The following is a 53,741-nucleotide window of genomic DNA, read 5'->3' on the forward strand; positions in this document are numbered from 1 at the left end:
GAACCGTCAGATTTGTCGCACGCGCATGAAAAAATCAGACCAAATTACGAGTCAGACTCTAAGTCAGCCATCACACGCTCTCCGATACCGGACCCGTCGTTCCGCCTTGTGGATCAGCATGAACATGTCCGTCATACGCCTCACGAAGCCGATCTAATGAACCATGCTGGCCTGCCAAATCTGAAATTTCTCCGCTTACCAGCAGATTGCCTTCTATCGAAACGGTCGTTGCCTTCAGGACGATTGTTCCATCATTTTGCAATTTTATGAATGAGCCACTGGCGTGAACCAGCCAACATTCACCGACTGGCGCTCCGGGCGTCTGCGTTGTTGCCGACCAGACCGCGCCGATAATCACGCCTTGCTGCGAATCACCCTCTTGGCAGAGCATCAACACTTGATCGCCAGGCGATAATGGCGCAGCCAAACCCCAGCCAGCGCCCACCCAAGGTGCTAACACCGGGAGCCAGCCGGTGAGAATATTTTCAGGTTGAACCAGCACGCGAGCGGCAAATGCCTGCGGGTCAAAACTTGAAACAAGCCCAAATCGGGCCTGCCCACCCAACCCATCGAGTGCAGAAGCGCGGGCTTTCACGGCGTTCCAGAAAACATCCATCAGATAACCTGTGTTGCTTCAATGCGCTGAATAAATCCATCTACCGCATGAATGCGCCGTTCAACGCTTCGAAGCCGATAGAAACCATCAATCGAGCTTCCCGTGCCTTGCACTTGAACTAACGACGATGGCCCAAGCGTAAATTCGCCCGGCATAACGGCCCGCAGCAACACACTCTGTGCGGCCAAGCGTGACTGTTCAAATTGAGCACGCGCCAGCACTTGCTCATGGGTCAAATTGGGTTTGACCACCGTTACACCGGCGCCACCGGAACCACCCGACGTCGCAGTAAATGCCCCCTGCAGACGCGGATTCCAGCTTCGAACCGTCACCGAGGGCGACAACAACCCCAGTGCCCGATCCACCGTCAGCGCGACTAAATCCTGCCCATAGGAAAGAACCATCGGTGCAACCACAGGAGCCGGCCCAAATATCAGTGTGGAGCCTTGAACACCGACCAAGAAACCCTCAATCTCGGCAAGATCAACCAGCAAATCCCATCGGGTTGGATGGCGTGAATGCAAACCCAATGCCGAACCATTGTGTGCCAGCTCGTAATACTGTCCGATCGGTTGCGTGGTCGGTGTGATCTGGGCAGACAGCCCCGCAGCCAGCGCAAATTGGCCCGCAATAGCGCTTGATGTCTGATTTGAAAAACTTTCATTGATCTCTGCATCAATCAAGCGAGCCGTAAAATCACGGCCAGTCAGCAAAGCAAGTCCAGAACCAATATCGAGCGTCACTGCATCAATCTGACCCTGAAACACCGAATTGCTCCCAACCAATTCGGCCGTTATGCTCATGGTAACAGTGATCGTCGCCACCGCTAATCCGGCATAAAACTCAATTCCTACGCCGGGCGCATTCAACGCCATGACCAGTCGGAATCGGGCGGCGCTGAACGGCGATTCCTGCAAAAGCTCGAACGAAGTTGCCCCAGCAACGGGGATCTCATTGATCGCGACCGTTAGTCCAATACCCCGCGCCGAAATAGTTTCAGACATTGGGCACGCCACCACCAGCGTTCGGATCGACGGGTGGCAAGACCAAATTGACCTGACCGACTAAAAATGGATCCGCAAGGCCGTTGATTTGTGCAAGACGAATCCACTGGGTTGCATCACCCAAATATTGCGCGGCCAAGGTGAATAAGTTGCCGCCAATGGCTGTTATCGTCGATCCGCTCATGCTCCGGCTCCCGCAATATTCGCCGCCGCCCGGCGCAAATAGGCCTGCGCCGCCAACGCATTGGCCTGGACAGCGCAAGCGCCTGCCGCTTCAGACAATGCGGTGATCCCGGCCGGAACAACCATCGTCTCTGCCAAGGTCGCGGTCGCACTGCCCACCTGATTGCCTGCAAGCCCAATGGCACTCGACAACCCCGCAAGCGGTGCCGCGAAACTTACAGGCGAGCTGACACTCGTGCTTGCCAAAGGCACTCCTGCGGTTTGCGCAAAGCCACCAGCACTCGCAAGATCAAGCCCGGCCTGAACGGCTATTGAGGCAATGACTGAAACAGGATCCTCAACGACGGCAAGACGTAAACTATAGGGAACCCACCATGATTTCTGATAGGAGGCCGATAATTCAGTAATAATAACCGAATAGGCAAAATCACCCCAACTGAGCGGCAGTGCGATCCCAGCCGCCCGCGCCGCATCCAAGCTCTGCATCCGCAACGCCGCATCAGGCCCGGAAAAAATACCCCCAAACATGATCGCTTCTGCAGCCGCACCGAGACTATCGATAACCCGCCCACCGCCGATCAGCTCATGGACCGCAACCCGCTGTCCACCACCAAACACAATTTGTTCAGGAACCTCAAAGCCCCGCAATGTGACAGGGCCGAGCAGCACGCTTTGCTGTGCCGTCATTTTCGATCCTCACTTTGGCGTCCGTTAGAAACCGGGTTTGCGCCCGGGAAAAATCGGCGACAGCATTGTGTCAGCGCGCGTTGGGCCGGATGGCGGTCGCCGCGCCTCATCCCCGAATAACTGCCCAAACCAGCGCATCATCTCCTGTCCCGATCGTGACGAGCCAACATGGCCACCGTCTGTGAAGCCATGATCAACCGGCATCACGGACGGATCATGCTGCTGGCCCCCCGCCCGCAAGCCCCGCAAGTCATCCAACCCCAAACGCTGCGACACCAGGCGATCTCGCTCGGCAGAGAGATTTACTAACTGACGGGGGGTCGCTGATCCCAGTGAAAAAATCGGCTCTCCTGATATCGCTGTATCGCGACGACGCACCGGCGCCACTGGACGACGCTTCCGCTCAGCGGAAATCCGCACCGCAGTGCCCGCACGGGCCGCATAAGCCGAAATCCGCCCGCCCTGACGCCATGCGTGCCGTTGAGCCAATCCGCGCCGCAATATTTTCGCACCATGCAACCGGGGCGCTGCCGCCCGAGACTGCCATGACCCGCGCGAATCGGTTGATTGATATCCACCGGCCCATCGACGGGGGCGCGGCGCGGCGGCTAATCCGATGGTGCCGTCCCAGCGACCCCCAGATCGCCCCCCAAATCGCGCATAATGCGTCGCGTAACCTGCGCGACCCAACCGAACGACGGGCTGCGCCGGCCAGCGATGTGCTACGCGCAACGACCGAGGAGGCAGCGGCGCGAAATGATCGACCCGCTGAACGCTTCGCATCCGCCGTGCCCAGCTCCGCACCGGCGCAACGCCGGATAAGCGAGGCCGTGTAACCCGATGATAGCGTGGCCCTTGTTGCCCCCATTTGGCAGCCCATGATCCGCGCCGATCACGATAGTTCAAGGTTCGGGCTCCCACATCATCCGTTGCCAATCGAAATGCAACCCATCGAGTGTACCAAAACACACCACGAACGCCGTGCGAACGGCCTCATCCAACTCGAACGCTACCTCAAATGGCACCCCGCGCCCGACCAGATATAAACAGTCGATCAACGCTGGGTGCCGGCTTAGTTTCCCGCGGCGGCCCGTGTGGACGCTTCGTCCTCGCTACCGAGCAGCGCGGCCACGGCATCCAACCCCGCCTCGCCGATCCGCTCAACAGCATGCTCAACAGCCGCTTCGCTCGTTGGAAACAGCAAAGGCACATCATCAATCGCCGTCACCGCTGCGGCCAAACTCGCGACCCCTAAATATGCATCATTCATCGATAATTCGGGGCCAAGCGCTTTGAATAATCGCAACCGATCCAGCATGGTAATTGGGCGGATTTTCAACGTTCGGCCGACCGCATCAACGACAACCCGCTCGCTCATAGCCGCTTCCTGGTCGATGCGAAAAACTCTAATTTCTGGGCAACCGGCATGTCCCCCCGATAAACCCCTGCCGAACTCAGTTTGAACACCACACCATCAAACTGATAGGTCGATACGGAGCCATCCGTCTCCGTCACATATTGATAAAGGGTGCCTGGCGCGATGGCTTGCCCAGCAAAATAGGCCTGCTCAATTTGGGCAATAAAATCATCGGCGGCCGAACTCCCTCGGTCGAGGCTGAATCCACCTTGCCAGCCGCGTGGCAACTCCGCGCCAAGCTGAATGCCATCCAACCGATCAACCCGCACACTCTGCGTGACCTGATTGACTTCAAATCCCGTGACATATGCCAAATCGACCCGCCCAAACGGACCCATCACCACGAGTTGACAGTCGTTACCAACCGAAAAACTATTATACGGCATGCCAAACTCTCCTTATACCGTGCCTTGCGGCAGCGTTTGTTGACTGACCTGCACCGTCTGGCCACCCTGCACATTCACAATGAATTTTTCATTAATCGCCTGGTATAAAACCTGCACGTCAGCCTGCAGATAACCAAGACCTGTGCGTGATGCCGGGTTATTCGACAGGTCGCAAACAACTGCGAATGGCAAGGAACCATTGGTGCTCCCCAAAAGCCCCTGCGAGAGCATCGCATTCAAAAACGCAAGCAAGGTGGCCCGCACTTGTTGAAATAATGTCGCGTTGATGACTTGGCCAACATAAGCACCCATACCAGCCGATAGCGTGGCTGCAATATAATTAGTCAGCCGTGTATAATTGTCACCGTTAATCGCCACATTAGACGAACTATTATGCCCTCCTCGCACGCCCCAGAAATTACCACCGGGTTGCGGATTGGCGATCACGTCAATGCCTGCGGATAGCAAAGCCGCCAAATCTGCCGTCGCATAACTATTGCTGATGCCAGAAGGGCTTTGACCCGATTTTTGGCTTCCCACCACCCCATAAAGCGGCTTATTCAGCGACGATTGCTCGGGCGACAAATTAGCCAACCGCCCCAGCACAAAGGCCTGTGGCGAGACTAATCGTATCAGCTGATTCGCCTGATCATACCACCAAATCCAATCGCCAAACATCATCTTTGCAGCATAGGTGTCGATGCCGGCTGCCTGCTTGGTCGCCACCGCATTCGTAATCGTGTCGCCGGCCGGACCGGCCAGGATCATGTAGCAGCCTTCCTCAAGGCCAAAGGCAACGAGCACGCTCCACTGCGTTGAATCCGTCATATCAGCGAGCATCGCTAAGGTACAACCCTGGCTGCGCAGCGCATACATGCCCATGCGGGGCACAGTATCCTGCCCAACCAGATAACTGGCACCTAACGTCGCAACCCCATCACTCCCGGCAATACCCGCTGAAAACGGGTAAACCCCCGGGCTCGGCGCAATGCTTGAGGTTCCGGCAGTGGCCACCACCAATTGCGATGCGCCACGCAGCGGCCCGGTGCCCTGATTGACCGCATTGGCCATGGTTTGCCATAGCGCGTTGCCGGTTCCCAAGAGATTATCAAATACTTCGGGGGGTCGCCCCGGCATCGAAATCGTCAAACGCCAACTATTGACCGCAGATCCGGGCGACAATGTCACCGACAGCATATTGCCAAGGCTGCCAGTATAAATCGCCGTAAACTCAATGGCGCCGAACAACGTGACAGCCGCCGCCGTGTCCGTGCCATCGGTTACGCGAACACACCGAAAATTCCCAGCCCCCTGCTGCACGGCAATCGCAACCGCCGTGCCCATATCAAAGGGTCGCGCCATCACCGGACCAAATCCGAGTGCATAATCAGCCATCGAGCCGATCACCATCGGCTCATTCACCGGCCCCCAGCTCGCACTGCCCACAATGCCCGCAACATCGGTGGGCACGCCATTGAGCAGCAATGTCTGCGGCGGCACAATCTGAACATACAAATCCGGCACAATCAGCGCCGTCGTGTTTAACGCCCCAAGCGTGGTAATCGGCATGGATCAAACCTCCGCCAAAACGCGTACAACTGAAGCCGCATGCCCGGCAGCCAACAGCCGGGAAATCTCGCCAGGGTCAGTAATCGCGTCCCCCCGCTTGAAGCCGAGGAATGGCTTCACCACAACCAGCTTAATCGTCATCATATCCCCTTCAGCCGGCCAAGCCGGCAACAAATGCACCATTGGCGGTAATGCCGCCCACGCCGAACAACATCGCAGGTTCGATCTCAGCGAGCGTCGTCGGATATTCAGCAGCATAGATAAAATCACGCCTATATAACGATTGGTTAGCGCCCTGATCACGGGTAGCCCCCCCGGAAAAAACCAAATGCGCAACCGATCCATCAGCGAGTGCGACAAATTGCGGGGTGGCTAACGCACAATCAACCAACCCTGCCGCCACATCCCGTGTGAGCGGGTCTGGACACCAAAGCGATATTTGAAATTGCTGTTTTTGACGCTTGATTTCTTGTAAGGCACCCGCACCATTGACAACCCGCGCCGTAAACAGCCGCGCGGCAGGAACACTCAAACTTGATCCCTGATAATTGACAATCCAACCCGCTGCCCGCAACAAAGCAGCCAGGTTGCTGGCAACTGTTGCCGGCGTATCGGTTGGTTGCACCGCATAGGGAAAAATCGCGCCATCAACCGCAATGCCTGCCAATTGCCCCGCCGCGCAATATCCCGAAAATATCGCCGTCTCTGCCGCAACCGAGACCAGTAAGGATGCCGCAACTGGCGCCACAACCTGCCAAATGCGTGGAAACCGCGTAGTATTATGGATCGGAGCCGCATCAGGCACCACCGTCGCATGAGCAACGCCGCGTGCGAGGTCAGCATCCAGAACCGCACTGGGCGGCCAACCGCGATAAACCCGCCAAACAACCGGCCCGGTCGGGCCATGCACGGATGAGAGCGAATCGCTCCCCGCCGGATAAAGCGCGTTCGCCACGAGGGACAATAAGGCGTTCTCAACGTCTGATTGGTCCGCCATCACGCAACGCTTTCGGTCAAAGCCAGCCGCCAAACGCCTCCAAACCGCGCTGCCGCATCCACCACAAATTGGCGGCCTCGGCCATCGCGCACAATGTCCGCTACAAGCGGCCCGGCGCCGTCAATCGCTGCAACAACACCAACATAGCCAGGCAGTTTGGTATCATCGGGCAACCCCAACCGAGTGCGATCACTGACCCCACCCGGCATCAATGCAGCAGGAAACCCAGCCAAAACCACACGGGCGTCGCTGAGCAACACCGCGCCGTAAGGATTAAGGCCTGGCACGGCGGGCTGCGCCGTCCGCCACAACGTAATCACCTCGTTGCACTGCACCCCCAACACCGGCGCCGGCGCTTCATTGGTCGCGACCAACGATGTTCCATTCGGGCCGACCAAATAATCCCCAGCCTGCACATAGGCTTGGTCGAGCACAAGCTGACGGAACGGCACGCCAAATCCTGCGGGTCCGCGAACGCCACCCCCAACCGGCACCGATAACACCCCAAGCCGGATCATTCGCCGAGCCGGCACTAACGGGCAAGAGCCATCGATAGCCCGATAGGTATCACAAATGACGCCGGCCTTGCGGGCCGCCATACCACCGCCATAAGCGATGCGATCAGCCAGCCGCAAACCGTCCATCGTCCCCTCACACAATCAAAGAAATGCCCGAAGACTCCAGCGCAGGCCCCGGCGGCAACCCCAAGAACCCACAAAGTCGGCGGCGCCATTGATCAAACAGCGACGCCCGATCGTGGATTTCTCGTTTATTATGCTGCCAACTTGCCGCCGCGTCGGTATCGAGGTTACCAGACGCCTCGGGAATGACCGCCTCTAGCGCATTGAGCGTCGTCAAATATTGCACCACCACGACAATCTCTGTCGGGGCAAGATTATTCATCCGATATTCAAGCGTCCCGTAGGCTTGAAAAAATCGCCAAGACTCAAATCCCGCAGCCCCCGCACCATAAGCGGGATAGCCGCAAAAGCGCCGCACATCGACCTTTTGAGCATCGCTAAGAACCCCCGGTGCCGTCGTGACCGTGCTCGACATATCAATAGACCGATCCGTCGCCGCGGGTGAAAAACACACTTCCCGCTCCCGATGCCAACACAACACTCGCCGCCGTCACCAAGCGGCCAGCATCCATCAGCATCCGAGCTCCCGGCGGAACCGGCGTGTCACTCAACTGCGCGGTTGTCTCCCCGGCCATCCCAAACCGAACGAACGCGACCGAGGCCGCGCTGTTGAACACCAAGATGCTCGATCCGCCGGGCGGCAAGGTCACACTCGTTGCTGTCGCACCTGCCGCAATCACCGCCGTGCCCGCTGGCCTAAATGGCAAACTTGCCCCTGTCGACATACAAGCCTCCCTTAACCAATATGCTCGATCATGACGGCTCGTTTGAAATTGGCATTGGTTGCGGTCGGAACTTGCGCAGGCGTGGTGGTGGTGTCAGACGGCGCACAAAATCCGCCAATCCAATACCATGATTGTGCAATAATCTGCTGGAGGCGATCAATTGGTTCACGCGTCACCATCGCAACATTGTCAACAACATGAACCAGCGCCCCCTTGGGTGCGACATCATCAGTTCCGATCCCCGCGAAATCCGCCTCAATCAGAGCGCCTTTGCCACACACAATCGGGCGGCGCACCAGCAAACCGCCTAATGTCGGATGTGGCTGCACATAGGCCTCCGTGGTCGTGATGAATCGCAAACCTAGGAAATCATTAATCATACCCTGGCGAAATACCGAATTGGCCGAGGTGGCGCCCTGAAACAACTGCCGGAAATCAGGGTCAGCGAACAGTTGACGGGCGGATACCGGATCAAGATAACAATTATACACGCCATCAATATCTGGCACTGCGTTCAGGCGCAGCGCCGCGACGGCATCGAGCAACGCCGACATTGTCAGCATATCGGTCGCCTGCAATTGCCCGGTTGTCAGCCGCCCTGAAGGACGCTTGATGGAACTTGCTGTCGCGGCAATCACAGGGTTGCCGGCTGTTCCATCCGCAACCGTAATCGCCGTAGCAAACGTCAATTGCCCCGAAATACCACCCGGCGCAAACGAGGCATTGCTCATATCGGGCGTCACCCCAATCAGACTATACTCGTCACTGCCCACGGTGACAGATAGCGGCGCTGAGGGTGACACCGCGGTCTGCACGCCATTAACAAAAATCGTGGTAAAACCACGAATATCATCAACAGAAATCACAGGTCCATCGGCGGTCAGCGTGCTGGTGACCCGTGTATTGCCGCCAAAATACGGCGCGAAGAGTGCATTTCGGGCAAGCTCATCAAGGCTGCGCGCCGCCTGTTCACCGTTCGTGGCGGCATTCTGCAAAAACTGACTGGCGATACCAACGCGACTGGTGACCATGTTCAAATCTTGCGTTGCCGCATAAAAATTCAGCGTAACGGTATATTGTTCAACGCCCCAACCCTGCGGGATCAAACCATTATCCAAATTGGTATTCGTCGCACCTGCAATCGGCGTGGTAACCGAAGGTTTCAGGCCAGCCCGGGTTTTGGTGAGTGTCTCACCGATACCAACGGCAAAAGTCTCTCGGTCGGCAACCATCCGATAGCCGAGTTTGGAGTGCAGCGCCTGTTCGAATTCGCGCTCGAGAAACCCTTGCTGAATAATCGGCTGGAGCGAGGCGGGAAAGTTATCAATGCCCATGATCAAGTCCTTCTGCTAACATTGGAACGTGCAACATCGCCAACGCAGTCCCCTGCGCGGTCGAAACTGGTAATTTTTGTGAGATCGCGCATCAAAGATGCGCAAAGTCGGCGTTACCGGATCAGCGAAGCCCGCGCGGCCCGCCACTCAGCCTCACTCATCTCACGCGCATGGCGAGCACGCGGCGATTGCGCACGTGGCGCTGCAGCGACCGACGAGGAGGATGAGGACCCGAATAACCATGCTTTGGATTTGCGTAAATCCGCAATCATTGCAGTGGCATTTGGAACCGTGCCATCTTCCGCAAGCTCAACCTTATCGAAATCAAGAAGCTTCAACCCATCCAGATCAATCATTCCTGCGCGAATAGCTGCAATCTTCAACGCAGCGTGCTTCGCCAATTCAGACGCTCTATGCTGCTCCCGCGCCAACGCGGCTTCCGCAGCCTCAGCACGAGCACGCCAATCAGCGCTGGGGTCAGTTTCCGGAACGGCATCATCCATGGGCGTGTCAGTCATCTTGTATCTGCTCCTGTCTAATCCGGGCTAGCTCCGCTTCCACATCGGTGATCGCCATCTGCTGTCCGAGTGTCTTTGCAGCCGTCTCCTGGGAAATCTGACCTGCGTTCGAGAGTGTCGCAATTGCCTGCGCCTCTTTCAACCGATCATCGGCAGAGGCCGGATACCAACGCGGCCAGCGCAGCGTGATTGGCACATTGACGTCAAAAGGCGGTATCACGCCGCCACCAGCGATGATCTCGAATTTCTGGCGAGCGGCTAACACCATGCGCAGCAACTTGAGCAAGCCGCCCTCACCATAGGAAATTCGCAAATTATCGGCGAGCCAAATCAATCCTTGGTTCATCAGCTCCAACGCTCGCCCGGAGGGAGCCACCGCCAGCCGGTCGGCGTTGGCACGATTGCCATGCACACTCTCGAGCGCGAACTCGCGTAAGGTGCGTACATAATCGATCACCGCAGCAGATGCCGTGCCGCCAATCTCGAGCAGTTTCGCATCACCATTTTCGGAGACCACCAAAGCATTTCCAGCGCCTTTGATGATTTCTCGATCAGTGCTGGCCGGCTCTTTGATGAGTAAGGTTGGATCAGACGCATATTTCAACCCCCGGCCAACCTGCGATAGTTGATAATCAATCTCGATCGATGTTTCGATGGCAGGACGAAACGTACAGGCGCCATCAATTTCATCACCGCCGGGCAAATTCCGCACCCAAACAATCGGCACAAACCCAAGATCATGCCGTATGCTGCGTGTTTCATCAATCTGCCAGCTCCCGTCCGCATCAACGGGCAATGGGTCAAACCAAAGCTCATCGCTCGCCGTCCAGCGCCGCTGAAACCAATAGCTGACGGTGGGATCGATATCGAGATAGCCGCGTTCGATCAGTTCAGCACCCCGCACGCGATAACGTTCAGTTACCGACTCTAAGCTATCGGGAGCATCCGCACGCCAAGTTGGCGTTAAATACAACGTTCGTAGAACCGAAAAAAATAGCTTGCCACGCAACACCCGCATCCAGAGCGCGACCGAACCGACGGACCCAGCCAAAGCAGCATCAATCATCAGCGCATTGAGTTGGTTCTCACGGATTACGTCTGCCAAGGCTTTGATCACTGCCGGGTCTGGGCAATCGATTGCGGGAAAATGCCCCGCACTGAACAGCAACGCCACAGAATCTTCCACCACCATCCGGCACAAACCATAGCGCACCGAAGGTCGGCGTTGACGCAGCGGAATATAGTCACCAGCCCCATTACGCTCGTCCTGGAACGCATAGGGCAAATCATCATAGAGCGTGCCGTCCAACACCCGCTGATACATCGCCAAACGCTCGGCACGGTGCGGCAACGCCTGATCGGCGCCGATCAATTGGCTGATCGCATCGAACACCCTTTATCTCCCCATCATCTGCAAATTAACCCGCCGCGTCGGGGTCGGAACTGCACTCACACCCGCCAAGGCCCTGGCAAGCGCATCAACTTGATCATCCTTTTCGCTGTCGGGAAACTCGCGCAGCTCGGCCAGGAATTGATCTGTCCAAGCCGCGCGCATAATCCTGATGCGCCCAGACTGCATCGCCGCCGCAGCGGGTTGGGCCCGGGTAAATTTAGCGCCGGTTTCGGGGCTCGTAATCACGTTATAGCCGGCCAAAGCGCGGGTCAGCGATTGCGCTTGCCAAACACCCGCCTGGCCAGGGTCCTGCGGCAACGATATCTGCGTGGCGACACCATCCTGCCGTGCAGTGCGTAGCAAGACCTGCTCCACATCAGCCGGCCCCGCCCGCACCCGCACCACGTCCAGAACCACAAATTCGCCAGTTGCAGTCAGCCCCAGTTTAACGCCCGCCGTCCAATCCGGATCGCTCCGCCCATTGGCCGCCGTGGCCGCAAGGTCCCACCCGCGAATCTGGGCCACAATAGGGGGCGCAACATCGATCATGACGGCATGATCAACCGAAAACAGCTTTTGCGACGACCGTTGCGGAGCCTGCTGATACAATGCCGCAAAAGCACGCTCGCCCACCGCAGCGCGGCGCCGGGTCAGCGCATCGCGATCTTCCCATTCCGGCCACAGGGCCTCGCCTTCCGCGCGCCCCAACACGTCTCCAGCTTCAGCCAAAGCCGGCAAGCGCAACACGGTCCACGGCTCAGAGCCGACCATTAACCGGCCCGCTAAATCATCAGCATGCCAACGGGTCAGGATCAGCACGATCCGCCCATGCGGCTTCAATCGGGACATCAACTCAGCGCGATACCACTGATCCAGCGCATCACGCGCCGCCCGGCTATCGGCCTCGGCCCATGATTTAATCGGGTCGTCAATAACCACCAAATCCGCGCGCCGCCCGGTAATCGGCCCACGCACGCCAGCGGCGAAATAAGCGCCCCCACCTTGCAGCGCGAGCCGCCCAGCCGCCCGGCCATCACCACTCAACGTCAGGCCGAATGACGGGCCGTGCTCATTAATCACCTTGCGCGTCGCACGGCCAAAATGCTCCGCAAGGGAAGCCGTGTGACACGCCATAATCACATCGCTCGCCGGATGCGCGGTAAACCAGTAGGCCGGAAACAACACCGATCCATAGGTTGACTTCGCCGCCCCCGGTGGCATCAACACCATCAGCCGATCGGTCGTCCCATCGGCAACTTTCTGCAAATGATCAATCAGCAGCCGATGATGGCGAGCCGGAACCTCAGCCCGCGCGCCAAGCACAGCGCAGGCAAAGGTGAGGAAGTCGGTGCGCGGCTCCATCACAACGGCGCACATAACTCCAGCATGAGGAAATCTCTACACCAAACTGGGGCAGGTGCGAAAGCGTAAAAAACGGAAAGTTAGAATTATTTTTTCCGCGGCGATGAACTCACGCGCGTGAATTCACTGAAGCGTCAAAATTTCCCCATGCCCCCAGCACCCCGGCGTGATCAGCTTGGCAACACCGACGCGAACCGAATGCAACCGCCCATCCAGGTTGAGGCTCCAGAACGCCAAAAACCGCTGCAACGCCGGAAATCGGGGAGCCAAATCAAGCTCCTGCCATATATAAGTCTGCAACACCGCCGGATGATCCGGCAGATGGTAGAGTATCTCCGCAGTGGTCAACCGATAGTCATTCATTTGGCGTGTCAATTCCATCGCAACACCTCTTCGCTTGAAAGGCCTGGTTCCGGCATCACGTGGCCGGATCATGACATTGCCATGACACCCCACCCTAAAATCAAGAAAAATATCTTCGATTCAATACTTTAGCACTCAATACCCGCGAATGCTGCTCCGCTTGACATCGTCCGAACAGCATCCTAAATGTCTGGCACTCTCCCGATGAGAGTGCTAGCAGCCCGATGCCGCTTCAGGGTCGTGGTTGCCGGGCCTCATCTCAACCTGAACATATCCAGGAGCGAACCATGAAGTTCCGTCCCCTGCACGACCGCGTGGTCGTTCGTCGGCTCAATGCCGAAGAAAAGACTGCCGGCGGCATCATCATCCCCGACACCGCCAAAGAGAAGCCGATGGAAGGTGAGATCATCGCCGCTGGTCCCGGCGCGCGTAACGAACAGGGCCAGCTCGTCGCCCTCGACGTGAAAGCAGGCGATCACGTGCTGTTTGGCAAATGGTCCGGCACCGAAGTCAAGATCGACGGCGAAGAGCTGCTGATCATGAAAGAGTCTGACATCATGGGCATCATCGAAGCAACCGCGACCGGCAAGAAGAAGGCCGCCTAAGCCTGATCATCGGCCGTTTGTATCGTGCTCATTCTATAATTTTGAAGGAATAACCACATGGCAGTCAAAGACGTTCGTTTTGGTCCCGATGCCCGCGAGCGTATGCTCCGCGGCGTTGACCTGCTCGCTAACGCCGTAAAAGTCACCCTCGGCCCGAAAGGCCGCAACGTTGTCATCGAAAAAAGCTTCGGCGCCCCGCGTATCACCAAAGACGGTGTGACGGTCGCTAAAGAAATCGAATTGGCCGATCGCTTCGAGAATATGGGCGCCCAAATGGTGCGCGAAGTTGCCTCGAAAACCAACGATCTCGCCGGTGACGGCACCACCACGGCGACTGTGTTGGCGCAAGCCATCGTCCGCGAAGGCGTCAAAGCCGTCGCCGCCGGCATGAACCCGATGGATCTGAAGCGCGGCATCGACAAGGCCGTCGTCGCCGTCGTTGAAGAGCTGAAAAAGCGCACCAAGAAAATCAACAACCCGACCGAAACCGCGCAAGTTGGCACCATCTCCGCCAATGGCGAGGCCGAAATCGGCAAGATGATTTCCGAGGCGATGCAGAAGGTCGGCAACGAGGGTGTCATCACCGTCGAAGAAGCTAAGGGCATCCAAACCGAGCTCGACGTGGTCGAGGGCATGCAGTTCGATCGTGGCTATGTCTCGCCCTACTTCATCACCAACCCGGAAAAGATGGTCGCGGACCTGGATAACCCCTACATCCTGATCCACGAAAAGAAGCTGTCCGGCCTGCAGCCGATGCTGCCGCTGCTCGAATCGATCGTGCAGTCCGGCAAGCCACTGCTGATCATCGCCGAAGACGTCGAGGGCGAGGCCCTGGCGACCTTGGTGGTCAACAAGCTACGCGGCGGCCTGAAAATCGCAGCCGTCAAAGCCCCGGGCTTTGGCGATCGTCGTAAGGCCATGCTGGAAGATCTCGCCATCCTCACCGGCGGCCAGGTCATCAGCGAAGATCTCGGCATCAAGCTCGAAACCGTGACCCTGAATATGCTGGGCCGCGCCAAGAAAGTGCTGATCGAGAAAGAAAACACCACCATCGTCGAAGGCGCTGGCAAGAAGGCCGACATTACTGGCCGTTGCAACCAAATTCGCGCGCAGATCGAGGAAACCACCTCGGACTATGATCGCGAAAAGCTGCAAGAGCGTCTGGCTAAGCTGGCCGGCGGCGTCGCGGTCATCCGCGTCGGCGGCGGTTCGGAAGTCGAAGTCAAAGAGCGCAAGGACCGCGTCGATGACGCGCTGCACGCAACCCGCGCAGCCGTTGAAGAGGGCATCGTTCCCGGTGGCGGCGTCGCTCTCGCTCGCGCTTCGCTGATCCTCAGCAAGCTGAAGGCCGACAATGACGATCAGCGTTTTGGTATCGAAATCGTCCGCAAGGCGATCCAAGTGCCGTTGCGTCAAATCTCGGAAAACGCGGGTGAAGACGGTGCGGTGATCGCTGGCAAAGTGCTGGATCGTGACGAGTATGGCTGGGGCTATGACGCCCAGACCGGCGAGTTCAAGGATCTGGTCAAGGCCGGCATTATCGACCCGACCAAAGTCGTCCGTACCGCTCTGCAAGATGCGGCCTCGGTTGCTGGCCTCCTGGTCACCACCGAAGCCATGGTTGCCGAGCGCCCCGAGAAAAAAGCGCCCGCCGGTGGCGGCGCTGGCGGGATGGGCGGCATGGGTGGCATGGGCGATATGGATTTCTAATCCGTCGCTCCACTTCAAGCCAAACGAGAGGCCGTGGCGCAAGCCGCGGCCTTTTCGTTTGCCATCAGCCCGCACCGCAGATAAATCACCATCATGGAACGAGATCGTCTGGCCGCCTTCAGTGATGGCGTCATTGCCGTCATCATCACCATCATGGTGCTAGATCTGAAAGTTCCGCACGGCACCACACTCGCCGCCCTCCAAACCTCCGCGCCAACCTTCGTCAGCTATATCCTCAGCTTTATCTACGTCGCGATCTATTGGAACAATCACCACCATTTTTTCCAGCTCGTCCCCCACGTCACCGGCGGCATGCTCTGGGCCAATCTGCATCTATTATTCTGGCTCTCGCTGATCCCCTTCGCCACAGCCTGGCTCGGCACCAATCACACCGCCGCCATCCCCACCGCCTTGTACGGCGTTTCTCTCCTGATGGCCGCAGTGGCCTGGTATCTGCTGCAAACCGTTATCGTTCGGGCCCAAGGAGCAAAATCCGCCCTGTCGCAAGCCATCGGGCGCGACCTCAAAGGTAAATTATCACCCCTGCTCTATGCGCTGGGCATTTTTCTCGCCTTCGTCAGCCCACTCTTGGCCGATGCGCTCTACGCGCTGGTCGCCGTGCTCTGGCTGGTCCCTGATCGCCGGATCGAAGCCGCCCTCAAATCCTGATCATCCCGGTCCGGCCCTCATGAGCCGGCCCAAAGAGCTCAATCGCGCGTCTGCACATTGTCAAATCGCGGCGACCGAAGTCGCGCCAGCGCCGCCTGCAACGCCTGCGCCAATTCGCGCTTCTCAAAATCGCCCAAATGCGCCCCCACCGTCACGCGCTGCTGGCGGCCGCCCACCGTCAATACCGGCACACTCCCCCGCCGCTCCTCCAACATCGCGGTCAACCAAGCCGTGCCCATCTCCACCCGATTGCGCCGACCGCGCGGGTCCGTCCACGTCACCGTCAAATGGTCCTGGGTGAGCACAATCACCTCGGACGCCCGGGCCGCACGCATATTCAGCCAAAACATTGTCAGCGCCAGAATAAGCTCGCCGCCGTTAAAACCAATCACCGGAAACGCGCCCAATATGAACATCAAACTATTAACCAGCACCGATGCTGCCACCAGCACGCCACATAAGATCCCCATGCCGCGCCACCCCATGCTGCGATAGGGTCGCAATACCGCCTGAAACAGCTTGATATCCGGCCCGACCAAGCCAGGCTCCGCAATGTGCTCCATCATCTCCCTATTGTCGTATATATTTTCGTCCCCACAAGCCCCTTGCCAGATTAACGCCGCCTCCGCACAAACAATCCATGCCCCCACGCTCCACCTCCCCACGCTCCAACTCCCCAGGTTCCACGCAACCACGCCCCCCTCGCCGACGCTTGATGAAGCGCGCCGACATCGCACCATTCCTCACCGCCATCAGCGCCAACAATCCTACCCCGCAAACCGAGCTTCTCTACGACACCCCATTTTCACTCCTGGTCTCCGTCGTGCTCTCGGCCCAAACCACCGATGCCGCCGTGAACAAAGTCACGCCCGCTCTGTTCGCCGAAGCCCCAACCCCGCAAGCCATGGCCTCCCTCGGCGCCGAGCGGATCGGCCACCACATCCGCACCATTGGCCTGTGGCAAACCAAAGCCAAAAACGTCGCCGCCCTCGCCCAACTCCTGGTGGAACGCCATAACGGCACGGTCCCCGCCGACCGCGAAGCCCTCGAAGCCCTGCCGGGCGTTGGCCGGAAAACCGCCAACGTCGTGCTGAACGAAATTTTCGGCCAAGCCACCATGGCGGTCGATACCCACATTTTCCGCCTCGGCAACCGCACCGGCCTCGCCCCCGGTGCCACCGTTCGCGCGGTCGAAGATGGCCTAGTCACCCGCATCCCCAAATCCATGCTCCGCCCCGCCCATCATTGGCTCATCTTGCACGGTCGCTATCTGTGCAAAGCGCGCAAACCCGAATGCTGGCGCTGCCCCGGTGCTCGCTTTTGCACCTTCACCCCGAAAACCCCGGCTCCGGATGCGCTCTGACGACGCGCCACAATCCCTCTGGTCTCGGCTTGATCGCTCCGGCCGGTTTTCACTCTCGCTGTTGGCCTTATTGGCACTCCTCGGCCTTCTCGCCCCTTTGCTCGCCAACACGCAACCACTCCTGGTGCTCGATCATGGCGAAATCACGCTGCCCGCCCTGAATTTCGCCCCCGCCTCGCGCTTTGACCCCACAATGCCAGCGATCCGTGCTGATTTTCACGACCCAGCCTTGCGCCACGCCCTGCAAACCCAGCACGCCCTCATCCTCTGGGCGCCAGACCCGCACGGCCCCAACAGCCTCGTCTGGCACGCAAGCCAAGCACCCGCACCCCCAAGCTGGACCAGCCCCCTCGGCACCGACGCTGCCGATCACGATGTTTTAGCCGGCCTGCTCTATAGCCTGCGCTTCCTCTTTCTCGCCGGGCTTGGCCTCACACTCAGCGCGGCCGCCATCGGCACCAGTGTCGGTGCCTTGCAAGGCTATTATGGCGGCCTGCCCGATTTAATCGGCCAGCGTCTGGTCGAAATCTGGAACGCCCTGCCGGTCTTGTTCCTGCTCATCGCCCTCGCCAGCCTGCTCGGCCATAGCCTGATGACCCTGCTGATCGCCATGCTCGCCCTGAGTTGGACCACCCTGATCCCGGCCATCCGTGCCGAAACCCTGCGCGCCCGGCGGCTCGATTATGTGCGCGCCGCCACTGCGCTCGGCCTGCCCGATCATCAAATTATCCTGCGCCACATCCTGCCCAATGCGAGTGCCGCTTTGCTCGCCAACCTGCCCTTCAGCTTTGCCGGCGCGATTTCGCTCCTCGCCAGCCTGTCCTTCCTGCATCTTGGCCCCAGCCAAGGCGCTGCCGCCCTCGGTGCGCTCGCCGCCGAAGCCCGCAATCACCTCAACGCCCCCTGGCTGGCCGCCACCGCCATCCTCGGCCTTGGCCTCATCCTGATCCCCAGCGTCCTGCTCGGCATTTCGCTCCGCCAAGCGCTCGATCCCCGGCATCGTTCATGACCGTCCCGATGATCTCAATCCGTGCCCTGACACTGCATGATCGCGCCAAAACCCTGCTCGATATATCGCACCTCACCATCGAACGCGGCAGCGCAACAATTCTCAGCGGTCCGTCCGGCGCGGGCAAATCTCTGCTCGCCACCACCTTGCTCGGCCTCACGCCACCCACGCTCAGCCGCTCGGCACGCGAACTCACCGTCGCCGGCGTAAATCTGCTCACCGCCCCAACAGAGCAGCTTCGCCACCTCCGTGGGGGCCTGGTCGGCTTGGTGTTCCAAGAACCGCTCGACGCGCTGGACCCGCTACGACGCATCTCCGCCCAAATTGAGGATGCCATCACGCTCCAGCAACCATGGCCCCGCGCATTGCGCACTGCGCGCATCCGCGCTTTGCTCGCCGAAGTCGGCCTCACCCGCGATGATTATCCGCACCAACTCTCCGGCGGCGAGCGCCAACGCGCCGCTCTGGCCATCGCGCTCGCGAACAATCCACTCTTGCTGATCGCTGATGAGCCAACCACCGCACTCGACCCCGCCAGCGCCCGCGCGATCTTTGCACTGCTCGAACGCACCCGCCAATCGCGCAACCTGACCACCTTGCTGATCTCGCATGATCTCGCACCGATCACCGCGCACGCCAACCATCTGCATCTCGAAGCAGGCTGCCTCAAAACCACCCCTCCCATCCGCCCGGCATCGGTCCCGCTCGTCAACACCGCCAAACCCACCTCGCCAAACCCTGCGCCGCCGATCCTCACGGTGCAAAATCTCACCGTCGCGCATCTCAACCTTGCCCCCCTCAATCTCACGCTCCAACCCGGCGAAACCATCGCCCTCACCGCCCCCTCCGGCACCGGCAAATCAACGCTGTTGCTCGCCATCGCCCGGCTAATCCCTGCGCACGGTGATATCGTGCTTGATGGCGAAAATCTCAACCAAATCGGTCATACCACCCTGCGCCGCCGCCGCGCTGACTTACAAATCCTGTTCCAAGACCCCGGCTCCAGCCTGTCGCCGCGCATGACCATCGGCGCGATCATCGCTGAGGGACTGTCGCTCCATCACCCGGACCTCAGCCGTGCAACCCTCGCCACGCGCGTCGCCGCCATGCTGACCGACCTCAATCTGGCACCCGACCTTGCGACAACCTACCCGCATCGCCTCTCCGGCGGCGAGCGCCAGCGTGTCGCCCTGGCCCGCGCTCTGATCCTACGCCCGAAAATCCTCCTGCTCGACGAACCAACCACCGCCCTCGATCCCCCCAATCGCGATGCGCTGATCACGCTCTTGCTGGCGCTGCAACGGGCGCACAACTTCGCCTGCCTCATTGCCACCCATGACCATGCCACCGCCCAGCGCCTCGCCCACCGCAGCCTCACCCCTCTTCCCGCAACCATCACAACCCCATATACCGGAGCAACAAATCCCCCTTGAGGAGCAGCATGTTCGACGGCTTGGCCTTTGTGAAAATGCATGGCGTCGGCAATGATTTTGTCGTGATGGACGCGCGCGCGGAGCCCGTGTCTCTGACGCCGAACCAAGCCGCCCTGCTCGCCGATCGCCGTCGCGGCATTGGCTGCGATCAAATCATCCTGATCGAACCCGCAACCGATGCCGATGCCGCCATGCGCATTCTGAACGCGGACGGATCGGAATCGGGCGCCTGCGGCAACGCAACGCGCTGCGTTGCCGCTTTACTCGCTGCCGAAACTGGTGCGCGCCATCTGCGTATCCGCACCATCGCAGGCCTGCTCAGCGCAGAAATCAAAGGCCCCAACCTCGTCGAAGTCGATATGGGCGAACCTAGTTTCGACTGGAGCGCGATTCCGCTCCTCGAACCGATGGACACGCTTTCGCTTCGCCTCGCGATGGGCCCGGTGGAGAAACCTGCCGCCTGCTCCATGGGCAATCCCCATGCCACGTTCTTCGTCGATGATTTGCAGCATTTGCCCGTTGAATCCATTGGCCCGGCATTGGAGCGAGCGCGAATTTTCCCGGAACGGGCCAATATCGGCTTCGCCCGGATCGACGCACCCGACCAAATCCGCCTGCGCGTCTGGGAGCGCGGGGCGGGCCTCACCTTGGCCTGCGGCTCCGGTGCCTGCGCTGCCCTGGTCAACGCCCATCGCCGTGGACTCACCCACCGCCGCGCCGTGGTGGCCATGGATGGCGGCAGCCTCACCATCACCTGGCGCGCCGATAATCACGTCCTGATGGAAGGCCCGGTCGCAACCGTGTTCGCCGGCCATCTCGCCGATGATTTTTGCCCGTTATGATCGCTCACCTTCCATGACGCTCGATATTCGCACCTTCGGCTGCCGCCTGAATAGTTTCGAGAGCGAAGTCATGCGCGGCCACGCTGAGGCGGCCAACCTCAGCAACACCATCATTATCAATACCTGCGCCGTCACCGGCGAAGCCGAGCGCCAAGCTCGCCAGGAAGTCCGCCGCGCACACCGCGCCAATCCAGACGCCACCATCATCGTCACCGGCTGCGCCGCCCAAATCAACCCGCAGGCCTGGAGCGCCCTGCCCGGCGTCGGCCGCGTCCTCGGCAATGTCGAAAAACTCACCCCAGAGGCCTGGACCTCGAATGAGCCGATGCTGGTTGCGGACATCATGCAGGTGCGCCAAACCGCCGCCCATCTGATCGATGGTTTCGGCACCCGCGCACGTGCCTTCATCGAAATCCAGCAAGGCTGCGATCATCGCTGCACCTTCTGCATCATCCCCTATGGGCGCGGCCCATCCCGCTCGATCCCGATGGGCGCCATCGCCGCGCAAATCCGCACCCTGCTCGATCATGGCTACCAGGAAATCGTGCTAACCGGCGTCGATCTTACCTCGTATGGCGCCGATCTCCCCGGCCAACCAAAACTCGGCCAGCTCGTGCGCCGCCTATTGGCAACCCTGCCCGATCTGCCGCGCCTGCGCCTCTCCTCAATCGACCCCGCCGAGATCGACGCCGATCTTTGGCACGCCCTTGAGCACGAACCCCGCCTGATGCCGCATTTGCACCTCTCCGTGCAGACTGGCTCTGACATAATCCTCAAGCGCATGAAGCGCCGCCATTTGCGCCAGCACGTCATCGACGCCACCCACCGCGCCCGCACGCTGCGTCCCGGCATCGCCTTCGGTGCTGACCTGATCGCCGGCTTTCCCACCGAAGACGACGCCATGTTCCAAGACAGCCTCCGCCTGATCGATGAAGCCGGGCTCGATTACCTTCACGTCTTCCCCTACAGCGCGCGCACCGGCACACCTGCCGCCCGCATCCCCGCACTGCCGATGGCCGAGCGCCGCGCCCGCGCCGCCCAACTGCGTGAAGCCGGTTCCCGTCGGTTGGCGCAGCGCCTGCACAGCCAAATCGGCCAAACCATTACCATCCTCGCGGAATCGAGCAGCGAAGGTCACAGCGATGATTTTGCGCCCGTCCGCTTCGCCGCACCGGTGCCACCCGGCCAAATCATCCGCGCTACCATCACCGCCGCCACCGCGACGCATCTGATCGCTGAACGGCCCTAACCATGGCACTTGGATTTCTCGCCCGGCTGAAATCCGGCCTCGCGCGCAGCACACAAAAACTCGCAACCGGCATCACCGATAGCTTCACCAAACGAAAACTCGACGATGCTGCCCTCGAAGAGCTGGAAGAGCTGCTGATCGGCGCTGATCTCGGCCCCGCCGTGGCTGCCCGGATCATCAAATCCTTCCGCCGCACTCGCTTCGGTCAAGATGTCGCCCCCAGCGAAATCCGCGCCAGCCTTGCCGGCGAAATCGCCGAAATTCTGACACCCGTCGCCCAGCCGCTCATCATCGATCCGAGCATAAAACCCTTCGTGATCCTAATGGTCGGCGTCAATGGCACCGGCAAAACTACCACGATTGGCAAACTGGCCCAATTTTACCGCGAATCCGGGCTGAACCCGATGCTCGTCGCCGGTGACACATTCCGCGCCGCTGCGGTCGAGCAACTGCAAATCTGGGGAGAGCGTACCCAAAGCCCGGTTATCATCGGCGCACCCGATTCTGACCCCGCCGGCCTCGCTTTTGACGCTCTCGCCCGCGCCCAGGCCGAAAAATCAGATATTTTATTGATCGATACCGCCGGCCGCCTGCATAACAAGGCCGCGCTGATGGAAGAATTACGCAAAATCATCCGGGTGATCAAAAAGCGCGATCCCACAGCCCCCCACGCCATCCTCCTCACGCTGGACGCCACCACCGGCCAAAACGCGCTCACCCAGGTGCAAACCTTCAAAGACATGGTCGATCTCACCGGCCTGATCGTCACCAAGCTGGATGGCTCGGCACGCGCCGGCATCGTGGTCGCCCTCGCCCAAGCCACGTCTCTCCCCGTCCACGCCATCGGCGTCGGCGAACAAGCCGCCGATTTGCGGCCCTTCAACCCAACCGATTTCGCCCGCGCCCTGGTGGGTGAGGAGGATGCGAGCGATCACAAACCATGACCCTCGCCCTCCAAATCAGCCGCATGGCCTCACCCCTCGGCACATTGCTCCTGATCCATCACGGCAACAGCCTTCATTTGCTCGATTTCGAAGACCAGTATTTATCCCCTGCCAGCCCACCGCTCGATCACCCCGCCAATCCGCTGGCGCGCCTGCTCAAATCTTATCGGCCCTATTCATTAATAAACGCTGAAAATCCGTCAGAAAAATTTCTCGCCGCCTATTTCGCCGGCGATCTCACGGCCTTGGACTCGATCCGCGCCGCACCTGCCGGGACGGATTTTCAACGCCGGGTCTGGTCAGCCCTCAGCGCGATAAAACCCGGCACCACCACCAGCTACGGCGCCATCGCCTGCGCCATCGGCGCACCGAATGCCAACCGCGCCGTTGGCCTCGCAATCGGCGCAAACCCGGTCGCCCTGGTCATCCCCTGCCATCGCATCATCGGCGCCAATGGCAGCCTCACCGGCTATAATGGCGGCTTGCCGCGCAAATCCTGGCTCCTCGCGCATGAAGCCGCTTCTGCCGCCAAAATCGCCACCAACCCGTCGCGATAGGTCGGATAACGCCAGGCGATCCCCAGCGCCGCCTTGGTCCGCGCATTCAACACACGCCGATTTTCCTGCCAAAACGACAAAGCCATGGGCGACATCATCTCCGCCGCTTGCGCAAACGGCACTAAAGGCGGCGGGCTGATCCCCAGCAATGCCGCCGCATACGCCACCACATCGGCACTCGGCGCCGGCTCATCATCGGCAAAATTCAACACGCGCACCCCGGTGCGCCCCGCCGTGCGCCGTGCCGCCATCATCCCTGCCGCAATATCATCCACATGAATTCGGCTGAACACATGGCCTGGCTTATCGACCCTGCGCGCCAGACCCGCCCGCAAATCATCGAAAACCGAGCGTCCCGGCCCGTAAATCCCGGCCAACCGCACAATATCCACCGCGCAATGCGCGCCAAACGCCGCCCAATCCCGCTCCGCCGCCACCCGCCGGAGCGTCCGCGCTGACCCCGGCGCAACATCGCTCGCCTCATCGACCGCAGCCCCGCCGCGATCACCATAAACCCCGGTGGTCGAACAATAGCCAATCCAACGCAAACGTCCCGCTTGCACCGCCGCCGCGATCACCGGCCGATACCGTTCGAGCACCGGATCACCCACCTCACCCGGCGCCGCCGTGACCACCAGCGCCGAAACCTGCGTCAATGGTGCCTCCACGGCCTGAAAATCACGGAGATCGACATAAGCGGGTGCCATCCCTGGCCGCGCATCCCGCGCCGTCGCCAGTATTGTCAGCCCCGCTTCATGCGCCGCCGCCGCAATTGCCCGTCCTGAATAGCCCAACCCCAACAGCGCTAAATCGCTCATGGTTTCGACTGATCCGCCCGCGCCGAACCCCGCTCCGATGCGCCGCGCTCGGCAGCCAGCGCCTCTAAGCGATGGCTATGGCGATGCACCAGCAGCATCGCCGCAACGCCAATCAGCACCGCAACCACCACCACCACCGCCGTCACCGGGCCGGCCAGATGCTCGATCTCCTTGCCAAACACATAAGCCGTCCCGCCATAAATGACCGACCACATGGCGCAGGCCGCAATTTGCACCACCAAAAACCGCCGCCACGGCATCACATTCGCCCCAGCCAGCAACGCCGCAAACGCCCGCAGCACCGCAAAAAACCGGCCAAAAAAAATGATTTTGCCCCCGTGATGCGCGAATAAATACTCGCCCGCCCGCAGCCGCCGCTCGGTGAGCCCCACCCGCGCGCCGTAGCGCAGCAACAGCCGATGCCCCGCACTCCGGCCAATCCAATAGCCGATCACGCCGCCCACCACAGCGCCCGCGGCCGCGCTGAATAACAACACAAAAATATCGATCCGATGCGTCGTCCCCGCATAAATCGCCGCTGAAATCAGCGCCGTTTCACCCGGCAACGGCAAACCCAACGTTTCGAGCATCACCAAAACAAACACGAACGCACTGCCGTAAGCCGCAATATACGGCCCTAACCGCGCGTAAATCTCATGCATCATCCGCTGGCATCCTCCGCCCTATCCCATTTCTGTTCAGTCGCGCGCACCGTCGCCTTACAATCTTGTCCTGTCAAATCATTCTCCACCGTCCCACCCCCACCTTCCCACAGGCACGAAAATACCCGATAGTGTGCGAATGTCGGATACTGAAACCGAATTGGAAACGCTCAACCGGCTGGAAACAGCCCTCGCGCGCATCGGCGCGGCACTTCCGGCCTTCGCGCATCAAGGCCAAACCCAGCACGGTCCCGCGCAACCCGGCGCGGCTGCGGCGAACCCGCATTTTATCGCGACGCTCGATCAGGTTATCGCCACGCTGCGCGCCGCCCTGAACGAACCGGACATTGACGAAGGAGCGCCCTAGCATGGCCCAGGTCACCATCCGCATCAACGGCTTCACCTACCCGGTCAGTTGCGAAGACGGCCAAGAACAGCATTTGACCGAGATGGCCGCCGAGGTCGATCGGCGGATCACCAGCATCAAATCGCTCGGCAGCCAAACCGGCGAATCCCGGCTGTTGGTGCTCGCCGCCCTGCTACTGGCTGATGAGCTGCACGATACCAAAACCGCGCTCGCCACCAAAGATTCCACACCATCCGCCACCAAGCCCGAGCCCGATGGCACCGAACGCCGCGCACGCCTGCGCCGTGCTGCCGCGCGCGCTGAGGAGATTGCAGCGGACCTGATCGAGCCCTAAGTATAGGGTGCGAGGCTGCCCGGTGCGTCAGGCAAGCGCATCCCCGGGGCCACTAAGCATCTCCCAGGGAGCTGGCTCTGTCGGAACCGTGGTTCCGGTATTTCCGGCGCCCACCTGCACCAGCAGGCCTTGGGAGGATGACAACGCCAACGGCCAGGGCGGCTTCGCACTTTAGCCAAAGCCGGATCACAACAGCACCCGTGGCGCTCCAACCGCGATCCGTGATAGCGCTCGCTTATGTCCTCTTCGATCGATGAAACCGAACTCCGCGCGGTCAAATCCGCCTTCCGCACCGCCTGCCTCGCCCGCCGTGCAGCAATGGCCCATCCGGATGCAGGTGCTCGTCTCGCGGCCATCGTGCTTGAACAGGTCCAAATACCCGAAAGCGCAATCGTCGCAGGCTTCTGGCCCATGGGCGATGAGATCGATCTACGCCCCTTGCTCCACGCCTTGCACGCACGCGGCCACCGCCTCGCTTTGCCGGAAACGCCCAAACGTGGCGAAGCGCTAATTTTCCGGCACTGGCATCCGGACGCCACCATGATCGCCGGGCGCTTCGGCACATCCCATCCGGACGGTCCACCGGTAAGCCCTGATTTCTTCCTCGTCCCGCTCCTCGCCTTCGACCGGCGCGGCAACCGCCTCGGCTACGGCGCGGGCTATTACGACCGCGCCCTCGCAGCCCACCAAACCGCCTATCGCCTCGGCTGCGCCTACGCTGCCCAAGAAGTGCCCGTGGTGCCCACCGGCCCGCGCGACCAAATTTTGCACGCCATCGCCACCGAATCAGGCCTGATCACCCGATGAACTGGCAGCGCGCCATCGCCCTCATCATGCTGTGGCCGGGCCTTGCCGCCGCGCAATCCACCCTGCCCGACCGCAATCTCACGCCCGGCGCCATCAACCCTGCAGTCACCGCGCACAATATCGATAGCACCATCTGCCAACGCGGTTGGACGGCCTCTGTCCGACCATCCTATCATTACACCGAGCGGCTGAAACGCGCCCAAATCCGCGCCTATGGCTATCGTGATCGGAAAATCTGGCATTATGAGGAAGATCACCTCATCCCGCTGGATCTCGGCGGCTCGCCCACCGACCCGCGCAATCTCTGGCCCGAACCGCATCTACGCGCCGGCCAATGGGGCTCCTATGCCAAAGACCGCCTGGAAGCCCGTCTTGGCCGCATGGTCTGTGATCATGAATTAGGGCTCAACCAAGCCCGCGCCATGATCGCTCGCGACTGGATCAGCGCCTATCGCCGCTTCCTCGGCCCCACCCCCAACAACGCGCCGCTCCGCCGCTATCGCCACGAGCGCCGCTATCAACGGCGCCGGACCTTTTAGACTTCAATTTTGGTGATGCAGCATTTTTTGGCCCGCCACCGGGCTCGGCGCGGTGAGCACATAATCCGTCACTAAATTCCCCACATAAAGCGTGCGCAAATCCGGCCCGCCCCAGCTGATATTGGTCGGGCTGCCGAGCAAAGTGCCGCTCGGATCATGCGCGATGGTGACAATTTTACCCGCCGGCGTGATCGCCACAATTTTATGCGCCGCCGGCAGCGTAACCCATAAATTCTGCTCCGCATCAAAACCAAGACCATCGGTATAGCCCAGATAACGCGTGATGAGGTTCGGTAATTTCAACCTCGGATTCACCTTCATCCCGAACACGAGGCCCAATTTCGGCCCATAGCGTTCGGCCTTGCCCAGCGTCCCGCCCGGCAAAATCGGAAACCGCAGCACATCGGCGTTCGAGGTTTGCGTGCAATAGAGAAATTGCTCATCAGCCGACAGCGCCATGCCATTGGCAAACCGCAATCCTTCCGCAACAATCTCGCTCGACCCATCAGGCCGATAGACGAAAATGAACCCATCCGCCCGCCGATCAAGCGCCTCCGGCCAGGTCTTGGCGAAGGTGGAATGCGAACACCAAATATTCCCCGCCCGATCAATCACCGGATAATTGCACGAGGTCAGCGTCCGGCCACCCAGAGCGCTGACCAAAATCTCCCGCGCGCCGGTATTCAGGTCAAGCCGCTCCAGCGGCCCGGCAACCCCATCATAAATGCCGAAATTCGCAATAATCATCCGGCCTTCGGCATCCATATTGATGCCGTTGGGCGCTCCCGCCTTGCCGCCAATCACCCGCAAACTGCCATCAGGCGCAATCTCCGCCACGCCGCCAGTGTGATGGGAGGCATAAACCCGCCCATCACGCAGTGCGACAACATCTTCAGGCCGGGCAATGCCCCGGCCAATCGGGCGAAATTCTGACAGCTCAATGCGGCGTAACGGCATAATTTTTCTCCATCATTGCCGAATTTGACGCTTATTTATGGGCGCGCGCAATACTCTCGGTAATCGCCGCTTCCGCCGCCGCGCGCGACTCCCAGCCCGTCACCTTCACCCATTTGCCTTTTTCCAAGTCTTTGTAATGGGTGAAAAAATGCTCAATAGCATCGCGCGTAATCGCTGGCAGTTGCGCCACCTCGGTCACATCGCTCCATTGCGGATGAATTTTGTCATGCGGCACGCAAATAATCTTCTCATCCTGACCAGCCTCATCCTCCATTCGCAGCAACCCGATGGGACGTGCGCGGATCACCGCACCCGGCACCACCGCCGTTGGCGTCAACACCAGCGCATCCGCCGGATCACCATCATCGGCCAGCGTGCCCGGCACAAACCCGTACGCAGCGGGATAGGCCATCGGCGTGAACAAAAACCGATCCACCATGATCGCGCCGCTGTCCTTGTCCACCTCATATTTGACCGCAGAACCCTGCGGAATTTCGATCACCACCAGAATATCAGACGGCGGCGCCTTGCCGGCGGCAAGTTTCGATACATCCATCGTAAAAACTCCCTGAAAAACCACTGCCGGGCTTTTACTCTGCACGCCCGATATTGCCAATCGGCCCCGGTCCGTTCCAATAGAACCCGATGCGCCGGTAGCTCAACTGGTCAGAGCGGACCGCTCATAACGGTTTGGTTGCGGGTTCAAGTCCTGCCCGGCGCATTTTTTCGTTCATTTTTCGGCGGCGAGCCGTTGCCTGATCTTTTTCAACGCTTTAACGCCTGACTCACCAACATCGGGATAGCGCAAATCCAGCCCCTCGAACAAATCCAGAATAACCTGTGAAATAATCAATCGCGCCGTCGGCTTGTCATCCGCCGGCACCACATACCAGGGACAATCCTGGGTGCTGGTGGCGCTCAAACAGGCGCCATACGCCTCCTGATACGCATCCCAATATCCGCGCTCGGCCATGTCGGCCTCACTGAATTTCCAATTCTTGGCCGGATCATCAATCCGGGCCAAAAATCGCTCACGCTGCTCCTCTTTGGAAATATGCAGAAAAAACTTCACAATGCGTGTGCCATTCGCGTGCAAATGCCGCTCCAACTCCACGATCGAACGATAACGCTCCGCCCAAAACGGCTCGCCCTCGGCCGATAAATGGGTAACCGCCTCCGCACGCAGCAAGGCGGGATGCACCCGCACAATCAAAACCTCCTCATAATAGGACCGATTAAAAATCCCGATTCGCCCCCGCTCGGGCAGATCGCGCGTGGTGCGCCAGAGAAAATCATGCGACAATTCCTCAGCGCTCGGATGCTTGAAACTGAACACCTGACAACCTTGCGGATTAATCCCTGACATTACATGCCGGATCGCACCATCCTTGCCTGCCGCATCCATCGCCTGAAAAATCAGCAACACCGCATAACGATGATCTGCATAAAACATCTGTTGCTGCGCACTCAGCCGCGCGATGTGATCAGCCAACTGCGCCTTATAGTCGGACTTGGACCGATAAACCGGCGCCACACGCGTGTTCCAACGCCGCAAATCCAATTTTTGACCCGGCTCAACCCGAAATAGCTTGGTCTTGATCGCCATTTTACTCTCCTGACCCGCGTGATCGAGTTTGTATCGGATCACCCAGTTCGAGACAAACCCATGACATCTATGCCAGAAGCGCTGACATTAATAGCAAATTTCGTTGCGCAATAAAATCATCTATGGTTAACCGACGTTTAGGCTTGGCTGCAACCAGAGAAAGTGGTGTCATGGATAATCATTGGCTGAATGACCCGTCGCTGGACATCACGCTCCAACATCGCACGGCGCAGAAGCAGCATCCCGCCGACGCAGCCGCCAACAGCATAACAAACGTCGCCCCGGTGTCGGCAATCACCAGCCTGCTCCCCTTCGATACCGCCCTCCCCGTCATGACCAGCGACAATGGCATCACGCTCCCCGCAAGCCATGATCCATCGCCAGCCGCGATCAGCACACAGCCCAACAATGTGCAGACCCATATGTCGATCGTGGTATATTTCGCGCCCGTCACCAATACCAGCCAGACCGTGATCCCGACGAACATGCGCAACACCATGATCGAAGCCGCCAACTATCTGGCAAGCCGCCTTGATGATCCAATCACCGTCACCATCGCCGCCCACGGCATTCTCGGCGGCTTGGCCGGCGGCGCTGCCGCCTGGGATAGCACGTTGCCCTACAACTCATTCCTCAACGAACTGGAAATCCACGATCCGGCAGCGGCAAAATATTTCCCAACCGCCCTGCCCACCGGCGTTTATGACAGTATTCAAGTATCAAACGCGGAAGCAAAAGCCTGGGGGCTGCAAAGCTCGGGCGGCTATGTCGGTAAAATGGGGGTCAATGTTACGCAACCATTTTATTACGGCTCTGGCTCGATCATCCCGACAAACGAGTTTGATCTGTTTGGCGTTGTGCTCCACGAACTCTCCCACGCGCTGGGCCGCGATATCAGAAACGGCGGTCCAGTTACCTATTACAATACCGTAACATCCTCGACAATGACGGCCTATCCGTTCAGCGCCATCAATTTTTTCCGGTTCACCGCGCCGGGCGTGTTGCAGCTCAACGATAATCCGACCCTGGCAAGCAACGCCAAGGCGCCCTACTTCTCCCTCAATGATGGCAAAACCGCCCTGGCAACCTTCGCCGGGTCAGGACGCACCGATTGGAATTATCTGCTGAATGATCCCTTCAACGGGTATGCAGCGCCGGGTTACGCGTCCAACATCTTGACCCCTCTCGATCTGACGGTGCTGTCGCTCTTGGGCTTTAACGTCAATTGTTTCGCCGCCGGCACCCGCATTCTGGCGCGCCAGGGCGATATCCCCGTCGAAAAACTCCAGATCGGCGATGAATTGGTTCTGCATGGCGGCGGCACCGCGCCCATCCGCTGGATCGGTCAACGCGCCATCGAACCCGCCCGGCACCCGCACCCCGAGAGCGTGAACCCCATCCGCATCAAAGTCGGCGCCTTGATGGATGGCGTCCCACGCCGCGATCTGATCTTCTCGCCCGATCACGCGCTCTATCTTGATGGCGCGCTCATCCCCGCAAAAGCCCTGATCAACGGCACCACAATCCGCCAAGAAGCCCGCGAAACCATTCATTATTACCATATCGAACTGAAAAACCACAGCGTCATCTACGCCGAAGGCACCCCCAGCGAGAGCTATCTGGACACTGGCAACCGCGCCAATTTCAGCAATGGCGGCGTCGCCATCGCCTTACACCCGGATTTTGCGCAAACAAGGCGTGAACGCGAAGGCTGCGCGCCATTCCACGAATCCGGCGCCACAGTCGAAAAAATCCGGGCGCAGTTGCTGGCGCGCGCGCCCTTCACCCTCACCCATGATCCCGCATTCCGCGTGCGCGCACAGCCCGATGGTTCCGTTGCACTTCTCTCGCGCAGCGCCATCCCCGGTCACCTGTCCCCCGATCCGCGCGACCAGCGCCAGCTTGGCGTTAAAATCGCCGCCCTCCATATCGGCGGCGAACAAATTCCCCTCGATCATCCCGATCTGCGCGATGGCTGGCACCGCGCCGAACCCGATGGGCGCTGGACCAACGGACGTGCCATCATTCCCGCCCACCTCCTCAACGGCCAAACCCCGAAACTCACCATCGGCGCCACCACCCAATATCGGCGCACACCAAACCGACGATCAAACGCCGCCTAATCTCTATTTCACCCGCTCAGACCGCCCGCACCTCAGGCTCAACCCCAAGTAACGCCGCAAGCCGCGCCAATCGCCTGGTGATCGCCTCGCCCGCGAAAACCCCGCTCGCCGCATCGAGCGTCAACACCAGCCGACCAGGCTGCAAAGTGAGCGCTGCCGCCGCCAACAAAGCCGGCGTGCCGGCTGATAGCGTATAGGCCAGCCTTAGTGCCGCCCCCAGCGTCTCGGCCCGCCGCGCCGCATCCATCGCCAATAAACTCCGCGCCGAGGCCAAAAATCCAGCATCGCTCGGCGCCTCATAACGAAGCGCCACCGTCAAAGCGAGAAAAGCCCGAGCATGATGATCGAGTGCCACGCCGGTTTGCCGCAACACCCGCAAATAGGCCTGCTCCGCCCGATATTCCGGATGTTCGTGATAACCAATATCGGAATACCAACAGGCCGCCTCGCGCAACCGAAGCTGGTTTGCCGTCTCGCCCGGAAACAGCGCCTTGGTCCATTCAATCAGCGCCTGCGGCAATCCGGGATCGCGCACCATGCCAATCGCCAAATCCCGCGCGGCGGCAATCAGCGGGTCTTGCTCACGCATGGCCTGCGGCAATTGCCGTAAAAACCACCCTTCGCGCAGCCCATTGGCCGAAAACACCACCCGCTCCGCGCCCGTCGCCCGCAACAAGCGGCGCAAAATCACCGCAGCGAACGGCAAATCCTCAATCCGTCGGCGCGAAGCACCCGGCATCCGCTCGATCAATTTCCGGCTGGCCTCGCCCACCACCGCTGATAAATCACGGGCCTCGTCGCGCCCAATTGTATAATGATGCACCACCGCCAGCGGATAAGACGTTTGCGCAATATGAATGCGCGCCAATGCCCGGAACGCGCCGCCCGACAAATACAAATCTCCCCCCGCCCCCTCTTGGGCAAAGGGCGCCGCTGCCAATTCTTCCTCAACAATCGCCCGCGCCCGCGCCGGTTCACCACCCGCCCGTTCGGCCAGGCGGATCACCCCCACAGGCAGCGTCGCCGCCGCGCCAATCACGCCGCGTGCCAGGCGCACCAGCTCCAACGAGCCGCCGCCCAAATCCGCCAAAATCCCGTCCGCCGCCGGTATCCCGCACAACACACCCTCAGCCGATAACCGCGCCTCCGCATCACCCGAAAGCACCGTCACCGCCAAATTCGGCACCTCTCGGCCAATCCGCGCTACAAAATCCGCGCCATTGGCGGCATCACGCACCGCCGAGGTCGCCAACGCCTCAAACGGCGCCGCGCCCATCGCCGCCGCAATCGTCGCATAGCGGCGCAATACCACCATCGCCTCGTCCATCGCACTCGGCTCCAGCCGGTTGGTATGGATCAAGCCGCGCGCGAGGCGCAGCACCGCCTTTTCATTGAAAATCTGCACCGGGTTGCGCGACTCACCCTCAAACACCACCAAGCGCACTGAATTGGACCCAAGGTCCACCACCGCGCGCCGCAAGCGCCGCCCCATCATCTCGCTCTGTCGATCCTGCATTCTTCTCCCATAGCGCAGCAGCCCATCCTTGAACACCAACGCCCTCACCTCACTATATCCAGGCCTTGCGACATCAAGCTGTAACATGGGATGCATACATTCGTCCGAATGGATGCTCCCCCGATCCCACCCCTCTATCTGCTGCACATTCCCAAAACCGCCGGTACCTCGCTGCGCGCCGCCTTGCACGATCATTATCGGGCGGCGCTCTGTCCCGCCGCGATGTGGGATGATTTCTACCGCGACCCTGCACTGCGCACCGACGATTACCGCGCTTTTTGCGGCCATTTTGGCATCGGCCTCGCCACCTATCTCGGTCGCAAGCTCCGCGTCGTTACCGTCCTGCGCGATCCGCTGGCGCGCACCATCTCGCATTTCCACGAAGTCCGCCGCACCGCCACCCATCCGCTGCATCATCACGTGATCCGTCAAACACTGCTCGATTTCGTGCATGACCCGATCACCGTGCCGATGGTGACCAATTTCCAAGCCCGCTACCTCGCCCAAGCGACCGCGCCGGTCGAGCACTTGGCGCAATTATTCAAACCGAACTGGAACGGCGCTTATTCGCTCTCCGTCGCCTGGGAGAACGCCTCCGCCGCCACTCACCCAGACCAGCTCTATCAAATGGCGATGGCCAACCTGCTCACGCTTGATGCCGTATTCACCACCGACCAGCTCGACAACCAAGCCACCGCCCTACACCACGCACTCGGCCTGCCGCCCCAACCAATCCCCCGGCGCAACGTCACGGCAAGCCCCGCATTCTCAATCGACCCCGCCGCAAAAGCCCAAATCAAAGCCCTCACCATGGTCGACCAAGCCCTGTACGATTTCGCCACCGACACATCTACGCTCCGCCACCATAAGGCGCTGAGCAGTCACTGATCGCGACGTGGTGAGACTCCGCTAGCCGGCCCAACCCCCTCCCGACAGTCAAGACCTGTGCGATTTTTAGGATTTATGACTGGATCACCTACGCCGGTGGCCATTGCTGAGCCGCGTGTAACACCCGCAAAATCCGCACCGTAAAAGCGTGTTCCTGATATACCACGATAAAGTTTGACCAGACGACCATTTCGCGGGTGGCTTCAATACGGCCTAACCGGTAGAGCTTTGGATATTCGCGCAAGCGCGCGGCTTTCGCCTCGATATCGTCTTTCAAACGTTGCGCGGCATCGGGGTTTTGGTCGGAAATGTAATCGATAATCGCAAGCAAGTCGGCACGAGCAGCTTCTCCCCATTCAAGCTCGAGCACGACGTTTCTTAACGATCAAGGCTTGAGCTTCATCCATCACTTGCTGGTGCGGCAGGATCGGCCGGGTATCGGCCAGAGCATCGCGCACCTTGGCGCGGAACCAAGCGTCATGAGCCTCAGGATCGGTGGTCAGGCCGACAGGCAAGCCGCCTTCCTTAGCGACACGGGTTAGCAAAATGCGCACAGCATCCGATACCGTCAGGCCAATATGCGCCAGTTTTTCTGCCGCATCCGCCTTGAGCTTATCGTCCACACGGATGTGGAGCATTGATGTTTGGGTCGCCACGTCAATTCTCCTTCTTTGCTCCCGCATCCTATATCTCAATTGAGATACCAACAAGATTTCATGTCCCTCGCGCCTCTGCGCGCCGAAAAATACCCGCGCCAACCGCCTCCAGCTTCGCTCGCCTTAACGTGCGAAAGTTTTTGCTGCTTTTTTCAAAAAGCAGTTTTTCGCCTGCTCCGCGCCGCCTCACGCCGCGCGCGATTTGACGCCGAAATAATCCATATAGGGGGCAAAATCGGGGCGCAGGCGGTCGGGGTTGATGTTGAAGTCAGCGGGGCGATAGCGGTTGGTGCCGTAGCCGCCTTTGGGTGCTGCGGCCAGATGGGCGCGCATGGCCGATTGGGCAGGTTCGGAGAGGGTTTCGCCAAAATGGGCGTAGATGGCGCTGATCGCGCTGATCGGGTCGTCGGTGAGGGTTTCGTATTGAATGTTAATCAGGTTGCGGGGCGCGATGGCGCCGCTTTGATCGAGGGCGACCAGCTGGCGCGCCCCTTCGATCCAGCGGGTAGTGACTTGTTCGCCGATTTCAGCGGGGTCAATGCCGCGCAGGAACGGGCGGCGCAGCACTTCGGTCATGAAGGCGACTGAGGCGAAAACATGCAGCGGGTCGCGATGCACAATAACGAAGCGGGCATCGGGATAGGTGTGCAGAATGGCATCCATCGAGAAGGTATGATCGGGGCATTTGAGCGCCCAGAACCGGGCCTTAACGCCGTGCTGCATCGCTTGCAGCCAGCGTTTATGGAACGCAAACGCCTCGGCGTGGCCGTGCGCGTCGAGCCAGATGCGATAGCTCGGCACGCGGAACGTGGTGTCAAAGCGCAGGCTTTGGAACAGGTGCGCCGTGATTTCGCTGCATTCCTGCGGGCTGTCTGCGTGGATTGGGTGAATGGCGGGGAAATCGGGCGCCATGCCGGCGAAAATGCCGAGCTGTTTATTGGATTGGCGGGCGGCAGCGCTGGTCGTGGGATCGAAATCCGGGGCCCGGGGCGCCGGATAGAGCGTTTGCCAAACGCGCGGGACCAGGATTTCAGGGTCAAGCGCCAGCATGCTGTGCAGAAACGTGGTGCCCGAGCGCGGCAGGCCAAGAATAAACAGCGGCGCCCGCACCGGGGCGGCGGCAATTTCCGGGTTTTCGGCGTGCATACGCTCGATCAACGCGCCATTACGGGCGAGACGGAGCAAATCATAGCGCACTGAGACGCGGCCAAACAATGAAAGCTGGGATTCGCGGGCCAGTGAGTCGGTCAGGCGGGCGAGGCCTTCGCTGGCCGGGCCGGTGACGTGGGTTTTGGCGGCGCGCTCAATGGCAGAAGCAGTCAGGCGCGGGAAATTATCAGGGAGCAGGGTTTCGCCCACCGCGAAAATGCCGTCCAACGCCCGGTACCTAAAGGATTTTCCCGCGTGCTGGTCTGGGATTGGCGGTACCGGGGCGTTGGCGTGGCTCATGGTTCAGCGGCGCTCGATCAGTTCGATTTTATAGCCATTCGGGTCTTCGATGAAGGCAATCACGGTCTTGCCGAATTTCACCGGACCGGGCTCGCGGGTGATTTTGACGCCGGCGGCGCGCAGGCTTTCGATCGTGGCGAAAATATCGGGCACGCCGAGGGCGAAATGGCCGAAGGCAGTGCCTTGGTCGTAATGATTTGTATCATAATTATAGGTCAGTTCGAGCACGGTATGGTTGGTTTCATCGCCATAGCCCACGAACACCAAGGTATATTTGCCATCCGGCACATCGGTGCGGCGCAACTCCTTCATGCCGAGCAGCTTGGTGTAGAAATCGACACTTTGCTGCAAATCATTGACGCGGATCATGGTGTGCAAAAACGTGAACTGGTCGCTCATGGGCGAACTCCTTTGTCTATATCAGTTTGCCATTCTGCGGCGTCGGGGTCGATACCGAGTAGGAACAACCCTGCCGCGTCGGCGCAAGCGATCATGGCGGGACGATCCATCAGAATGGTGTTGCCCGCGTCGAATGCCAGCCCTCGCAACCCTGCTGCGATCAGACCAGCCACCGTCGCCGGGCCAATCGTGGGCAGATCAGCCCGGCGGTCTTGGCCGGGCTTGAGCAGTTTGACCAGCACACCGCCCGCGCCATCGCGCTTCAGCGTACCGGCACGGGCCAGCATGGCATCCGTTCCCTCAATCGCTTCAACAGCGAGCACCAGACCTTGCTGCACCACGCAAGCCTGGCCGATATCGGCAGCGCCGATGATGCGCAGCACCGCGACGGCGCGGGCAATATCAGCGCGGGTCACCGCATCCGGCGCTGCTTTGGTCAGCAGGCCCGCCGGGCCAAGCGCATCATTCAGGATTTCATGCGCGCCAAGCACGGTGAAACCCTCTTCGCCGAGCACGCGGATCACGGTGGCCAGCAGCGTATCATCGCCCGCGAAGGCAGCACGACCAACGCGGGCAAGCAGTTTGACACCGAGCGCATCCGGGCGGAGTGCCAGCAGCGAGGGGCGTTTGACCGGGCCGATCAGCACCAGCTCCGCACAACCATGCTCGCGGAAAGCACCCGCAATCGCCCCCGCAGCGCCGAGGCGGATCAGCTGATGCGGGAACGGCGCCAGCACGGCGGGTTCGGCGTAGCCTTCCAGGCCAACAATGAAAACCGGGCGGCCGGCAGCCTGGGCGGCGGTGGCGATGCGGGCAGGGAGAATGCCGCCGCCTGCAATGATGCCCAAAGGTTGGGCCATGGGATTACTCGTCGTTGGTGCGAGAGCGCTGGGTGATCAGGCCGCGCGAGCTAGGATGGGTGATGAAGGCGAGCATTTCCGCGATATAAGGATCATCGCCATAGGTGGCGCGCACCGTCTCAATCCGCTCGGCGAGCACGCCATGCTCGTTGAACAGCGCGTTGAACCCAGCACGCACCCGGTGCAAAGCCGCCCGGTCCAGCCCACGCCGCTTCAAGCCAACCGCATTCAGGCCCGCGAGGCGCGCGCGCGCGCCGAATACCAGCGTGTAGGGCACCACATCGGCCGGGATGCCGGAAACACCACCGATCATCGCCCCGGCACCGATGCGCACGAATTGGTGGATCGCCGCCGCCCCGCCAATCACCGCGCGCGGGCCGATTTCGACATGACCGCCCATCACCACATTGTTCGAGACAATCACATGATCCTCAATGATGCAGTCATGCGCGACATGCACCACCGCCATCAGCAAGCAATCCGCGCCAACGCGGGTAATGCCCGACCCGGTGGCGGTGCCACGATGGATCGAACAATGTTCACGGATCATCGTGCGCGGGCCAATTTCGGTCTCGGTGGCCTCGCCCTTATATTTCAAATCCTGTGGCGCTAGGCCGATGGTCGCGAAGGGAAAAATTTTGGCCCCCGCGCCGATGCGGGTCACGCCATCAACCACGACGTGGGAAACCAATTCCACGCCCTCACCGATCACCACATCAGCGCTAATGGTGCAGAACGGGCCGATTTTTGCACCCGCCGCGATGACAGCACCAGGAGCCACCAACGCCGTCGGGTGGATTGAGGCTGAGGGATCGATCATCGTGCCTCGGCCTTGCGGTCGGTGATCATGGCGGCGAACACCGCCTCGGCAACCGGGACACCATCGACTTTGGCGACGCCTGCGAAGCGCCAGACCGGCCCGCGATTGCGTTGTTTTTCGACATGAATGCGCAGACTATCGCCGGGGACCACCGGACGGCGGAATTTCGCCCCTTCGACCGACATGAAATAAACGACCTTGCCCGCCTCATCCGGGCCGAGCGTTTCCACCACCAGCACGGCGGCGGTTTGCGCCATCGCCTCGATGATCAGCACGCCCGGCATCACCGGATGGCCGGGGAAATGGCCATCGAAGAAATGCTCATTGATCGAGACGTTTTTCACCCCGATGGCGGAGCGATCCGGGTGCAGATCGGTCACCCGGTCGATCAGCAAGAACGGAAAGCGATGCGGGATCGCATGCATGATGCCTGCGATATCGATGGTTTTGCCGCCGGTCGGCGTCGTGGTGGCGGGGTCTGGTTGGGTGCCGTCCATCATGGGGGTCCGCTATCTGCTGAAGGTGGAGGTTCGGTTATCCGCGAGTATTGGAACGCCGGGCGAGTTGGCGCAACAGGGCGACGCCCCGAAAAAATTCGCGCGCCGGTTGGGCGGGGCTGCCGATATACTCAGCGCCCGCCGGCACATCGGTCATGATGCCAGCCTGACCGCCAATGCGCGCGCCGCTGCCGACATGGACATGGCCGACGAACCCGGCCTGACCGGCGATGGTCACGCGATCCCCCAAGCTCGATGAGCCGGAAATACCCACCTGCGCGCAAATGACGCAATGATGACCGATGCGCACATTATGAGCGATTTGCACCTGATTATCGATGCGGGTGCCCGCCCCGATGATGGTGTCCTGCGCGGAGCCGCGATCGATCGTGGTATTGGCGCCAATCGAGACATCATGATCGATCCGCACACAGCCCAGTTGCGGGACCGGCGTGAAGCCCTGGGCGCCGACCGCAAAGCCAAACCCGTCCTGGCCAATCCGCGCGCCGGGGTGAATGGTGATGCGGTCACCCAAAATGGCGTAGGCGATGCTGACCTGCGGGCCGATATGACAATCCGCGCCAATCATGCAGTGATCACCGATGGTCACGCCCGCGCCGATCCGGGTATGCGCGCCGATGGTCGCACCGGCGCCGACCACCACCAGCGGGCCGATTTCCGCGCTGGGATCAATGATTGCGCTCGGATCAATAACGGCGCTCGGATGGATGCCGGGTTGGGCGAGGGGTCGCGGATGAAACAGCGTGCAGACCCGCGCCCATGCCAGATAAGGCTCGGGCGTGACCAGCGGAATGCTGTTGGGTGGGCAATGGGGCAGATTTTCAGCGGCGAGAATAACCGCAGCGGCACTGGTTTGCTTCAGCGCACTGCGATAGCGGCGATTATCAAGAAAGCTGATCTGATCGGGGCCGGCGCGATCAAGCGAGGCAACGCCCTCAATCGGGAGGGCCAGCACCGGGTCCGGCACCGCGATGCCGAGTGTTTCGCCAATGACGGCGAGGGTAAAAGGGCCGCGCCTGGGGTGAAACTCAGGCGCGGCGATGCTGGTGATGGGGTTGGGTGCCGATTTGGCGTCCATCGGAGAAAAATTACTTTTTCGGCGGCGCGGCTTCAGCGGCAGTGACCGATTTCGGCACGACCGAGGGCGGCACCGCGACGCTGGGCAGAATTTTGTTCAGTTGGGCGGCAACTTCACCGGAAATATCGATTTTATTGGAATTCAGCGCCACCTGCGAGCGGTGCAGCACCAAGTTCATATCATGCGCCTGAGCGACCTGACGGATCACCGCAATCAGGGTGGATTCGATTTTGCCCAAGGCCGTGCGCGCCGAAATTTCGATCGCGACGCCCTCATTATGGAACTTCACCTGGTCTTTTTCGATTTCGACCTGCAGCGCCTTTTCCTTGCTGACCAGAACCGGCTTGGTCAGTTTCGCTTTTTCCGCCTCGATGGTTTTTTGCTCGGCCTCGATCCGCTTTTGCTCGGCCTGGGCTTCCTTGGCGAGCACGGTGCGGCGCTGCTGGATGATGGTTTCAACGCCACGCGCTGCCGTCGATTGCTGCATGATTTCTGGCACCGAGAGCACGCCAATAATGGCGGCGGGGGGCGGCGATTCTTTGGGCAAGGCGGGCAAATTCGGAATCGGCGGCAATTTCGGCTGCGCGGGTTGCTGCGGCGCGGTGGGCGCTGCGGCGACAGGTGCTGCGGCATGGCTTACCGGGGCCGCAGCCGGATGCGGGATGAAGTAGCCGGGGCTTTTGCTCTGCGCGTGCGCAGTAGAAAAGCCGACGGCGCACAAAGCGAGAGCGGGCAGGCTAGCGACGATCAGGCGGGGCGCAAAAAATTTCACAGAAGACCTCGTTTGATTAGAAATGGGTGCCGAAAGAGACACGGAACTGTTCGACTTGGTCGTATTTGTACTTTTTGATCGGCTGCGCGAATGAGAGATCGATCAAGCCGAACGGCGTATTCCAAGCCACACCAACGCCAACCGAAACGCGCGGCGCCGGATTGTCGTAAACCGGGAGCACCACGCCATTGACCTTGAGCTGGCTAACCTGGGACAGGCTGCCGACATCCGCAAAGGCAAAGCCCGACACGCCAAGATCAGGGCTGACCGGCAGCGGGAAGTTCAGGATATTATCCTCGGTATAGATGAAGCGACCGCCCAAGCTGTCGCCATACGTGGTGTCATGCGGGCCAGCGCCGCCGGTTTGGAAGCCGAGCAGACTATTGCCCCCGAGGAAGAACCGATCCGACAAGAGCGAGTGATAGCCGAACAAATCATAGAGATAGCCAACATGGGCTTTGAATTCGAGCACATAGCCCTTGCTGCCCAAATAGCGGCGCAGCGGAATATAATACGCCGCGCGCGTTTCCAACCGCAGGAATTTGGCGGAACCGCCAAGCCCGGCATAGCTGGTGGTGAACGAGATTTCGCCACCGCTGGTCGGGTCAACCGGGTCGTTGGTGTAGTTGAAGGTCAGTGACTGGGTCAGTTGCGAAAGCGTGGTCGAGCCTTGCTCACTCAGAATATACAGGCTCGCACCGGGCACCACGTTGTAAATGTTGCGGGTGGACAGCGTATAGGAAAAAGCCTGGCTGACATGGTGGTTATAGCGGAAGCCCAAGCGCACATCACCGCCAATCGAGCGTTCGCTGAACACATAGCTGGTGGTGTTCGAGGTATCGGTGCGGAACAAATCAAACCCGGCAACCAAGTTGCGGCCCATGAAATACGGGTTGGTTACACCAAGATTGAACTGGGTGCCTTTCTGCGCGAGCAAAGCGCTGATCGAGGCGTTGATGCCGGTGCCGATGAAATCATTCTGGCTGAGGCCAATATTGAGCAACGCCCCGAGATCAGTCGAATAGCCACCGCCGAGCGAGAATTGGCCATTGGCTTTTTCCGGCACATTGACAACGAGATTAACCTCGTCCGGCTGACCCGCCGGAACCGGCTTAACACTCAGGCCCTTTTTGGAAAAGAAGCCGAGGTCCTTCAGATTTTGCTTGGATTCCTTCACCGCCGTCTCATTATAGGCATCGCCGGGTGCCAGCTCGATCTGGCGGCGAATAATACCGTCTTCGGTGCGGGTGTTGCCCACAATATCGACATTGCGAACATAAACGCGCGGACCATTAATGACGTGGAAAGTCAGCGCAATCGTGTGCGCCTTTTTATTTTCCTTCACGTCCGGCTCAACTTGAGCAAAAGCGAAGCCTTTATCCTGCACTTGCGTCGAGATGCGCTTAACCGCCGTGCGCAGCGCATCGCCATCGAAAATATCGCCTTTTTCGATGGGCACCAACGCGCGCAGGCTTTTGCCGGAAAGATGCGGCACCGAAGAGACCACTTGAACGCTACCCACCCGGTAGCGCGGGCCTTCGGTCATCACGAACGTCAGAAAAAAGGATTTGCGGTTCGGCGCAAGCTGCGCGGTGGCGCTGTCGAGTTTGAAATCGGCGTAGCCGTGATGAAAATAGAACCGGGTCAGCAATTCCTCGTCATATTTAATCCGCTCCGGATCATAATGATCGGAATCGCTGAGGAAGCGGAACCAGGCATTCTGCCGCGAGGAAACCACTTCGCGCAGCTTGGACTGATCAAAATGATGATTACCGATGAAATTGATCCGGCTGATCAGGGTTTCCGGGCCTTGCACGCATTTGAACACCACATTGACGCGGTTTTCCGGCAGGCGGACGATTTCGGGGGTAACCTGCGCATCATAGCGGCCATGCTTGGCGAAGTCACCGAGCACCGCCTTGGTGTCGGCAGCCGCAGCGGCGGTGGTGAACACCGCGCCGGGTTGCAGGCTGACGACTTTTTTCAGCGATTTGTCTTTAACCGCCTTATTGCCCTCGAAATAGACCTGATTGACCACCGGATTTTCTCGCACCGCAACGACCAGATCGTTGCCTTGGCGGGTAATTTCAGCGTTGCTGAACAGGCCGGTGGCATACAGGGTCTTTAGGCTGAGATTGATCTGACTGGCACTGAACGGGTCACCGGGGGCAAGCAGAATATACGACAAAATCGTGCTGGTCGCGATGCGATGATTGCCCACCACGCGAATGGCAGCAATGGTGCCGCCCGAGGGCTGCGCCATTGCTGAGTGCGCCGTAGCTGATTGCGGGCGCGGGGCCGCCTGCGCGGGCTGGGTTGCCTGCGTGAGCAGGGTGGGAACCATGCAGATCGACGCCATCAAGGCCCATCGTGCTCGCCGCACCATCATCTCCTGTCCTGCTCCTGGCCGTCCATGCGGCTAATCCTGCGTAAAGCCGCCAACGCGGCGCTGCTCGCCTTGCGGCCTAGCGGCAACCGGGCGGCTTCGCAAGACCGTGTGGGCCAATCAGCGCTCAACGACCCGTCCATTTTGCTTCGATCACCCGTGCGCCAACCGGGATCGGGGTTGCGTTGACGGTTTTTTCTTCCTGCTTGCGCAAGGCATTGAGCAGCACGAACAGCACGGCAGAATTGAGCATGCCGGGGGGAATCCACTGGATCATGCCGCCGAGCAATTGGTCATAGTGCGCGCTGATGCCCGGATAGAGCCGTCCGCACAAATTGTAGAAACTGTAAAAATCGGTGTTGGACAGTGCAATCGTCGCGGCCACCAAAACGGCGGGAAACATCGGCAAAAAGCCAGCGACCATGCGGGTGAGGTAAGTATGGCGCGATTGCGGCCGGGGGCGCGGGTCAAGCACCACGAACCAGAACAACAGGCCCGCCGCGATCATCGAGATATTCATGACGTTGTAAAGCTGCGCATCGAGCATGGCCGCCAGATCAACGCTGGGGAGCAGCCAGACATCGGTCACCGCGAGCATGATCACGGCAGCAATCAGCGGGTTGCGCAGCACCGCGAGGGGCTGGCGGACCAGCCGATGGCGCACCAGCCTGAGCATTATCGGCGGCGCGCCGCGCGCGAGCACCTCACCCGGCCAGCAAAAGGCGATCAGGAACGGCGCGAACACGCTGATGGTCATTTGCTGCACGCGATTGAGGAAAAACATATGCTGGGCGGCATATTCGAAATGGGTTTGCAGCACGATATAAATCATCGCCACGCTGGCATAAAACGCAATCGGACGCCAACGCGCTGGGCGATCCGCCGGCGCCGTGACACGATAGCCGCGCCAATACCAAAGCGGGGCCAACGTGCAGCCTAGATAAATCAGGATATTGAAGTCGAACGGCGCGATGGCCGGCAGGTCGGCCGGGATCAACCGGCAGGCCAGATCCAGCGCGATGCCAAGCAGGATGATCAAAGGCAAAGTGCGTCGGTCGTCGGTGAGCATGCCGGTGCTATAGCGGATCAGCCGGATCGGGGCAAAAAACCGGTCCCATCCGGCGTCAGCGCGCTCAGAACGTCATGGATTTAGATAAATCATCGCGGATAATGGTGCTCGCGCGGATCACCGCGATGCCAAAAGGCGCGATCACCAGAAGCCGAAAATAGGCAGTGCCCGGTTGCGGGCTAAGCACATCGGCTGAGTAAAACGCCAAATATTGATTATCCATCAACAGGCTGACGCGGGTTTCCGGCGGCGCGGTAAAATCGGTGCGGCGGCGGATTTTGCCCAAGGCGACGCCGTTTTGGGCGGCCCAGCGCCGCAGCACCGGCGCGATCACAATGGCGCGATAGGATACAAGATAGAGCAAAGCCAACGGCGCAAACGCCATGATCGCGACGATCTGCACGGTTCGGGGCGCAACGCCGAGATGCAGGCCGATCCACGCGCTCGCACCAATTGCGAGACCAAACGCCACCGCAACCAGGGTAAACAAAATCGAAAATAATGTTGCGATGAATTGGTCCATCATGCTTTCCAATTTGTTTTGTGACGATAATAAACCAATCAAACTCTGACAAGCAAAACCCCTGCCACGCACCGAACCCGCTAAAAAACCGATCAGGGGGTCACGCTTTGGGTTTGATGCTTTAAGAGAGCATCCATATCTTCGGCGCTGGAGGGCGATCATGACAAATCAGGGTGCGATGGGCGAGACCGACGAGCATAGCCATTATTTCCTGGGCGCGTCGAGCGCGCATAATGAGCGCAAAACCTGGGTCGTGGTGGGGCTGACCAGCGTGATGATGCTCGTCGAGATCATTGGCGGGTCAATGTTTCACTCAATCGCGCTGGTGGCGGACGGCATTCATATGAGCACCCATGCCGGGGTGATGCTGCTCGCGGCCTTGGCCTATCGCTATGCGCGCCGCCATGCGGCGGATCGGCGCTTTGCGCTGGGAACCGGCAAGCTGGGCGATTTGGCGGCGTTTACCAGCGCGATCATTTTGGCGATGTTTTCGATCCTGATTGGCTATGAGGCGTTGAGCCGATTTTTTGCGCCCGAGCGGATCGATTATCGTGCTGCAATCCCGATTGCCGTTCTGGGCTTGGTGGTGAATGCCGTCAGCGCGCTGGTATTGGCCGGGGATCATGATCACGGCCATGATCACAGCCATGATCATGGCCACGCGCACGGGCATCACCACGATCATGACGATGATCACGATCATGACCACGACCACGACCACGACCATTACCATGACCATGACCATCGCGGCGCCGCAGCCGCCGTGCATCGGGATTTCAATATGCGGGCCGCCTATGTGCACGTGGTGGCGGATTCCGCCGTCTCCGGGCTGGTGATTATCGGCCTGTTGATGGCCAAATTTCTCGGCTGGGTATGGATGGACCCGGTGATGGGGCTGGTCGGCGCGGCGGTGGTGGCGAATTGGGCGGTCGGGCTGGTGCGCGCCGCCGGCGCGGTCCTGCTCGATATGACACCGGACGCGGACATCCAAGCACGCATCCGCTCCACGTTGGAGTGCGATGGTGATTTGGTGAGCGATTTACATGTCTGGCGGGTCGGGCCGGGGCATCTGGCGGTCATTATCGCGCTGCGCACCCGCAATCCGGCAACGCCTGCTTCCTACCGGCACAAACTCTCAGCGTTGCGCGGATTGTCGCATATCACCGTGGAAGTAGAGCCGATTGAGCCCAACCCGGCCTAACTAAGCCAATAAATTGATCAGCAATCACGCCCCCATCAGGCCCCAACCAGACCCGAGGGGCCGTTAAAGCTTCTCGACTTGGCTATATTCGAGATCAACAGCGGTCGGCCGGCCGAAAATAACCACCGAAACTTTAACCCGGCTATGCTCTTCGTTGATGTCTTCAATCGTGCCTTGGAAGCTGGTGAACGGCCCATCGGCCACGCGCACCTGCTCGCCGATTTCGAACAGAATGGCCGGGCGGCGATTTTCCGTGCCTTCCTGCACTTGGCGCATCATGCGCTCGGCTTCGGCATCGGAAATCGGGGAGGGACGGCTCTTGCTACCGAGGAAGCCAGTGACCTTGGGAATATCGCGCACCAGATGCCAAGCATCATCGGTGAGCTCCATTTTGATCAGCACATAGCCCGGAAAAAATTTGCGCTCGGCATTGACCTTTTGGGCGCGGCGGATTTCGACCACCTCTTCGGTGGGCACCAGCACGCTCTCGATCTGGTCGGTCAGGCCCTTTTGGGCTGCCGCTTCGTGGATTTGGGTCGCGATTTTTTTCTCGAACCCTGAATAGACATGCAGAACATACCAACGCTTGGCCATGAGATCCCTCAGCTTCCGATTCCGAATAAGGCGCGCATCGCCAGGCTGATCGCCTGATCAACCACGATAAAGAAAATGATGGTGACCACGACCATGGCGAGCACCAGACCCGTCGTGGTCAAGGTCTCGCGGCGGGTCGGCCAGGTGGTTTTGGCGGCTTCGCTGCGCACGTCGCTCAGGAATTTTGCCCGGTTAAACGCCAATTTCGCCATGCTCCTCAGTTTCGGACGCGGTCAAATCAATCAAAGTGACATCGTGCAGTGACATCGTTGGTGCACGCAAGCGACGTCGCCTGATGGCAGGGGTGGAGGGTCTCGAACCCACAACCTCCGGTTTTGGAGACCGGCACTCTAGCCAATTGAGCTACACCCCTGCAAACCAGACGGCGACAAGTCCAGCGCGCGAGTGGCTTGCACACCGCGCGGGCATCGCTGTCAAGGGTCGCGTGGAGCGGGCGACGGGAATCGAACCCGCACAACCAGCTTGGAAGGCTGGGACTCTACCGTTGAGCTACGCCCGCGCGCTGGCTTTCTATAAGGCGCGTGCTGCGGTTCGGCAACAATCACGCCCCAACTTATCGGCCCAATAATCGATCAGCGCCTGATCCCGATCAGCGTTTTTGATGTTGCGCGAGCCACGCCCCCGCTGTGCTCAAATCAATATTGCGCGCACGGGCAGTGGCGGCGACATCCGCCGGGTCCGCTTTGGCATGGCGGATCTGAGCCAGCGCCCAGAGATTGGCCGACCGCGCCCCCGAGCGGCAATGGCACAGGATTTTCGCCTCGCCCGAGGCACCGTGCCGCGCCTCATGGCCGGTCAAAGCAATGTGAAACGCCTCAATATCCGCCGGCGTGATGCTGGCGCCGGTGACGGGAATATGATGATAAGTGATCCCGTGCTGCGCCGCGATGGCTGCCGCTTCAGCGGCGCGCGGCTGGCCAGGCTGCTCGTGATCCGGGCGATTATTGATGATGGTGCGCACACCCGATTGGGCGAGTGCGGGAATTTCGGACGGGTCGATCCAGCCGGAGACATGGATCTGGTCAGTAAGAGCGGTCATGGCTAACCTCGTTATGATTTCGTTAATTGGAATATATTAGGCAAGGATCGGGTATGAAACAAGCGGGGCGAGGGTTTCTGATCGGACTGGCGGGCGCATTGGCCACGGGGCTACCGCTGGTGGCCCATGCGGCGGTGCCAAAGTCGGCGGTGCCCAAATTAGCTGCGCCTAAACAAATCGAAGTTTGCGCCTCTTGCCACGGAGAGAATGAAATGGGCAGCCGGGATGGCGGCTATCCGGCGATTGCCGGGCTGCCCGCCGCCTATATTCGCGCCCAATTAAAGGCCTTTCGCTATGGTGCGCGCGATAATGTGATGATGTCCGCCGTGGCAAGCGGGGTCGATGCCGCACAGCGGCGCGCCCTCGCTGCCTATCTCGCGGCCATGAGCGTGCCAATATCCAAACCCGTATCAGCACCCGCGAGTGGGGCAGCGGCGCACCCCCCCAATCCGGTCGGCGCGGCGCTGGCCATTCATGGCGCCCCAGGTCGCAGCACAGCGGGCCACAGCGTAGTGGGCCACAGCGGGTCGGAAATTCCGGCCTGCGCCTCCTGTCATGGCGCGGCGGGGCTGGGTCAGGGCGCATTCCCCCGCTTGGCGGGACAGCCGGCCGATTATCTCGAAGCGCAATTGCGCGCTTGGCAGACGCAAAAGCGCCCGGCGGGCAATCCGCCCGTGATGCCCGCCATCGCCCGCGCCATGAGCAAATCCCAAATCAAGGCGGTCAGCGCCTATTACGGCGCGCTGCCCGCGAATCCGGGGTAAAGCTTAGCCCTTCGTGCCCGCCTCGGTGCTTTGAGCAGACGCCTGATCAGCCTGTTTCTGCGCAGCCTCGGCGTGATCGATGGTTTTCACCAAATCGGCATAGCTGATCGAGCCAATGATCCGCTGATGGCCGATATACCAGCTCGGCACGTATTTCAGGCCCAGATCATGACCACGGGCAAGATTACCCGTCAGCCGGGCGGTGATGGCGGGGCTGTTCATGTCGGTTTTCAGCGTTGGCCAATCGATGCCGACTTTCTTCGCATCTTGCTTGAGCAGCGCAAGCGTGGGTTTGCGTTTCTGGCGCATCAGAATATGGCGCAGCGCCCGGTATTTATGCTGGAGCGCTGCGGCGAATAGCGCGCGGGTGCCGAGCGTGCTGGGCTTGCCGAGGATCGGATAATCGACCGCAACATAGCGAAAATCATGATTGGTCAACATCAGCTTGTTGAAACGCAAATTCATCCGCCGGCAAGGCGGGCAGCGTATATCGTAGAAATCCACAATCGTGACTTTGGCATTCGGATTGCCATAGACCGGATCGCCAGGGCGCATCAGGCTCGCGGCGGTAAAAGCGGTGTGGACGATCGGCGGATTGCCATTATTCGCCGGCTTCGCTTTGCCATGCAGCAGGAAATGCCCGCCGATAACCGCAACCGCGATCCCGCCGGCAAAGGCTAGGATGTTAACGGTTCGTGATTTCATTGTGGTGCTCCGTCACAATCAATTAAGCTGGGCAGTTAAGCAGGGCGGTTCTGTCGACCAGAATAGCGCAATAGCGCGAATTGACCAGATCGATATTGATCAGCCAACAAGGATGAGAGCGTGATTGACGATAACCAATCACGCTCTAGCATTTTCGCAGCCTCAACCGCGCCGGGCGATGGCGGCGGTGAGGGTATTTTCAAGCAAACACGCAATCGTCATTGGGCCGACGCCGCCTGGAACCGGGGTCACCGCGCCTGCAACGGGCAGCGCTTCGGCGTAGGCAATGTCACCGACCAATGTTCCCGCCTCGGTGCGGTTGATCCCAACATCGATCAAGGTAGCACCCGGCATAATCCAATCGCCCCGGACCATTTCGGGCCGGCCAACAGCCGCGATGATAATCTCAGCCCGGCGACATTCGGCGGCGAGGTCACGGGTTGCCGAATGGGCGATGGTCACCGTGGCGTTCTGCGCGAGCAGCAAGGCGGCCACCGGCTTGCCCACGATGTTGGAGCGCCCAATCACCAGCGCGCGGGCACCCCGGAGCGGTATCTGCGCATGCTCAAGCAACAGCATGATGCCGCGCGGGGTGCAGGGCACGAGGCGCGGCGCGCCCAGGGTGAGGGCGGCCACATTATCGGGGTGAAACCCATCGACATCCTTGGCTGGATCAATCGCGCGCAGCACGGTTTCGCTGCTGATATGGGCGGGCAAGGGCAATTGCACCAAAATCCCGTCCGTCTGCGGATCGCGATTAAGCGTGTCGATCAGGGCCAGCAGTGCGGCTTGCGACGTATCAGCGGGGAGTGCAATGGTGCGGGCATTTAGCCCTGCTTGCAAGGCAGCCTTGTCTTTATTGCGGACGTAAACGCGGCTGGCCGGATCATCGCCGACCAGCACCACCGCCAGACCGGGGCGATAGGGCAGGGCGCTAGCGCGCGCCGCGACCGCTTCGCGCAGCGCAGCGGCGACGGCGCGGCCATCGATGATCTGCGCCGTCATGCTCAACTGATCCCGGCAGCCGCAAGATGCCCGTATAGGCCGCCCAAAAAGATTTGCAGCGCCCGGCACACGAGAAAAACAATAATAAACGAGATATCGATGCCCCCGAGCGACGGCACAAAGCGGCGCACCGGCGCCAACACCGGGCTGGTCAGCCGGTCGAGCACATCGCCAATTTTATAGACGGTGCGGTTGCGGGAATCGAGCACGCCGAAGGCTTCGAGCCAACTGAAAATGGCGGTGGCGATCAACACATAAATGAAGAGTTCGAGGATCTCGTTGAGGAACCAGAACACCGAGTACAGCATATTTTTGCTCCTGTCTGGCACCGGGTTACCCAACTGACGCGCTCGGCGCAATGCGCGGGCGCTTGACTAGGCGGCGCGGTTGGGCGATGCGGTGCGCAGGGATGGGGCTGTAGCTCAGTTGGGAGAGCGCCTCGTTCGCAATGAGGAGGTCAGGGGTTCGATTCCCCTCAGCTCCACCATCCCTGTTTCTCCGATCACGATGGAATGATGCACGCCCCGATTGATCCAACCCGCGCGATTGCGTTTGATCTGGTGGCAGCGGTGCTGGATCGGCATGGAACGCTGGATGCGGCGTTGGACCGGGTGCGCGTGGCCGCCGAGCCACGGGACCGGTCAGCCGCGCACCGGATTGCCGCAACGGTGCTGCGGCATTTAGGCAGTTTGGATGCGATGATCGAGGCGCATGTGCAGCGCGCCCCGCCCGCGCCGGTGCAGCACATATTGCGGATTGGCGCCGCGCAATCGCTCTATTTAGGCACCGGCGCGCATGCGGCGGTGGCCACGGCCGTGGATTTGGCGCGGTCACGCGGGCTGACCAAATTCGCCGGTCTGGTCAATGCGGTGCTGCGCCGGGTGAGCGAGGCCGGAGCGGCGGGGCTGGAGGCGCTGGATGCGCCGCGCCTGGACACACCTGCCTGGCTCTGGGCAAGTTGGGGCGCACGCGCGCGTGATATTGCGCTCGGCCATCGCACGGAAGCGCCGCTTGATTTGTCGCTCAAGCCCGGCACGTCCGCACCGGACGGCGCGATCATGCTGCCCACTGGCACGGCGCGGTTACCGGCGGGCAGCGATGTTACAGCGTTGGACGGGTTTCGCGCCGGAACATTCTGGGTGCAGGATGCGGCGGCAGCTTTGCCGGTGCGTTTATTGGGCGACGTAACGGGGCAGCGCGTGCTCGATATGTGCGCCGCCCCCGGCGGCAAAACCATGCAGCTCGCAGCACAGGGCGCACACGTTACCGCACTGGACCGCGATGCGCAGCGGATGCGACGGCTTGCTGAGAATATGCAACGGCTGGGCTTGATCGGTGAGCTCAAAATCGCGGATGCGCTGAGTGTGACGCTGGACCCGTATCCGATGATTTTGCTCGACGCACCGTGCTCGGCGACCGGCACCATCCGTCGGCATCCCGAGATTTTGCATCTGCGCCGACCGGCGGATGTCGCGTCCTGTGCGGCGCTGCAGGACCGGCTGATCGGGGCGGCGATGGCACGATTGGCGCCGGGCGGCACGCTGGTTTATGCCGTGTGTTCGTTGCAGGAGGAAGAAGGTTTCGCCCGCGTCAAAGCCGCGATGCAGCGTCATCGTTTGGTGATCGACCCAATCCGTCCGGATGAAGTGCCGGGCTTGGCTGACGCGGTAACGCGCGAAGGATTGTTGCGCACTGATCCCGGATTTTGGCTGGATCAAGGCGGCATGGACGGATTCTTTGCAGCAAGGCTGCGCCGGGGCTAACACTTGATCGAAACGAGCCTTGCAAACGTTTGTAGCGCACCGCACCCGAATCGGTAGAAATTTGGATTCAGATTTATATTATAGAATCGTTCAAAAAATGTTACTGACAATCGGATAAGCAGGAAAATTCGGCTCAATATCAGCAATTCATTGAACAAACTGCTACCATTGGTTGATTAAATCTGGCGATTCTCGCCTTTTAGATGGAACGATTTACCAAAAATTATATTATTGTTAGGCATTAAAATATCTAAAATAAGTCTGGATTATCGGATTTGAGGCATCTATACAGATTATATGGTTACGAAAAAAAATCCCACTCTAGAATCAGTCGGTCAGCGCATTCGTGCGCTCCGCCTTGCCAATAATCTGACCCAGGACGAATTTGCCGGTCAGTTAGGGGTATCACGTTCGGCGATTGCGCAATGGGAAACTGACCGCGCAGGTCAGGTGCGCGAGAATCTTGAGCGAATTGCCAAGGTTCTCGGAACATCGCTGGCCTATTTGGTGTCCGGTGAAACCGGCACCCTCCAGGGCGACGAACTGGCGCTGATGCGGCTCTATCGGTCCTGCGCCACGGAAGACCGCCAAATTTTGTTGCGAACGGCCAAGCGTTTAGCGCGCGGTTAGTTAGCGCGGCTTCCGTGAGCGGTGCCGGTTCATTCGGCGCCGCTTTTGTCGTGCCCGCTTACTGGCACACCCACTGGCCCCAAACTTGTCATGCCCGGTTTGGCTCAGTAGGGTTTGGTTATGGCCAAGCGGCGCACTGATATTTTGTTGGTCGAGCGCGGTCTGTGTGACACGCGCAGCCAAGCTGCCGCCTCGGTAATGGCGGGGCTGGTGTTTTCCGGTGAGCGGCGCATCGATAAACCCGGCGACATGATCGCTGAGGCCGCACCTTTGCTGGTGCGCGCCAAACCGCATCCCTGGGTGTCACGCGGCGGGCTGAAACTCGTGCGCGGGTTGGATTATTTTGGGTTCGACCCGAGCGGCATGATCGCGCTCGATATCGGCGCTTCCACCGGCGGCTTTACCGATGTCTTGCTCAGCCGAGGTGCCGCACGGGTCCATGCTGTCGATGTCGGCCATGGGCAACTCGCCTGGAAATTACGCGATGATCCGCGTGTGGTGGTCTATGAAAAAACCAACGCGCGGCATCTAACCGCCGATTTGATCACCGATCCGATCGATATCGTGGTGTGCGACGCCAGCTTCATTGGTCTGCGCACCGTGCTGCCGGCCGGATTGGCGCTCTGCCGCCCTGGTGCCTGCGCGGTCGCACTGATCAAACCGCAATTCGAAGCCGGCCGCGAGGCCGTGGGCAAAGGCGGGGTCGTGCGCGACCCGGCGGTGCGCGAGGCGGTCTGCGCCATGATCGCCGAATGGTGGAGCACACTCCCCGGCTGGCAGGTGCGCGGCATCACCGAAAGCCCAATCACCGGGCCAGAAGGCAATGTCGAATTTCTGATCGGCGCCGAGAAAACCTAAACCAATATCGCTCTAGCCGCCCGCCCCCAACGCTGCGAGCACCGCATCGCCCATCGCGGTGGTGCTAACGGTCTTGGCCCCGGCCTCGGCGATATCAGCGGTGCGATAGCCCGCATTCAGCGCCGCCGCCACGGCCTGCTCAATTTGGGTCGCCGCCTCGGGCAAATGCAGGGAGGTGCGCAGCAACATCGCCAGGCTGAGAATTTGCGCCAGCGGATTGGCCTTGTTCTGCCCGGCAATATCGGGCGCGGAGCCATGGATTGGCTCGTAGAGCGCATGGCGTTTGCCGGTCGGCAAGGTGGCACCGAGTGTGGCCGAGCCCAGCATGCCGAGCGAGCCGGTCAGCATCGAGGCGAGGTCCGAGAGCAAATCGCCAAACAGGTTTGACGTCACAATCACATCGAACTGACGCGGATTGCGCGCAAGCTGCATCGCGCA

The 53,741-nt window shown here is 60.2% G+C and carries 65 protein-coding genes, 4 tRNA genes and 1 other RNA gene (1 of these 70 running past the window's edge); 25 read left to right on the forward strand and 45 right to left on the reverse strand.

What is annotated here, in order from left to right; all coding sequences use genetic code 11:
* Positions 1-70 precede the first annotated feature (70 nt).
* The 4 genes from ACYUCQ_RS07810 to ACYUCQ_RS07825 form a co-directional block, all read right to left on the reverse strand.
* Positions 71-616 (reverse strand): phage baseplate assembly protein V, encoded by a 546-nt coding sequence (locus tag ACYUCQ_RS07810; RefSeq protein WP_460253962.1) that lies wholly within the window; start codon positions 614-616, stop codon positions 71-73.
* Positions 616-1,491 carry a hypothetical protein gene (locus tag ACYUCQ_RS07815; RefSeq protein WP_460253963.1) on the reverse strand — a complete coding sequence of 292 codons (876 nt, stop codon included), beginning with the start codon at positions 1,489-1,491 and terminating at the stop codon, positions 616-618. Before ACYUCQ_RS07815 ends, ACYUCQ_RS07810 begins: the two co-directional genes overlap by 1 nt.
* A gap of 121 nt (positions 1,492-1,612) precedes the next feature.
* Positions 1,613-1,804: a hypothetical protein gene (locus tag ACYUCQ_RS07820; protein WP_460253964.1), complete on the reverse strand. Its 192-nt coding sequence runs from the start codon at positions 1,802-1,804 to the stop codon at positions 1,613-1,615.
* On the reverse strand, positions 1,801-2,490 hold the full coding sequence (locus ACYUCQ_RS07825) for a hypothetical protein (RefSeq protein ID WP_460253965.1): 690 nt from the start codon (positions 2,488-2,490) through the stop codon (positions 1,801-1,803). Before ACYUCQ_RS07825 ends, ACYUCQ_RS07820 begins: the two co-directional genes overlap by 4 nt.
* A 168-nt stretch (positions 2,491-2,658) precedes the next feature.
* Between ACYUCQ_RS07825 and ACYUCQ_RS07830 the strand changes: the two genes are divergently transcribed.
* Positions 2,659-2,799 (forward strand): hypothetical protein, encoded by a 141-nt coding sequence (locus tag ACYUCQ_RS07830; RefSeq protein WP_460253966.1) that lies wholly within the window; start codon positions 2,659-2,661, stop codon positions 2,797-2,799.
* A 763-nt stretch (positions 2,800-3,562) separates the two neighbouring features.
* Here ACYUCQ_RS07830 and ACYUCQ_RS07835 read toward each other — a convergent pair.
* From ACYUCQ_RS07835 to ACYUCQ_RS07895, 13 genes are all read right to left on the reverse strand, one after another.
* On the reverse strand, positions 3,563-3,868 hold the full coding sequence (locus ACYUCQ_RS07835) for a hypothetical protein (protein WP_460253967.1): 306 nt from the start codon (positions 3,866-3,868) through the stop codon (positions 3,563-3,565).
* Positions 3,865-4,293, reverse strand: coding sequence for a hypothetical protein (locus ACYUCQ_RS07840; protein ID WP_460253968.1), 429 nt, complete (start codon positions 4,291-4,293; stop codon positions 3,865-3,867). Before ACYUCQ_RS07840 ends, ACYUCQ_RS07835 begins: the two co-directional genes overlap by 4 nt.
* Positions 4,294-4,305: 12 nt before the next feature.
* A complete protein-coding gene (locus ACYUCQ_RS07845) occupies positions 4,306-5,862 on the reverse strand; it encodes a phage tail protein (protein WP_460253969.1) in 1,557 nt (518 codons plus the stop codon).
* A gap of 3 nt (positions 5,863-5,865) precedes the next feature.
* Positions 5,866-6,003 carry a hypothetical protein gene (locus ACYUCQ_RS07850; RefSeq protein ID WP_460253970.1) on the reverse strand — a complete coding sequence of 46 codons (138 nt, stop codon included), beginning with the start codon at positions 6,001-6,003 and terminating at the stop codon, positions 5,866-5,868.
* 10 nt (positions 6,004-6,013) lie between these two features.
* On the reverse strand, positions 6,014-6,859 hold the full coding sequence (locus ACYUCQ_RS07855; protein WP_460253971.1) for a hypothetical protein: 846 nt from the start codon (positions 6,857-6,859) through the stop codon (positions 6,014-6,016).
* Positions 6,859-7,503 (reverse strand): hypothetical protein, encoded by a 645-nt coding sequence (locus tag ACYUCQ_RS07860; protein ID WP_460253972.1) that lies wholly within the window; start codon positions 7,501-7,503, stop codon positions 6,859-6,861. Before ACYUCQ_RS07860 ends, ACYUCQ_RS07855 begins: the two co-directional genes overlap by 1 nt.
* Positions 7,504-7,510: 7 nt before the next feature.
* Positions 7,511-7,915, reverse strand: coding sequence for a hypothetical protein (locus tag ACYUCQ_RS07865; RefSeq protein ID WP_460253973.1), 405 nt, complete (start codon positions 7,913-7,915; stop codon positions 7,511-7,513).
* A 1-nt stretch (position 7,916) separates the two neighbouring features.
* Positions 7,917-8,225, reverse strand: a complete 309-nt coding sequence (locus tag ACYUCQ_RS07870) for a hypothetical protein (RefSeq protein WP_460253974.1) — start codon at positions 8,223-8,225, stop codon at positions 7,917-7,919.
* Between the two features lie 11 nt (positions 8,226-8,236).
* Positions 8,237-9,559, reverse strand: a complete 1,323-nt coding sequence (locus tag ACYUCQ_RS07875) for a DUF4043 domain-containing protein (RefSeq protein WP_460253975.1) — start codon at positions 9,557-9,559, stop codon at positions 8,237-8,239.
* Positions 9,560-9,672: 113 nt separating this feature from the next.
* Positions 9,673-10,077, reverse strand: coding sequence for a phage scaffolding protein (locus tag ACYUCQ_RS07880; RefSeq protein WP_460253976.1), 405 nt, complete (start codon positions 10,075-10,077; stop codon positions 9,673-9,675).
* Positions 10,070-11,470, reverse strand: coding sequence for a phage portal protein (locus ACYUCQ_RS07885; protein ID WP_460253977.1), 1,401 nt, complete (start codon positions 11,468-11,470; stop codon positions 10,070-10,072). The genes ACYUCQ_RS07880 and ACYUCQ_RS07885 overlap by 8 nt, the downstream gene beginning before the upstream one ends.
* A 3-nt stretch (positions 11,471-11,473) precedes the next feature.
* Positions 11,474-12,832, reverse strand: a complete 1,359-nt coding sequence (gene terL / locus ACYUCQ_RS07890) for a phage terminase large subunit (protein WP_460253978.1) — start codon at positions 12,830-12,832, stop codon at positions 11,474-11,476.
* A 123-nt stretch (positions 12,833-12,955) separates the two neighbouring features.
* Complete coding sequence (locus ACYUCQ_RS07895; RefSeq protein WP_460253979.1) at positions 12,956-13,213, reverse strand: usg protein; 258 nt, start codon at positions 13,211-13,213, stop codon at positions 12,956-12,958.
* 269 nt (positions 13,214-13,482) lie between these two features.
* Here ACYUCQ_RS07895 and groES point away from each other — a divergent pair, with 269 nt between their 5' ends.
* The 3 genes from groES (at position 13,483) to ACYUCQ_RS07910 (ending at position 16,179) form a co-directional block, all read left to right on the forward strand.
* Positions 13,483-13,800 (forward strand): co-chaperone GroES, encoded by a 318-nt coding sequence (groES, locus tag ACYUCQ_RS07900; RefSeq protein ID WP_460253980.1) that lies wholly within the window; start codon positions 13,483-13,485, stop codon positions 13,798-13,800.
* A gap of 57 nt (positions 13,801-13,857) precedes the next feature.
* A complete protein-coding gene (gene groL / locus ACYUCQ_RS07905) occupies positions 13,858-15,510 on the forward strand; it encodes a chaperonin GroEL (protein WP_460253981.1) in 1,653 nt (550 codons plus the stop codon).
* Positions 15,511-15,603: 93 nt separating this feature from the next.
* Positions 15,604-16,179: a TMEM175 family protein gene (locus tag ACYUCQ_RS07910; RefSeq protein ID WP_460253982.1), complete on the forward strand. Its 576-nt coding sequence runs from the start codon at positions 15,604-15,606 to the stop codon at positions 16,177-16,179.
* Positions 16,180-16,217: 38 nt separating this feature from the next.
* On the opposite strand, the gene ACYUCQ_RS07915 is transcribed toward ACYUCQ_RS07910, so the two are convergent.
* The gene (locus ACYUCQ_RS07915; protein WP_460253983.1) at positions 16,218-16,745 is read right to left on the reverse strand and encodes a DUF2244 domain-containing protein; all 528 of its coding nucleotides are present in this window, start codon (positions 16,743-16,745) and stop codon (positions 16,218-16,220) included.
* Positions 16,746-16,894: 149 nt separating this feature from the next.
* Here ACYUCQ_RS07915 and nth point away from each other — a divergent pair, with 149 nt between their 5' ends.
* From nth to ACYUCQ_RS07950, 7 genes are read left to right on the forward strand one after another with little or no spacing between them, the layout of a single operon-like run.
* A complete protein-coding gene (gene nth / locus ACYUCQ_RS07920; protein ID WP_460253984.1) occupies positions 16,895-17,542 on the forward strand; it encodes an endonuclease III in 648 nt (215 codons plus the stop codon).
* The gene (locus ACYUCQ_RS07925; RefSeq protein WP_460253985.1) at positions 17,532-18,551 is read left to right on the forward strand and encodes an ABC transporter permease subunit; all 1,020 of its coding nucleotides are present in this window, start codon (positions 17,532-17,534) and stop codon (positions 18,549-18,551) included. The genes nth and ACYUCQ_RS07925 overlap by 11 nt, the downstream gene beginning before the upstream one ends.
* An 8-nt stretch (positions 18,552-18,559) precedes the next feature.
* A complete protein-coding gene (locus tag ACYUCQ_RS07930) occupies positions 18,560-19,984 on the forward strand; it encodes an ATP-binding cassette domain-containing protein (RefSeq protein ID WP_460253986.1) in 1,425 nt (474 codons plus the stop codon).
* 8 nt (positions 19,985-19,992) lie between these two features.
* Positions 19,993-20,826 (forward strand): diaminopimelate epimerase, encoded by an 834-nt coding sequence (gene dapF, locus ACYUCQ_RS07935; protein ID WP_460253987.1) that lies wholly within the window; start codon positions 19,993-19,995, stop codon positions 20,824-20,826.
* 13 nt (positions 20,827-20,839) lie between these two features.
* Positions 20,840-22,075, forward strand: a complete 1,236-nt coding sequence (gene mtaB / locus ACYUCQ_RS07940; protein WP_460254146.1) for a tRNA (N(6)-L-threonylcarbamoyladenosine(37)-C(2))-methylthiotransferase MtaB — start codon at positions 20,840-20,842, stop codon at positions 22,073-22,075.
* Between the two features lie 2 nt (positions 22,076-22,077).
* A complete protein-coding gene (gene ftsY / locus ACYUCQ_RS07945; RefSeq protein ID WP_460253988.1) occupies positions 22,078-23,019 on the forward strand; it encodes a signal recognition particle-docking protein FtsY in 942 nt (313 codons plus the stop codon).
* Positions 23,016-23,576 (forward strand): methylated-DNA--[protein]-cysteine S-methyltransferase, encoded by a 561-nt coding sequence (locus tag ACYUCQ_RS07950; protein ID WP_460253989.1) that lies wholly within the window; start codon positions 23,016-23,018, stop codon positions 23,574-23,576. The genes ftsY and ACYUCQ_RS07950 overlap by 4 nt, the downstream gene beginning before the upstream one ends.
* Here ACYUCQ_RS07950 and ACYUCQ_RS07955 read toward each other — a convergent pair.
* Both ACYUCQ_RS07955 and ACYUCQ_RS07960 read right to left on the reverse strand, forming a co-directional pair.
* Complete coding sequence (locus ACYUCQ_RS07955) at positions 23,489-24,394, reverse strand: NAD-dependent epimerase/dehydratase family protein (RefSeq protein ID WP_460253990.1); 906 nt, start codon at positions 24,392-24,394, stop codon at positions 23,489-23,491. The two genes, ACYUCQ_RS07950 and ACYUCQ_RS07955, sit on opposite strands and share 88 nt — an antisense overlap.
* Positions 24,391-25,059: a DedA family protein gene (locus tag ACYUCQ_RS07960; protein ID WP_460253991.1), complete on the reverse strand. Its 669-nt coding sequence runs from the start codon at positions 25,057-25,059 to the stop codon at positions 24,391-24,393. Before ACYUCQ_RS07960 ends, ACYUCQ_RS07955 begins: the two co-directional genes overlap by 4 nt.
* Positions 25,060-25,195: 136 nt before the next feature.
* On the opposite strand from ACYUCQ_RS07960, the gene ACYUCQ_RS07965 reads away from it, so the two are divergent.
* The 5 genes from ACYUCQ_RS07965 (at position 25,196) to ACYUCQ_RS07985 (ending at position 27,103) form a co-directional block, all read left to right on the forward strand.
* On the forward strand, positions 25,196-25,423 hold the full coding sequence (locus ACYUCQ_RS07965; protein WP_460253992.1) for a hypothetical protein: 228 nt from the start codon (positions 25,196-25,198) through the stop codon (positions 25,421-25,423).
* Between the two features lies 1 nt (position 25,424).
* The gene (locus ACYUCQ_RS07970; protein WP_460253993.1) at positions 25,425-25,757 is read left to right on the forward strand and encodes a cell division protein ZapA; all 333 of its coding nucleotides are present in this window, start codon (positions 25,425-25,427) and stop codon (positions 25,755-25,757) included.
* A 9-nt stretch (positions 25,758-25,766) separates the two neighbouring features.
* Positions 25,767-25,926: non-coding RNA, 6S RNA (gene ssrS, locus ACYUCQ_RS07975), on the forward strand.
* 68 nt (positions 25,927-25,994) lie between these two features.
* Positions 25,995-26,564, forward strand: a complete 570-nt coding sequence (locus ACYUCQ_RS07980) for a 5-formyltetrahydrofolate cyclo-ligase (protein ID WP_460253994.1) — start codon at positions 25,995-25,997, stop codon at positions 26,562-26,564.
* Positions 26,561-27,103 (forward strand): hypothetical protein, encoded by a 543-nt coding sequence (locus tag ACYUCQ_RS07985; RefSeq protein WP_460253995.1) that lies wholly within the window; start codon positions 26,561-26,563, stop codon positions 27,101-27,103. The genes ACYUCQ_RS07980 and ACYUCQ_RS07985 overlap by 4 nt, the downstream gene beginning before the upstream one ends.
* 3 nt (positions 27,104-27,106) lie before the next feature.
* Here the strand turns inward: ACYUCQ_RS07985 and ACYUCQ_RS07990 are convergent, their stop codons facing one another.
* Both ACYUCQ_RS07990 and ppa read right to left on the reverse strand, forming a co-directional pair.
* Complete coding sequence (locus ACYUCQ_RS07990; RefSeq protein ID WP_460253996.1) at positions 27,107-28,060, reverse strand: SMP-30/gluconolactonase/LRE family protein; 954 nt, start codon at positions 28,058-28,060, stop codon at positions 27,107-27,109.
* 31 nt (positions 28,061-28,091) lie between these two features.
* Positions 28,092-28,616, reverse strand: a complete 525-nt coding sequence (ppa, locus tag ACYUCQ_RS07995) for an inorganic diphosphatase (RefSeq protein ID WP_460253997.1) — start codon at positions 28,614-28,616, stop codon at positions 28,092-28,094.
* 91 nt (positions 28,617-28,707) lie between these two features.
* On the opposite strand from ppa, the gene ACYUCQ_RS08000 reads away from it, so the two are divergent.
* Positions 28,708-28,781 (forward strand) — tRNA-Ile (locus ACYUCQ_RS08000).
* 9 nt (positions 28,782-28,790) lie between these two features.
* On the opposite strand, the gene ACYUCQ_RS08005 is transcribed toward ACYUCQ_RS08000, so the two are convergent.
* Positions 28,791-29,666: an ADP-polyphosphate phosphotransferase gene (locus ACYUCQ_RS08005; protein ID WP_460253998.1), complete on the reverse strand. Its 876-nt coding sequence runs from the start codon at positions 29,664-29,666 to the stop codon at positions 28,791-28,793.
* Positions 29,667-29,836: 170 nt separating this feature from the next.
* On the opposite strand from ACYUCQ_RS08005, the gene ACYUCQ_RS08010 reads away from it, so the two are divergent.
* Positions 29,837-31,789: an NF038122 family metalloprotease gene (locus ACYUCQ_RS08010; RefSeq protein ID WP_460253999.1), complete on the forward strand. Its 1,953-nt coding sequence runs from the start codon at positions 29,837-29,839 to the stop codon at positions 31,787-31,789.
* 16 nt (positions 31,790-31,805) lie between these two features.
* On the opposite strand, the gene ACYUCQ_RS08015 is transcribed toward ACYUCQ_RS08010, so the two are convergent.
* Positions 31,806-33,305, reverse strand: coding sequence for a Ppx/GppA phosphatase family protein (locus tag ACYUCQ_RS08015; protein ID WP_460254147.1), 1,500 nt, complete (start codon positions 33,303-33,305; stop codon positions 31,806-31,808).
* Between the two features lie 108 nt (positions 33,306-33,413).
* On the opposite strand from ACYUCQ_RS08015, the gene ACYUCQ_RS08020 reads away from it, so the two are divergent.
* Positions 33,414-34,193 carry a hypothetical protein gene (locus tag ACYUCQ_RS08020; protein ID WP_460254000.1) on the forward strand — a complete coding sequence of 260 codons (780 nt, stop codon included), beginning with the start codon at positions 33,414-33,416 and terminating at the stop codon, positions 34,191-34,193.
* Between the two features lie 88 nt (positions 34,194-34,281).
* Here the strand turns inward: ACYUCQ_RS08020 and ACYUCQ_RS08025 are convergent, their stop codons facing one another.
* The 12 genes from ACYUCQ_RS08025 to ACYUCQ_RS08080 all read right to left on the reverse strand — a co-directional run bounded on the left by ACYUCQ_RS08025 (position 34,282) and on the right by ACYUCQ_RS08080 (position 44,726).
* Positions 34,282-34,563 carry a type II toxin-antitoxin system RelE/ParE family toxin gene (locus ACYUCQ_RS08025; RefSeq protein WP_460254001.1) on the reverse strand — a complete coding sequence of 94 codons (282 nt, stop codon included), beginning with the start codon at positions 34,561-34,563 and terminating at the stop codon, positions 34,282-34,284.
* Positions 34,550-34,849 carry a type II toxin-antitoxin system RelB/DinJ family antitoxin gene (locus ACYUCQ_RS08030; protein WP_460254002.1) on the reverse strand — a complete coding sequence of 100 codons (300 nt, stop codon included), beginning with the start codon at positions 34,847-34,849 and terminating at the stop codon, positions 34,550-34,552. Before ACYUCQ_RS08030 ends, ACYUCQ_RS08025 begins: the two co-directional genes overlap by 14 nt.
* 186 nt (positions 34,850-35,035) lie before the next feature.
* Positions 35,036-36,298 (reverse strand): sulfotransferase family protein, encoded by a 1,263-nt coding sequence (locus ACYUCQ_RS08035; RefSeq protein ID WP_460254003.1) that lies wholly within the window; start codon positions 36,296-36,298, stop codon positions 35,036-35,038.
* Between the two features lie 3 nt (positions 36,299-36,301).
* On the reverse strand, positions 36,302-36,697 hold the full coding sequence (gloA, locus tag ACYUCQ_RS08040; RefSeq protein ID WP_460254004.1) for a lactoylglutathione lyase: 396 nt from the start codon (positions 36,695-36,697) through the stop codon (positions 36,302-36,304).
* A complete protein-coding gene (locus tag ACYUCQ_RS08045) occupies positions 36,694-37,557 on the reverse strand; it encodes an LpxI family protein (protein ID WP_460254005.1) in 864 nt (287 codons plus the stop codon). Before ACYUCQ_RS08045 ends, gloA begins: the two co-directional genes overlap by 4 nt.
* 4 nt (positions 37,558-37,561) lie before the next feature.
* On the reverse strand, positions 37,562-38,377 hold the full coding sequence (gene lpxA / locus ACYUCQ_RS08050; protein ID WP_460254006.1) for an acyl-ACP--UDP-N-acetylglucosamine O-acyltransferase: 816 nt from the start codon (positions 38,375-38,377) through the stop codon (positions 37,562-37,564).
* Positions 38,374-38,874 carry a 3-hydroxyacyl-ACP dehydratase FabZ gene (fabZ, locus tag ACYUCQ_RS08055; RefSeq protein WP_460254148.1) on the reverse strand — a complete coding sequence of 167 codons (501 nt, stop codon included), beginning with the start codon at positions 38,872-38,874 and terminating at the stop codon, positions 38,374-38,376. Before fabZ ends, lpxA begins: the two co-directional genes overlap by 4 nt.
* A gap of 37 nt (positions 38,875-38,911) precedes the next feature.
* A complete protein-coding gene (gene lpxD, locus ACYUCQ_RS08060) occupies positions 38,912-39,973 on the reverse strand; it encodes a UDP-3-O-(3-hydroxymyristoyl)glucosamine N-acyltransferase (protein WP_460254007.1) in 1,062 nt (353 codons plus the stop codon).
* Positions 39,974-39,983: 10 nt separating this feature from the next.
* A complete protein-coding gene (locus tag ACYUCQ_RS08065) occupies positions 39,984-40,745 on the reverse strand; it encodes an OmpH family outer membrane protein (RefSeq protein ID WP_460254008.1) in 762 nt (253 codons plus the stop codon).
* A gap of 16 nt (positions 40,746-40,761) precedes the next feature.
* Entirely contained in the window at positions 40,762-43,134 is a 2,373-nt protein-coding gene (bamA, locus tag ACYUCQ_RS08070; protein WP_460254009.1) for an outer membrane protein assembly factor BamA, read from the reverse strand.
* 124 nt (positions 43,135-43,258) lie between these two features.
* Positions 43,259-44,200: a cytochrome c oxidase assembly protein gene (locus ACYUCQ_RS08075; RefSeq protein ID WP_460254010.1), complete on the reverse strand. Its 942-nt coding sequence runs from the start codon at positions 44,198-44,200 to the stop codon at positions 43,259-43,261.
* A 64-nt stretch (positions 44,201-44,264) separates the two neighbouring features.
* Positions 44,265-44,726, reverse strand: a complete 462-nt coding sequence (locus ACYUCQ_RS08080) for a hypothetical protein (RefSeq protein WP_460254011.1) — start codon at positions 44,724-44,726, stop codon at positions 44,265-44,267.
* Between the two features lie 157 nt (positions 44,727-44,883).
* Here ACYUCQ_RS08080 and dmeF point away from each other — a divergent pair, with 157 nt between their 5' ends.
* The gene (gene dmeF / locus ACYUCQ_RS08085) at positions 44,884-45,924 is read left to right on the forward strand and encodes a CDF family Co(II)/Ni(II) efflux transporter DmeF (protein ID WP_460254012.1); all 1,041 of its coding nucleotides are present in this window, start codon (positions 44,884-44,886) and stop codon (positions 45,922-45,924) included.
* 63 nt (positions 45,925-45,987) lie between these two features.
* Here dmeF and nusG read toward each other — a convergent pair whose 3' ends face one another.
* From nusG to ACYUCQ_RS08110, 5 genes are all read right to left on the reverse strand, one after another.
* Positions 45,988-46,518 (reverse strand): transcription termination/antitermination protein NusG, encoded by a 531-nt coding sequence (gene nusG / locus ACYUCQ_RS08090; RefSeq protein WP_460254013.1) that lies wholly within the window; start codon positions 46,516-46,518, stop codon positions 45,988-45,990.
* Positions 46,519-46,526: 8 nt separating this feature from the next.
* Positions 46,527-46,730: a preprotein translocase subunit SecE gene (gene secE / locus ACYUCQ_RS08095; protein ID WP_460254014.1), complete on the reverse strand. Its 204-nt coding sequence runs from the start codon at positions 46,728-46,730 to the stop codon at positions 46,527-46,529.
* Between the two features lie 84 nt (positions 46,731-46,814).
* Positions 46,815-46,891, reverse strand: a tRNA-Trp gene (locus tag ACYUCQ_RS08100).
* 73 nt (positions 46,892-46,964) lie between these two features.
* A tRNA-Gly gene (locus ACYUCQ_RS08105) sits at positions 46,965-47,038 on the reverse strand.
* A gap of 90 nt (positions 47,039-47,128) precedes the next feature.
* Complete coding sequence (locus ACYUCQ_RS08110) at positions 47,129-47,578, reverse strand: protein tyrosine phosphatase family protein (RefSeq protein ID WP_460254015.1); 450 nt, start codon at positions 47,576-47,578, stop codon at positions 47,129-47,131.
* Positions 47,579-47,631: 53 nt separating this feature from the next.
* Between ACYUCQ_RS08110 and ACYUCQ_RS08115 the strand changes: the two genes are divergently transcribed.
* Positions 47,632-48,342, forward strand: coding sequence for a c-type cytochrome (locus ACYUCQ_RS08115; RefSeq protein WP_460254016.1), 711 nt, complete (start codon positions 47,632-47,634; stop codon positions 48,340-48,342).
* A 3-nt stretch (positions 48,343-48,345) separates the two neighbouring features.
* Here the strand turns inward: ACYUCQ_RS08115 and ACYUCQ_RS08120 are convergent, their stop codons facing one another.
* From ACYUCQ_RS08120 to ACYUCQ_RS08130, 3 genes are all read right to left on the reverse strand, one after another.
* The gene (locus tag ACYUCQ_RS08120; protein WP_460254017.1) at positions 48,346-49,047 is read right to left on the reverse strand and encodes a thioredoxin domain-containing protein; all 702 of its coding nucleotides are present in this window, start codon (positions 49,045-49,047) and stop codon (positions 48,346-48,348) included.
* A gap of 162 nt (positions 49,048-49,209) precedes the next feature.
* Positions 49,210-50,052, reverse strand: a complete 843-nt coding sequence (folD, locus tag ACYUCQ_RS08125) for a bifunctional methylenetetrahydrofolate dehydrogenase/methenyltetrahydrofolate cyclohydrolase FolD (protein ID WP_460254018.1) — start codon at positions 50,050-50,052, stop codon at positions 49,210-49,212.
* A gap of 2 nt (positions 50,053-50,054) precedes the next feature.
* Positions 50,055-50,360 (reverse strand): YggT family protein, encoded by a 306-nt coding sequence (locus ACYUCQ_RS08130; protein WP_460254019.1) that lies wholly within the window; start codon positions 50,358-50,360, stop codon positions 50,055-50,057.
* A 103-nt stretch (positions 50,361-50,463) separates the two neighbouring features.
* On the opposite strand from ACYUCQ_RS08130, the gene ACYUCQ_RS08135 reads away from it, so the two are divergent.
* The 4 genes from ACYUCQ_RS08135 (at position 50,464) to ACYUCQ_RS08150 (ending at position 53,303) form a co-directional block, all read left to right on the forward strand.
* Positions 50,464-50,539, forward strand: a tRNA-Ala gene (locus ACYUCQ_RS08135).
* A 25-nt stretch (positions 50,540-50,564) separates the two neighbouring features.
* On the forward strand, positions 50,565-51,815 hold the full coding sequence (locus ACYUCQ_RS08140; RefSeq protein ID WP_460254020.1) for an RsmB/NOP family class I SAM-dependent RNA methyltransferase: 1,251 nt from the start codon (positions 50,565-50,567) through the stop codon (positions 51,813-51,815).
* Positions 51,816-52,112: 297 nt separating this feature from the next.
* Positions 52,113-52,445, forward strand: a complete 333-nt coding sequence (locus tag ACYUCQ_RS08145) for a helix-turn-helix domain-containing protein (protein WP_460254021.1) — start codon at positions 52,113-52,115, stop codon at positions 52,443-52,445.
* Between the two features lie 120 nt (positions 52,446-52,565).
* Positions 52,566-53,303: a TlyA family RNA methyltransferase gene (locus ACYUCQ_RS08150; protein WP_460254022.1), complete on the forward strand. Its 738-nt coding sequence runs from the start codon at positions 52,566-52,568 to the stop codon at positions 53,301-53,303.
* Between the two features lie 12 nt (positions 53,304-53,315).
* On the opposite strand, the gene leuB is transcribed toward ACYUCQ_RS08150, so the two are convergent.
* Positions 53,316-53,741, reverse strand: partial view of a 3-isopropylmalate dehydrogenase gene (gene leuB, locus ACYUCQ_RS08155; protein WP_460254023.1) — the final stretch only. 684 nt of this gene lie beyond the right edge of the window; the window shows 426 of its 1,110 coding nt (coding positions 685-1,110); its start codon lies off the right edge, out of view; the stop codon is at positions 53,316-53,318.

The sequence above is a fragment of the Acidiphilium sp. MT5 genome (assembly GCF_054767495.1).

Coding starts and splice junctions, on each gene's coding strand:
- ACYUCQ_RS07810 (WP_460253962.1), bottom strand. CDS start 616: ATGGATGTTTTCTGGAACGCCGTGAAAGCCCGCGCTTCTGCACTCGAT.
- ACYUCQ_RS07815 (WP_460253963.1), bottom strand. CDS start 1,491: ATGGCGTTGAATGCGCCCGGCGTAGGAATTGAGTTTTATGCCGGATTA.
- ACYUCQ_RS07820 (WP_460253964.1), bottom strand. CDS start 1,804: ATGAGCGGATCGACGATAACAGCCATTGGCGGCAACTTATTCACCTTG.
- ACYUCQ_RS07825 (WP_460253965.1), bottom strand. CDS start 2,490: ATGACGGCACAGCAAAGCGTGCTGCTCGGCCCTGTCACATTGCGGGGC.
- ACYUCQ_RS07830 (WP_460253966.1), top strand. CDS start 2,659: ATGGCCACCGTCTGTGAAGCCATGATCAACCGGCATCACGGACGGATC.
- ACYUCQ_RS07835 (WP_460253967.1), bottom strand. CDS start 3,868: ATGAGCGAGCGGGTTGTCGTTGATGCGGTCGGCCGAACGTTGAAAATC.
- ACYUCQ_RS07840 (WP_460253968.1), bottom strand. CDS start 4,293: ATGCCGTATAATAGTTTTTCGGTTGGTAACGACTGTCAACTCGTGGTG.
- ACYUCQ_RS07845 (WP_460253969.1), bottom strand. CDS start 5,862: ATGCCGATTACCACGCTTGGGGCGTTAAACACGACGGCGCTGATTGTG.
- ACYUCQ_RS07850 (WP_460253970.1), bottom strand. CDS start 6,003: ATGACGATTAAGCTGGTTGTGGTGAAGCCATTCCTCGGCTTCAAGCGG.
- ACYUCQ_RS07855 (WP_460253971.1), bottom strand. CDS start 6,859: ATGGCGGACCAATCAGACGTTGAGAACGCCTTATTGTCCCTCGTGGCG.
- ACYUCQ_RS07860 (WP_460253972.1), bottom strand. CDS start 7,503: ATGGACGGTTTGCGGCTGGCTGATCGCATCGCTTATGGCGGTGGTATG.
- ACYUCQ_RS07865 (WP_460253973.1), bottom strand. CDS start 7,915: ATGTCGAGCACGGTCACGACGGCACCGGGGGTTCTTAGCGATGCTCAA.
- ACYUCQ_RS07870 (WP_460253974.1), bottom strand. CDS start 8,225: ATGTCGACAGGGGCAAGTTTGCCATTTAGGCCAGCGGGCACGGCGGTG.
- ACYUCQ_RS07875 (WP_460253975.1), bottom strand. CDS start 9,559: ATGGGCATTGATAACTTTCCCGCCTCGCTCCAGCCGATTATTCAGCAA.
- ACYUCQ_RS07880 (WP_460253976.1), bottom strand. CDS start 10,077: ATGACTGACACGCCCATGGATGATGCCGTTCCGGAAACTGACCCCAGC.
- terL (WP_460253978.1), bottom strand. CDS start 12,832: ATGGAGCCGCGCACCGACTTCCTCACCTTTGCCTGCGCTGTGCTTGGC.
- ACYUCQ_RS07895 (WP_460253979.1), bottom strand. CDS start 13,213: ATGGAATTGACACGCCAAATGAATGACTATCGGTTGACCACTGCGGAG.
- groES (WP_460253980.1), top strand. CDS start 13,483: ATGAAGTTCCGTCCCCTGCACGACCGCGTGGTCGTTCGTCGGCTCAAT.
- groL (WP_460253981.1), top strand. CDS start 13,858: ATGGCAGTCAAAGACGTTCGTTTTGGTCCCGATGCCCGCGAGCGTATG.
- ACYUCQ_RS07910 (WP_460253982.1), top strand. CDS start 15,604: ATGGAACGAGATCGTCTGGCCGCCTTCAGTGATGGCGTCATTGCCGTC.
- ACYUCQ_RS07915 (WP_460253983.1), bottom strand. CDS start 16,745: ATGATGGAGCACATTGCGGAGCCTGGCTTGGTCGGGCCGGATATCAAG.
- nth (WP_460253984.1), top strand. CDS start 16,895: ATGAAGCGCGCCGACATCGCACCATTCCTCACCGCCATCAGCGCCAAC.
- ACYUCQ_RS07925 (WP_460253985.1), top strand. CDS start 17,532: ATGCGCTCTGACGACGCGCCACAATCCCTCTGGTCTCGGCTTGATCGC.
- ACYUCQ_RS07930 (WP_460253986.1), top strand. CDS start 18,560: ATGATCTCAATCCGTGCCCTGACACTGCATGATCGCGCCAAAACCCTG.
- dapF (WP_460253987.1), top strand. CDS start 19,993: ATGTTCGACGGCTTGGCCTTTGTGAAAATGCATGGCGTCGGCAATGAT.
- mtaB (WP_460254146.1), top strand. CDS start 20,840: ATGACGCTCGATATTCGCACCTTCGGCTGCCGCCTGAATAGTTTCGAG.
- ftsY (WP_460253988.1), top strand. CDS start 22,078: ATGGCACTTGGATTTCTCGCCCGGCTGAAATCCGGCCTCGCGCGCAGC.
- ACYUCQ_RS07950 (WP_460253989.1), top strand. CDS start 23,016: ATGACCCTCGCCCTCCAAATCAGCCGCATGGCCTCACCCCTCGGCACA.
- ACYUCQ_RS07955 (WP_460253990.1), bottom strand. CDS start 24,394: ATGAGCGATTTAGCGCTGTTGGGGTTGGGCTATTCAGGACGGGCAATT.
- ACYUCQ_RS07960 (WP_460253991.1), bottom strand. CDS start 25,059: ATGATGCATGAGATTTACGCGCGGTTAGGGCCGTATATTGCGGCTTAC.
- ACYUCQ_RS07965 (WP_460253992.1), top strand. CDS start 25,196: ATGTCGGATACTGAAACCGAATTGGAAACGCTCAACCGGCTGGAAACA.
- ACYUCQ_RS07970 (WP_460253993.1), top strand. CDS start 25,425: ATGGCCCAGGTCACCATCCGCATCAACGGCTTCACCTACCCGGTCAGT.
- ACYUCQ_RS07980 (WP_460253994.1), top strand. CDS start 25,995: ATGTCCTCTTCGATCGATGAAACCGAACTCCGCGCGGTCAAATCCGCC.
- ACYUCQ_RS07985 (WP_460253995.1), top strand. CDS start 26,561: ATGAACTGGCAGCGCGCCATCGCCCTCATCATGCTGTGGCCGGGCCTT.
- ACYUCQ_RS07990 (WP_460253996.1), bottom strand. CDS start 28,060: ATGCCGTTACGCCGCATTGAGCTGTCAGAATTTCGCCCGATTGGCCGG.
- ppa (WP_460253997.1), bottom strand. CDS start 28,616: ATGGATGTATCGAAACTTGCCGCCGGCAAGGCGCCGCCGTCTGATATT.
- ACYUCQ_RS08005 (WP_460253998.1), bottom strand. CDS start 29,666: ATGGCGATCAAGACCAAGCTATTTCGGGTTGAGCCGGGTCAAAAATTG.
- ACYUCQ_RS08010 (WP_460253999.1), top strand. CDS start 29,837: ATGGATAATCATTGGCTGAATGACCCGTCGCTGGACATCACGCTCCAA.
- ACYUCQ_RS08015 (WP_460254147.1), bottom strand. CDS start 33,305: ATGCAGGATCGACAGAGCGAGATGATGGGGCGGCGCTTGCGGCGCGCG.
- ACYUCQ_RS08020 (WP_460254000.1), top strand. CDS start 33,414: ATGGATGCTCCCCCGATCCCACCCCTCTATCTGCTGCACATTCCCAAA.
- ACYUCQ_RS08035 (WP_460254003.1), bottom strand. CDS start 36,298: ATGAGCCACGCCAACGCCCCGGTACCGCCAATCCCAGACCAGCACGCG.
- gloA (WP_460254004.1), bottom strand. CDS start 36,697: ATGAGCGACCAGTTCACGTTTTTGCACACCATGATCCGCGTCAATGAT.
- ACYUCQ_RS08045 (WP_460254005.1), bottom strand. CDS start 37,557: ATGGCCCAACCTTTGGGCATCATTGCAGGCGGCGGCATTCTCCCTGCC.
- lpxA (WP_460254006.1), bottom strand. CDS start 38,377: ATGATCGATCCCTCAGCCTCAATCCACCCGACGGCGTTGGTGGCTCCT.
- fabZ (WP_460254148.1), bottom strand. CDS start 38,874: ATGGACGGCACCCAACCAGACCCCGCCACCACGACGCCGACCGGCGGC.
- lpxD (WP_460254007.1), bottom strand. CDS start 39,973: ATGGACGCCAAATCGGCACCCAACCCCATCACCAGCATCGCCGCGCCT.
- bamA (WP_460254009.1), bottom strand. CDS start 43,134: ATGATGGTGCGGCGAGCACGATGGGCCTTGATGGCGTCGATCTGCATG.
- ACYUCQ_RS08075 (WP_460254010.1), bottom strand. CDS start 44,200: ATGCTCACCGACGACCGACGCACTTTGCCTTTGATCATCCTGCTTGGC.
- ACYUCQ_RS08080 (WP_460254011.1), bottom strand. CDS start 44,726: ATGATGGACCAATTCATCGCAACATTATTTTCGATTTTGTTTACCCTG.
- dmeF (WP_460254012.1), top strand. CDS start 44,884: ATGACAAATCAGGGTGCGATGGGCGAGACCGACGAGCATAGCCATTAT.
- nusG (WP_460254013.1), bottom strand. CDS start 46,518: ATGGCCAAGCGTTGGTATGTTCTGCATGTCTATTCAGGGTTCGAGAAA.
- secE (WP_460254014.1), bottom strand. CDS start 46,730: ATGGCGAAATTGGCGTTTAACCGGGCAAAATTCCTGAGCGACGTGCGC.
- ACYUCQ_RS08110 (WP_460254015.1), bottom strand. CDS start 47,578: ATGACCGCTCTTACTGACCAGATCCATGTCTCCGGCTGGATCGACCCG.
- ACYUCQ_RS08115 (WP_460254016.1), top strand. CDS start 47,632: ATGAAACAAGCGGGGCGAGGGTTTCTGATCGGACTGGCGGGCGCATTG.
- ACYUCQ_RS08120 (WP_460254017.1), bottom strand. CDS start 49,047: ATGAAATCACGAACCGTTAACATCCTAGCCTTTGCCGGCGGGATCGCG.
- folD (WP_460254018.1), bottom strand. CDS start 50,052: ATGACGGCGCAGATCATCGATGGCCGCGCCGTCGCCGCTGCGCTGCGC.
- ACYUCQ_RS08130 (WP_460254019.1), bottom strand. CDS start 50,360: ATGCTGTACTCGGTGTTCTGGTTCCTCAACGAGATCCTCGAACTCTTC.
- ACYUCQ_RS08140 (WP_460254020.1), top strand. CDS start 50,565: ATGATGCACGCCCCGATTGATCCAACCCGCGCGATTGCGTTTGATCTG.
- ACYUCQ_RS08145 (WP_460254021.1), top strand. CDS start 52,113: ATGGTTACGAAAAAAAATCCCACTCTAGAATCAGTCGGTCAGCGCATT.
- ACYUCQ_RS08150 (WP_460254022.1), top strand. CDS start 52,566: ATGGCCAAGCGGCGCACTGATATTTTGTTGGTCGAGCGCGGTCTGTGT.